We start from the raw sequence: 54462 nt of genomic DNA, 5'->3' as shown, positions 1-54462 counted from the left end.
CTTCGCGGAGCAGCGCGCCGCGCCGTACTCCATGAAGACCCCGCGGACGAAGCGCTACACGGTGGACAACAACGTCAACGCCACCCACAACCTGCTGGTGGCCATCGTGGAATCCGGCCTCGACGTGCACGTGGTGCACCTGGGCACCATGGGCGTGTACGGCTACGGCACCGCCGGCATGAAAATTCCCGAGGGCTACCTGGACGTGAAGGTGGACGCGGGCGAGAACGGCGTGGTGGAGCAGCAGATCCTCTACCCCACCAACCCGGGCTCGGTCTACCACATGACGAAGGTGCTGGACCAGAACCTGTTTGCGTACTACGCCAAGAACGACGAGCTGCGCATCACCGACCTGCACCAGGGCATCATCTGGGGCACCCACACCCCGCAGACGGAGCGCGACGAGCGCCTGATTAACCGCTTCGACTACGACGGCGACTACGGCACCGTGCTCAACCGCTTCCTCATGCAGGCCGCGGTGGGCTACCCGCTCACGGTGCACGGCACCGGCGGCCAGACCCGCGCCTTCATCCACATCCGCGACATGGTCAAGTGCATCCAGCTGGCGGTGGAGAACCCGCCCGCACGCGGCGAGCGGGTGAAGATTTTCAACCAGATGACCGAGACGCACCGCGTGCGCGACCTGGCCGAGCTCATCGCGCGCATCTCCGGCGCCGAGGTGCAGATGGTGCCCAACCCGCGCAAGGAGTCCGCGGAGAACGAACTGCACGTGGCCAACGACACCTTCATCGGCCTCGGCCTGGAGCCGACCTTCCTCGCCGAGGGCCTGCTGCAGGAGGTCGAGGACGTGGCCCGCCGTTACGCGGACCGCGTGGACGAGACGAAGATCCCGGCGCGCTCCCTGTGGACGAGCGAGCAGGCCGAGGGCGTGCCCGCCACCGGCGACCGCGGCGCCACCGGCACCGCCGCCGGCGCCGAGCGGTAACCGCGCATGCGCATCGCGCTGATCACCGAGGTTTTCCTGCCCAAGATCGACGGCGTGGTCACCCGCGTCACCCGCACGCTGGACGAGCTCGCCGCGATGGGCCACGAGGTGCTCATCTTCGCCACAGGCGACGCGCCCGCAAGCTACGCGGGCTTCGAGGTGGTGCGCATCCCTTCGCTGAGCCTGCCGGTGTACCCCGAGATCAAGTTCGGGCTGGTGGGGCCGAAGATCGCGCGGCGCCTGGCCCAGTTTGAGCCGGATGTGGTGCATGCGGTGAATCCGATCTGGACGGCCGGGTGGTCCACCTACATCGTGAAGCGCCAGGGCCTGCCCATGCTCGCCTCGTTCCACACCGACGTGCCGGAGTACTGCCTGAAGCTGGGCATCCCGTGGGTGAAGCCGATCTCCGAGTGGGGCCTTCGCACCTTCCACGGCAAGGCGCAGGTGAACCTGGTGACATCCGGCCCGATGATGGACAAGGCTGAGGAGTACGGCATCCCCAACGTGCGGCTGTGGCCGAAGGCGGTGGACACGGAATCGTTCACCCCGGAGGCGCGCACGCAGGAAGCCCGTGCGCGGCTCACCGGTGGCCACCCGGAGGACCCGCTTGTGCTGTTCGTGGGGCGCATCTCCGCCGAGAAGTCGGTCGAGCGCTGCTTCCCCGTCATGGAGGAAGTGCGCCGCCGCATCCCGAACGCACGGCTTGCGCTGATCGGCGAGGGCCCGCAGTACGAGGCGCTGCGCCGCGAGATGACGCAGGACTGGGTCACCTTCACCGGCTACCTCTCCGGCGCGGACCTGCATGCGGCCTACGCGTCCGGCGACGTGCTGCTGTTCCCCTCCACCACGGAGACGCTCGGGTTCGCGGCGCTCGAGGCGTTCGCATCCGGTGTGCCTGTTGTCGCGGCGAACGCGGGCGGCCTGCCGTTTGTCGTGGACCATGGGGCAACCGGTTTCCTGGTGGATCCGGAGTTGGCGGATTCGGCGTGGGCGGCGCCGATCGAGCAATTGCTTATCGACGACGCCTTGCGCCACGCCACTTCCCAAGCCGCGCGCGCCGAGGCGGAGCGCTGGACGTGGCGCGCCTCCAGCGAGACGGTGCTGGGCTACTACGAGGAGGTCATTAGAAGCGCAAAACGGTAACCTCGGCGGTCTCCCCGCCCGCGTACTCGCGGGTCTCGGCGGTTCCGCGCACCGTCGCCGCCGGGTCGATCTCCTGGTACGGCTCCACCCCCGGCCCGCAGGCGTCGACTATGCGCGGGTCGAACCACTCGATCTCCGCACGGCCGCCTGCTATCACCCCGATGCCGGAGGCCGTCTCCCAGAAATGGACGTCATCGTCAATGCCGGGCACGTCGCCCGGGTCGAAGCCGAGGCGCTGCGCTTCGGCTTTGTCTGTGTACGGACAGAACACGTACGCGGCTGTCACCCCCGGCCCCGCCACGTCCGCGACGGTGAAGTCTCCGGCCAGCGCGGCGTCCTGCAGCCCCATTTCGGTTCCGTGCGCGCCGCAGCCGGCCAGCGCGAACACGCCGACTGCGGCGGCGAGCTTACGGCGCATGACCATAGCTACCAGAGCTCCTAGATCTCCGACGGCTCCTTGCGCGTCGGGTAGATCTTCGGGCGCACGCCCGCGATGTCCTCCACCACGCGCACCACCTGGTGGGAGTAGCCGTACTCGTTGTCGTACCAGACGTAGAGCACGAGGTGCTTACCGGAGGCGATGGTGGCCAGGCCGTCCACCACGCCGGCGTGGGTGGTGCCCAACAGGTCGGTGGAAACAACCTCCGGGGACTCGATGTAGTCGATCTGCTGACGCAGGTCCGAGTCGGTGGAGACGCGGCGCAGGAAGTTGTTCACCTCATCCTTGTCCACCTCGCGCTCCAGCTCGAGGTTGATCACCGCCATGGAGACATCCGGCGTGGGCACGCGGATGGCGTTGCCGGTGAGCTTGCCGGCGAACTCCGGCAGCGCCTTGGACACGGCCTTCGCCGCGCCCGTCTCCGTGAGCACCATGTTCAGGCCTGCAGCGCGGCCGCGGCGCGGCCCCTTGTGGAAGTTGTCGGCCAGGTTCTGGTCGTTGGTGTAGGAGTGCACCGTCTCCACGTGGCCGTGGACCACGCCGTAGCGGTCATTGATCACCTTCAGCACCGGGGTGATGCCGTTGGTGGTGCAGGACGCGGCGGAGAGCACCTTGTCCTCGCCGATCATGTCCTGGTTGATGCCGTAGACGATGTTGGGGATGTCGCCCTTGCCCGGCGCGGTGAGCAGCACGCGGTCCACGCCCTTGGACTCGAGGTGGCGCGACAGCCCCTCGCGGTCGCGCCACGCGCCGGTGTTGTCCACCACGATGGCGTTGTCGATGCCGTACGCGGTGTAGTCGATCTCGGCCGGGTTGTCCGCGTAGATCATCTGGATGGGGGTGCCGTTGGCCCAGATGATCTCGTTCTCGCGGTCCACGGTGATCGTGCCGTTGAAGGCGCCGTGCACCGAGTCGCGGCGCAGAAGGGAAGCGCGCTTCACAATGTCCTCCGCACCCTTCTTGCGCACCACCACCGCGCGCAGGCGCACGCCGCCGTAGGTTGCCTCGCGGGCGATGAGGATGCGGGCGAGCAGGCGGCCGATGCGGCCGAAGCCGTACAAGACAACGTCGCGCGCCTCGAGCTCGGAAGACGTGCCGACCACGTCCGCCAGCTCGGACTCCAGGAACGCGCGCAGGTCCTGGCCCTCCGACTCGCGGTAGAGGCTGGCCAGGCGGCCCAGGTCGAGCGAGGCGGTGCCCAGATCCATCTCCACCAGCTCGCGGAGGATCGGCAGCGTCTCATCCAGCGGCAGCTCCTTCTCCTCGATGCGGCGGGCGTAGCGGTGCGCCTTAATAATGTCGATGTCGGTCACGCCAATGAGCAGGCGGCCGTAGATCGAGGTGACCGCGTTGTGCTCGCGGTGCAGGCGGCTGATCAGCGGCAGCATCTCCTGCGCGAGCGCCAGCTTGTGGTTCCAATCGTCGCGGGGGGTGGTGGTCTCGGTCACGTCGCTCCTTCAAGGCGGAAATGTCTGGCGGGAAATATGTTGGCTCCGGGGGCAAGCACCGGGCCAAACTACCCCTATCCTACCGCCAGGCACCGACACCCGAGGAGCATACAACCCTAGATGTTCACGCCAGCGTAACCGGCCCGTCACCCAGGAGTTTTACCGTTGACGCAGCTATTGTTTCCCCCCCCACGCTAAGGAGCTCCCCGTGCCACTAACGCTCACTTCCCGCGGCCGCGCAATTGCCATCGCCGCCCCCGCGGCCACCGCCATTTCGCTCGCACCTGCGACCGCTGCCGAGGCGCAAACCTACTACTCCACCAAGCAGCCCTACTCCCCCGCCGCTCCAATCTCCTCCTACAGCCAGGCGCCCGCGGGGTTCCACCAGATCTACACCACCTCCGTGGACCGCCACGGCTCTCGCGGCCTCTCCGGCTTCAAGTACGACGACCTGGCTGCCCAGATGCTGGCGGCTGCGAAGGACCAGGGCCAGCTCACGGAACTGGGAGAGCGCCTGATCCCTCAGGTGGAGGCCATGTCGAAGGCCAACCGCGAGCTCACCGGCCCCGGCCGTGGCGGCTACGGCAACCTGACCACCTACGGCCGCGAGGAGCTGCGCGGCATCGGCACCCGCAACGCCGCGCGCAACCTGGACTTCCTGGGCAGCGTTGCCGCAAGCGGCACCGACAAGGTGAAGTTCATGTCCTCCGGCGCGGACCGCGCGGTGGAATCCGGCCAGCTGTTCGGCCGCGGGGTGCTGTCGGTGGTGCCGGGCCTGTCCGACAACCTCGTCGATGGCACGACTGAGGGTACCGTCAACCTCGAAGAACGCTTCGACCTGCTGCACGCCCACTCGGATAAGAATTCGCCCCGCTACGAGGGCTACTCCGAGTACCTGAAGAGCGACCAGGTGACCAAGAAGATCGAGGCGGCCCAGAACTCCGATGCCTCCCGCAAGGCCTCACTCGGCCTGCTCTCAAAGATCTTCGACCAAAAGTTCATCGCCGATATTGACAACGGGACGCTGAAGATCACCGGCCAAAGCGGCAAGAAGCTGAAGGGCGTCGCCGACGCGGCCCTGCAGTTCTACAACCTTTACATCATCTCCCCCGCAATGGAGGACGAACCGGCGAAGCCCGCCGAGGGGTGGATCTTCGACCAGTACATGGACGACGAGGACGGCAAGCAGCTGGCGTACCTGCTCGACGTGGAGAGCTTCTACGAAAACGGCCCCGGCATCGAGGGCCAGACCACCTCGTACGACATCTACGAGCCGCTCCTCGAGGAGATGATCCAGGGGGTGAAGGACCGTGCTGCCGGCGGCACCACCGCCGCGGAGTACCGCTTCGGCCACGCCGAGACCATCATGCCGCTCGCCGCGCTGCTCAAGCTGCCTGGCTCCGAGAAGGGCGTGCCGGCGGACCAGATCATGGACTACAGCAACTCCACCTGGCGCGGCGACAAGGTCGCCCCGATGGGCTCCAACATCCAGTGGGACGCGTACCAGAACGACGAGGGCGTGACCCTGGTACGCATGCTGTACAACGAGGCCGAGATTCCGTTCCACGACGGCTGCATGCCGGTGGCGGACAACTCGCAGTTCTACACCATCGAGGAGCTGGCCGACTGCCTGCCGCTCGGGTCCACCTCCGACCACTCCAAGGCCCGCCCGAACATTGCCCCAGCCGCCGTGACTGGCGACCGCGGAAGTTCGCTGAGCTCGGCCGGGTCCTCCACCGGCGGCACTGCCGCACTGGTACTCGCGGTTCTGGCCGCGCTCAGCGCCGTGCTCGGCCTGGGCGCGGTGCATGCCGGCCTCATCCAGCTGCCGGCTTTGCCCGCGCTGCCGCCCCTCCCGCTCTAAACCCGTCTAGAAGTTTAGTGCGGCCCGGTACTTGTCCGGGTCGGGCTGCGCGGCGAACTCGGGTGCCTGGTCCTTATCCACCAGCACCGCACGCACGCCCTCGGCGAAGTCGGGCTCGCGGCGCATCAACTCGCCCAGGTTGCGCTCGTTGTCCAGCGCGCCGGCCAGGTCCTGGTTCGCGTTCGCCTCGAACAGCTCCGCGGTGGCCACGAGGGAGGACGGGGAGGCCTTGCTGGTCAAGCCCCTGACCAGCTCGGCGAACTCGCCGGGCTGAGCCTCGAGGCGCCCATCGATGTCCGCCCAGGACCCGCCGAAGGTGGCCTCGATGTCGTCGAACCAGCGCGCGAGGGGGCTGGGTTGTGGTTCTAAGGGGGCGTCGGCAAGCGAAAGCTCCTCCCCCGCGGCGATCTTTGTGGACGCGAGACCTAGCGCGAGCATGTCGTCCGGCGTCATGCGGTAGCCGGTCAAGCCGAGGAACTTGCCGAGGTTGAGGGATTCGCGGCCGGGAAGGTGCTGCAGCTTCCAGCTCATGCCCACGTCCGTGATGTAGCCGATGTTCATCTCGGGCATCGAGGCGAACGCGTTGTCCGCCATCACCAGCGGGCCGCCGATCGCGGAGATGCCCATGCCGCCGCCCATGATGACGCCGCCGGCCAGCGCAGTGAACGGCTTGGGGTACTCGGCGATGAACAGGTTCATCGCGTATTCGTGGGCGAAGAACTCGTCCACCAGCTCTGAGTTGCCGGCCAGGATCTCCGCCCGGGCCATCTTCACGTCGCCGCCGGAACAGAAGTGCTTGGAGCTCGAGCGCACAAGGACGCGCTCGACGGCGTCGTCCTCCGCCCACTGCCGGACCGCGGTGTCGATGGCGCGGATCATGGTGTAATCCAGCGAGTTCAGGGCCTTCGGGCGGTTCAGGGTGATGGTGCCGGTGCCGTCGCGGACTTCGGTGAGAATCGTGTCGGTGCTATGAGCGGTCATAGGGATAGTGTTCCACATCACAGAGCCCGGCGCGACGATCCGCCATGGGATGGATCAACCCTAAGTTTGATTGACCATAGGCTAGCCTAACCTTTATTCTCCTACATAGGTTAGGCAACCCTTAATGAATGGAGATCCCCGTGACCGCGCTCACCGCCCCCAGCCTCGAACCCTTGTCCGCCACCCTGAAGCGGGAAACCGCCGCCGCGCACACCGAAGCGGAAACCTCACGGTTCATGGCCCAACTCGCATCGGGAGCACTCAACCGGGCAGCAGTAGTGAATTTGACCGTCCAGTACTGGCATATCTACCGCGCGCTGGAAGCGGCTGTGATGCGCACGGCAGACAACCCCGGCGTTGCCGCGATCGCAGATCCCCGCCTAGTTCGGCTTCCCGCCCTTGAGCAGGACCTTCGGGCGATGGCCGGAGCGGATTGGCAGGACTTCCTGCTGCCCACCCCCGCCACATACGAGTATGCGCGCCGGCTCGACGCACTCACCCCGGCAGACTGGCCCGAAATCATCGCCCACCACTACGTTCGCTACCTCGGCGACATTTCGGGCGGCCAAGTCTTGGCCCGGGCATTTCCCAGCCACTACGGAATGACGCCGGAGGAGTTGCATTTCTACGACTTCTCCGCCATTGGCAAGATCCCCCCGTACAGGAACGCATACCGGGCCAAGCTGGACGCGTTGCCTACCGGCGGGGGGCAGCGCGAACGGTTGATCGCCGCCGCGCAGCACGCCTTCCAGCTCAACCAGAATGTGTTCGAGTCACTTGCGCTGGCCACACTGCGTTAGCGGCGTGACATCGCCTCCATCGCCCCCCACACCACAGCGGCGCTGAACAGCGCCACCAGTACGCCGGCGGTGAGGGTGAAGCCGGCTGGGACAAAAAAGAGCGCCAGCAGAGAGGCGAGCGCAGCCACCGCCCAGCTCGCCCCCACCACAAGCGCTACGCTACGCGGCTTCAGCCCGCCAGGCGCCCGCCCCGCCACCACGGTGGCCCCCACTTCGCCCGGTGCCCGGCCAGGAAGGGCGAAGGCCGCGACCATTGTCGCTAGCGCCCCCGCGCCAGCGACAGCCACGTTCCCGGTTGCCCCGCCGAACGCGACCACCGCCGCCAACAACGCAACGAGAGCTTGCTCCCACGGCGCGAACCGCCTCTTGCGCCCCGCGCCGCTACCCGGAGCCGACCCAGCCTCAGCCACGGCCCCAGCATCAGGCTCGCCCCCAATTTCGGCACGCGAGACCGGCGGGAAGTATTGCGTCACTGCATCCGCGTCGTTGCCCATATTTTCTCCCATTCTAAAGTAAGCCGTTCCTAATTTAGCTAAGGGTACCCTAAACTAAAGACCATCCTTAGTCCTCCCGTCCGCCCCACCACATTTGGAAGATGCCGTGAAATCTCGAACACCCCTCGCTCTCGCCAGTGCCGCCAGCGCCGCAGCCCTCCTCTCGCTGCCCGGCGCATGGGGCATCGCAGCACTTGCCCCGCTCGTCCCCCACGCTTCAGCTGAGGAGGCATCTGGATCGCACCGAACCGTCTCTTCCGGCTCGCTCCAGTGGGGCGTGCGCGAATCGTTCCGTCGGTACGTGGAACAGGGCGTTGCTGCCGGCTCAATCACCACGGGCGGCGGGGCATCGCGCACCAGTAGCGGCTTCACGTTCCCGTTGCGTTCCTCGGCTCTCACGTCCGCGTCCAGTGGCCAGATCGATTTCGAGGGCGAGGTACATTTCGTCGGCCACCACGGTGCCCTCGATATGACCCTGAGCAACCCGATCTTCGTGGTCAACGGCTCCTCCGCCGAGTTGCGGGTGGACTATGCTTCCCGCAAATACGAGGGTGCCAACGCGGTGGGCGAGCTGCGCCAGGGCCGCCAAGAGCTCCTCGCCACCATCAGCCTCAGTGCCCCGGCCAATTTCAGCTCGTCCACCGTATCGCTCTCCGGGCCGGTGCGGCTCTCGGCCACCGGTGCGGAAATTTTCGGCGGTTTCTACGAGGCCGGCGAGTCCCTCGACCCCATCGAACTGGAGCTCACGCTTGTCGACGCCGCCGGGCCAGCCCCCTCCCCCAGCTTCAGCGTCGGCGGCTCCGGCGGCGCCGCCGCGGCGACGCGATCAAAGGCAACGTCCGGCCCCGCAGCCTTGCTCGGCACGGTCAACGACACCCTCGTGGAAGTGAACGGTCTACTGACCAACACGAGCAACGTGCTCACGAGCGGGCAGTCGCTTTATTCCAAGGTTTACCCCACCCAGAACCAGGCGGCCACGGCCGGCGGCGCTAACGGCACAAGCGGCACGAGCGGAACTAGCCGCACTGCGACGGCGGCGCGCACCTCGGGGGGAACGGCGGCAGCTGGCGCCACCGGCACCTCCAACGGGAGCGCAACAGGTGCGTCTCCCTCCGCTGGAAAAGCAGGCGACGGGGCCGCCGGGGGAACCGCGGCAGGGGGAACCGCGGCCGGGGGAACCGCGGCAGGGGGAACCCAGCCCTCGACTGCGGGCGCTGGCGGAGCGAGCGGGGCCGCCGAGGACACCTCTGGTGCATGTACCGCTTCAGACGGCAGGGGCATCGCCGCCGCATCAGCGGAGTGGGGAGTGCGGCAGTCGTTCCGCACATACATCAGGGGCAGTATCGCGCGCGGCGGATGGGAGCTGCGGGGTGTGGAGGACAACGGGAAAGCTTTCGTCTTTACCGGCGCATCCGGAGCCGTAGATCCCTCGTCGCGTTCCGGCTCCATCCTTTTCCCGGGGGCCATCCGGTTCATGGGGCACGACGGTGTACTAGACACGAAGTTCTCCAACCTCGAGATCCAATTCAACGGCACCTCGGGCAAGCTCATTTTGAACGCGTCCTCCAACAGTCCGGACGGCACACCGAACGAGTACGGCAGGATCACGCTCGCCGACCTCAATTTCAGCACCCTCGAGGTAAGTGACACCTCCGCATCCGGCACCGCCACCTCCTCGCTGACCGAAGCCGGTGCGGAAGCCTTCGGCCAGTTCTACCCCGCGGGCGACGCTCTCGACCCGATCAGCTTCACCGCCCAACTTAGCGGCATCGCGAATTGCGCCGAGGGGCAAGGCGCCTCCACCAGCGGAAGGGCTACCGGCAAAGGAGGTTCAGCGTCCGACGCCTCGAAGCTACGCGCCGGGGGTGCCGGGGCCAGCGCAATTGCCCAGTCCAAGCTCACCGGGGGCACCACCGGGGCAGGCAACGTTCTTGACGAGCCGGTAGGCGGCCAGCTATCAACCTCGGCCGCGCAACCGGAGGGAGGGAAATTCCAAATCAAAAACGCTGCCACCAGGGAAGACGGGGGCTGGAGCGACGGTGATATCGCGCAGTTGCTGGTCCTCCTGACGTCACTGACGGGTGCCGGCGCCGCCGGTGTCCGTTTCGCACTGCAACGATAAGGAAAGCACACGCATGCCGATCTTCATGTTCCTCTCCCCCGCCGGCCTTAGCGCACGACGCTCCCGCCTAGCTGCTGCGGCGACCGGAGTCTGCACCTGTCTCGCACTTGCTGGCTGCGCTTCTTGGGATGCACCAGTGCAGGAACAAACCCAACAGCTCGCCGACACGCTTGCCTCCACCGGGGATCCGCACGAAGCCCGTGGGGTGTCGCTGGTTGAGAATGTCTCCGAAGTCGAGCCCGTGGGAACCACTGCGCAGCGCTTGCTCCCGGTCGAGCTAACGGATGCAGACGGATACGACGTCACCGTGACTGACACATCGCGGATCCTCGCGCTGGATCTGTACGGCACTTACACCAAAACGCTGCGCGGCATCGGTCTCGCCGAGAATCTGGTGGGCCGCACGGTGAGCTCTGCCGAACCGTCGCTCGCGGACCTCCCCGTGGTGACGGAGAACGGCCATTCCATCAACGTCGAGGCCGTGCTCAACCTGCGGCCGAGTTTGGTGATTGTGGACCATTCTGTCGGCCCCGCCGAGGCGATCGACCAGATCCGGGCAGCCGGTGTGACCACGGTGGTGATGGAACCTCAGCGCTCGATGGCATCGATGGCCGAGGACATTGAAAACCTAGCCGCAGTGGTTGGAGAGCCGGACGCGGGCAAGGCGTTGGCGGAGCGCAGCCAGCGTGAACTCGACGAGGCCTTGTCGGCCATCCGGGAGGCCGCGCCCGAGGTGCCGCTGCGCATGTCCTTCCTCTACGCCCGTGGAACCGGCGGCGTGTTCTACCTTCTCGGTGAAGAGGACGGCACGCGCGACCTGATCACAGCCCTCGGCGGCACCGACGTGAATTCGGAGCACGGAATTGGCGCGGCCTCTCCGGCCAGCCCGGAAGCGCTTGCCGAGGTCAACCCAGAGCTCTTCGTCATGATGAAGGGTGGCCTCACGTCGACAGGCGACATCGACGGCCTGCTGCAGCGCCCCGGAGTCGCCCAGACCACTGCTGGGCAGCACCGGCGCGTACTGGCGCTACCCGACGGCGACAGCCTCGCATTCGGCCCGCAGACCGGCGAGCTGCTGCTCCGCGCCGCGCACGCCCTGTACGGGGAAGCACAATGAGCTCGCCTGCATCCACCTTCGCTGCCCGCCGCGGGCGGTGCATCGCACTGTTTTCCGCCACAGGGGCCCTACTCGCGGCTACAGCGCTGCTCTCCGTGACCGTGGGCCAATACCAGCTGTCTCCCAGCGAGCTGTGGCCAATCCTCACCGCGGGCCCGCTGGCCGCAGCGGACTTGGACGCCTCGGTGGTCTGGCAGATCCGCCTCCCCCGCCTAGTGCTGGGCCTGCTCGTCGGTGCCGCCCTTGGTGTCGGGGGCGCGCTGATGCAGGCGGTCTTCGCTAACCCGCTGGCGGAACCTTCCGTGATTGGGGTCAGCAGCGGCGCGGGAGTGGGAGCTGCGGCGGCACTCGTGTTCGACATCACCGCGTTCGGCACAATGACGGTGCCGGTATTCGCATTCGCGGCAGGCATATTCACCACCGCAGTGGTGTACCGGCTCTCGCGTGTGGACGGCCAGGCCCGGGTGCTCAACCTCATTCTCGTGGGCATCGCGGCCAACGCTATTGCCGGCGCATGCATCTCCACGCTGACGTTCCTGGCCCCGACCTCGGCGCGCGAACAGATAACTTTCTGGCAAATGGGCTCCCTCGCTGGGGCGAGCTGGGCGCACACCGGCGCTGTGGCGGCGGTTGTGGCCGCCGCCATCGCACTCGCGATGCCGCTAGCTAGGAAGCTGGACATCCTCGCGCTGGGTGATCAGGCGGCGTTCCACGTCGGCATTAACGTCCATCGTCTCCGGCTCGCCGCGATTGCCGTATCGACCTTGCTCACGGCAGCCGCCGTCTCGTTCGCCGGATTGATCGGGTTTGTGGGGTTGGTTATACCGCACATCGTCCGCACCGTGGCCGGACCGGCCAACACCACGCTCATCCCGGCGTCTGCGCTGGGCGGAGCATTGCTCGTTGCGGCCGGTGACGTGTTCGCCCGGACCGCGATTGACTTCGCCGACCTTCCCGTCGGCATTTTCACCGCCTTCATCGGCGGCCCGACCTTCTTCATCCTCCTCCGCCAGATGCTGAGAAAGAACCACCAACTGTGAGCCTCTCCGCCCAGAACGTCACCGTGGTCAAGCACGGCCGGACCATCCTCGACAACGTCAGCGTCGACGCACCCGCCGGACTAGTCACCGGCCTGATCGGCCCCAACGGCGCGGGCAAATCAACCCTTCTCGCCGCCCTGTCGGGAGATCTCGCCTGTGCAGGGGGCAGGGTCGACATCTGTGGCAGGGATGCGTCGACAAGCAGTGCCCGAGATCTAGCCCGGCTACGGTCCGTGATGCGGCAGAACGTCGATGTGGCGTTTACGTTCCTCGTTCGCGATGTGGTTGCGATGGGAAGGCACCCGTGGGGACGCAGCTCGAGGGACGCGTTGCTTATCGACGCATCCCTTGAAGCAACCGGTCTCTTCGCACTACAAGACCGCGAAGTGTCCACCCTATCCGGCGGGGAGCGAGCGCGAGCCGCGTTTGCCCGTGTTTTGGCTCAGCAAACGCCCGTCGTGCTCCTCGACGAACCGACCGCGGCCATGGACGTGCGCTACCAGGAGCTGACGATGGGCACCGCCAGAGCTCTGGCGCAAGCTGGCGCCGCCGTGGTGGTGGTGCTGCACGACCTCCAGCTTGCGGCACGATACTGCGACCGCGTGGTGTGCCTCAAGGGCGGCCGGGTGGCGGCGGCGGGCGACGTGGGCGAGGTGTACCGCGACGAAATCCTCAGCGACGTGTACGGCTGGCCGATCCGTGTCGAGCGCGCCGGCGGGGCGCTGTTTGTGTTGCCCGGGGAATCCTCCGGTAACGCGCCGGCCATTGAGGTTCTCGCACCAGCAACGCGGCACCCTACCCCCGCATACCCCCAGCCGTAGACAAGGTAAGCCTAACCTTTTTAAGGTTAAGCGAACCTAACTTCTAGGTCCGTACCGTTCGAAAGGAACCCACACATGTCACGCACCTCGTCCCTGGCCATCGCCACCGCAGCCGCCACCGCCGCGTCCCTGCTCGCCCCCATCGCCCACGCAGACACGGTGCAGCTCGAATCCGGAGCCGCCACCTGGAACATGAAGGCCTCCTTCCTCAAGTACATCCAGGCACCTTTCGTCGCCGGCACCATCACCGCGAGCGAGGGCGCGGAGAAGGTCGTGGAAGGCGGCAAGGTCACCAACTTCTCCTTCCCCGTGAACACCGCCGGCACCAAACTCGACAACAACGGCAATGGCACCATCGACCTCGACGGCGCAGTGCGCGTCGAGGGCCACCACGGCGCCATGGACATCCAGCTCTCCGACCTGAAGCTGCTGATCAACGGCACCGAGGGCATCCTCCAAGCCGACTACGTGCGCACCGGCGCCATGCCGGGCAACGAGACCACCACTTCCACCGGCGACGACAAGCCGATCATGACGTTCACCGTCCCCAATTCCGTTGCCACGGACAAGGCAGGCGAGCAGAGTTTCACCTTCACCCCGACGACGGTGACCGAGGACGGGGAGATCATCTTTGAGAGCTACAAGAAGGGCGACGTTCTCGATGACGGCACCGTGGGTCTCACGCTGAAGTACAGCGAAAAGAAGGATGACGCTCCCAGTGGCACGCAGACCCCGGGCGGTGCTAAAACCCCGGCGCCGCAGACCGGCTCCGGCTCGTCCACCGGCGCGGTGGTGGCTGCCGTCGTGGCCGTCCTCGCTGCACTGGGCATCGGCGGAGCCCTGATTTCCGGCCTCATCCCCGGCTTCAAGCTGCCGCTCTAGGCGGATAGCGGTTCGGGAAACGGAGGCACGGCAGTGAACGCATTTGCAAAGGGCATCGGCGCCGCAGGAGCCGCGGCGCTTGCGATAACGTCCGCCCCGGCCGCGGCCGCAGCGGATTCTGCACCCGCCGCCGACACGCGAGACGCACAACTGGGCCCCTCTTCAACCAGTGAGGGCTCGGTTGCGGAGCGCATCGCCACGGGGACTGCTCTCGCAATTGGTGCGGCCGGCCTGGTATTCACCCTCGCCGCTCTGGCGCAGGGCACCGCCACCATCCTACGGTTGCCCGCGCTGCCCCTCCCGCGGTGAGGGGGCCCGGCGCGGATAAGCTCGGCCGCATGGCCAACCCGATCGACTTCACCCAAACCGCCGACATTGTGGCACCCCAGCTGCTCGGGTGCGTGATCACGCACAACGGGGTGAGCATCAGGTTGACCGAGGTGGAGGCCTACACGGGCACGGCGGACCCGGCGGCGCACACCTTCAACGGCAAGACGGCGCGCAACGCCGCCATGTTCGGCCCGCCGGGGCGGCTATACGTCTACTTCTCCTACGGCATCCACCACAACGGCAATATCGTGTGCGCGCCGGAGGGCGAAGGCCAGGGCTGCCTCATGCGCGGCGGCGAGGTGGTGGCGGGTGAGGAGCTCGCGCGCGAGCGGCGCCAGCGCCCCGAGCGCGCCCGGATCCCGTACGAGAACCTGGCGCGCGGGCCCGGCAACCTCGGCCAAGCGCTCGGCCTCAGCCTGCCCGACAACGGCACACCGGTGCAGCTCACCGCGCGCGAAGAGGAGCCGGAGTGGGTGGCGGGTCCGCGCATCGGCATCTCCAAGAACGCCGACGCGCCCCTGCGGTTCTGGATCCCGAAGAACAAGACGGTGTCGACACCGAGGGGGTATCCGAGGACAACGGGGCGTCGATAAGCAGCTAGTGCTTCTTGCCCTTCTTCTTTTTCTTGCCCTCCACCTTCGCCTCCTCCAGCTTGGCGGCGACGTCCGGCACGTAGCGGAACTCGTCTCGCGGCGGGCGCACGTAGTCCGTGGTCTCGGGCCGCGGCGGGATCTCCGGCAGGTCCGGGGCGATGTGCTCGTAGGGGATGGTGGACAGCAGGTGCGAGATGACGTTGATGCGCGAGCGCTTCTTGTCCTCGCTCTCCACCGTGTACCACGGCGCGGAGGGGATGTCGGTGTGGATGAACATCTCGTCCTTGGCGCGGGAGTACTCCTCCCACTTGGTAATGGACTCGAGGTCCATCGGCGAGAGCTTCCACTGGCGCAGCGGATCCTCGCGGCGGGACACGAAGCGCTTGTACTGCTCCTCGTCGGAGACGGAGAACCAGTACTTGCGCAGCATGATGCCGTCCTCCACCAGCAGGCGTTCGAAGATCGGTGCCTGGTGCAGGAAGCGACGGTACTCCTGCGAGGTGCAGAAGCCCATGACGCGCTCAACGCCAGCGCGGTTGTACCAGGAGCGGTCGAAGATGACGATCTCGCCGGCCGCCGGCAGCTTCTCCACGTAGCGCTGGAAGTACCACTGGCCCTGCTCGCGCTCGGTGGGCTTCGGCAGCGCCTCCACGCGGCAGGTGCGCGGGTTCATGTACTGGGTGATGCGCTTGATGGCGGAACCCTTCCCCGCGGCATCGCGGCCCTCCATGATGATGACCAGGCGCGAGCCGGTCTCCACGACCCACTGCTGCATGGCCACCAGCTCAGCCTGGAGGCGCAGGAGCTCCTTCTCGTACGCTTTCTTGGACAGCTTCGGCGGATTTTTCAGGTCGCTCATGGTTACAACCGTAACCTAGGGGGCTAAGAGACTTGGAACTCCGCCATCTCGTCCCACTCCGTCTTGCCCTCGATGAGGGTGTTGATGATGGTGGGGGTCTCCGCCAGGATCGTGGGGAAGAACTCCTGCGCCGCCTTGAAGTGGTCGGATTTCACGTGGGCCTCGGCCGCGTCGTCCTGGAAGGCCTCGATGAGCAGGTACTCGTCCGGGTTGTCCTCGTTGCGGTACCAGTCGAAGAAGATGTTGCCCTCCTCGGCGCGGGAGGCATCGGTGAAGTCCTTCACCAGCTCGCGGAAGTTCTCCACGTTCTCGGGCAGGGGCTTGAATCGCACGTTGATCAAAATCATGCGCCCCACCCTAGCCACCTCTCCGGACTCAAGCCGCTACGGCACCAGCACGGTGATGTTGCCCGGCCCGGGCTTCGTCGCGCCGGTGCGCCCGGCGGGAATCCGGGCGCCGCGGTCGGCGATCACCGATTCCAGGTGCGCACCGGCCGGCACCACCGCGTCGCCGCTGAGCACGCTGCGATTGACCACGGCCCCGCGCTCCACCCGCACGCCCGGGCCGATCAGCGAGTGCGACACCTCGCCCGCCACGTCCGCGCCGGGGCACAGCAGCGAGCCGTCCACACGCGCACCCGGCCGCACCCGCGCGGGCGGCGCCCCCGCCAGGTTGGTCATGAGGGGCCAGGCGGGGTCGAACAGGTCGATGCCGCGGCCTTCGATGAGCTCCATATGCGCCTGGAAGTAGGCGTCGATGGTGCCCAAGTCGCGCCAGTAGCCACGCAGGTCGAACGAGTGCACCCGACCGTGGGCCACCATGTGAGGCAGGATCGTGTCGCCGTAATCGGCCAGCTCCTCGCCGTCCGAGCCGGGCCCAACCAGCGTGTCGCACGCCTCGCGCAGCGCCGCCACCGAGAACACGAACACCTCGGTAGCCACCCGCGAACCCGCCGGGTCCGAGGGCTTGTAGGCATACTCGGCCACCCGGTCGCCCTCGAGTTGCACCACGCCGTGGCGCGACGGGTCCTCCTGAACCTCGGTGGTCACCACGGTGACATCACTGCCTAGCTCGGCGTGCTGCTGAAGCACGGGGCCGAAGTCGAGCTGGTAGAGGTGGTCGGCGCTTACCACCACTACGTCTCGCGCGCCCACCGCCTCCAGGTCCTGCAGATTTTGGTAGATGGCGTGTCCGTTGCCGGCGGTGAAGCCGTCGCCCTCCCCGCCCTGGCGCGGGGGCAGTACGCGCAGGCCCTCGCGGGTGCCGTCGAGGTCCCACGGGCGGCCGCCGGCGAGGTGGCGGTTGAGCTCGCCGGGGCGGTACTGCTCCGCGATCCACACGGTGCGCAGGCCGGAGTTGGCGAGGTTGCTCAAGGTTGCGTCGATAAGCGAAAAGCTCCCCGCGAGCGGCACGGCGGGCTTCGAACGGTGATCGGTGAGCGGCGCGAGGCGGCTCCCGCGGCCGCCGGCGAGGACGAGGGCGACGACATCTGCCATGCGCCCCATTGTTCCGCAGCTCGCGGGCAGGCGCAGCGCGGAGCTAGCCCTCCAGCCGCTCCCCAAGCTCGAGCCACTCCAGCTCGAGCTCCTCGCGCACCTGGCGCGCCGCCTGAAGCTCGCGTGTCTTCGCGCCGATCGCCTCGAAGTCCGGCGCGTCCGCCGCGGACATCGCCGCGATCTGCGCCTCCAGCCCCTCCGCGTCCCGGTCGGCGCGCTCGAGCTTGCGCTCCAGGGCGTTCATCTTCTTGCGCAGCTCGCGCTCCTCCTGCGAGGAGAGGGCCTTGTGCTTGTCGACGCCCCCCTGCGCGCCGCCACCCGCACCGCTCCCCGCAGCGCCGCCCGCAGCCCCACCCAGGTCCAGCACCCCCGCCTGCGACTGCTCGGCGGCGCGGCGGTCGAGGTACTGCTGGATGCCGCCCGGCAGGTTAGTCAGCCGCCCGTCCCCGAACAGCGCGTAGGTGTTGTCGGCGATGCGCTCGATGAGGTATCGGTCGTGGGAGATGACCACCAGGGTGCCGGGCCAGTTGTCCAGCAGGTCCTCCAGCTCCTGCAGAGTGTCGATGTCCAGGTCGTTCGTGGGCTCGTCAAGCAGCAGCACGTTCGGCTCGCTCATCAGCACGCGCGTGAGCTGGAGGCGGCGGCGCTCGCCGCCGGAGAGGTCGCCGACCGGGGTGCGTTGGCGCTTGGGCGAGAACCCGAGGCGCTCCGCCAGCTGGGACGCGGAGATCTGCCCCTTGCCCAGCTCGATGTAGGTGGCCACGTCCTCCACCGCGTCGATCACCCGTCGCCCGGGATCCAGATCATCCAGCTCCTGGCGCAGCCAGCCGATGCGGGTGGTTTGCCCCTCCACCCGCTTGCCGGCTGCCAGCGGGTATTCCCCCGCCAGGGTGCGCAGCAGCGTGGTCTTGCCGGAGCCGTTGACGCCGACGAGGCCGATGCGCTCGCCCGGCGCGAGCCGCCAGGTGAGGTGGTCCACCAGGGTGCGCCCGTCGAGCGCGCCGATGCGGGCGTCCTCCAGCTCAATTACCACCCGGCCCTGGCGCTGCTTGGAAAACGCCATGAGCTCGACCTTGTCGCGCGGTGCGGGCACGTCGGCGATGAGCGCCTCGGCCGCCTCGATGCGATATCGGGGCTTGGAGGTGCGCGCCGGAGCGCCGCGGCGCAGCCACGCCAGCTCCTTGCGCGCCAGGTTGCGGCGGCGCTGCTCAATGGCGTCGGCCTGGCGGGCGCGCTCGGCGCGGGCGAAGGTCCAGTCGTTGTAGCCGCCCTCGTAGACGTCCACGGTGCCGTCGTGCACCTCCCACGTCAGCGTGGCCACGGCGTCGAGGAACCAGCGGTCGTGCGTGACCACCACCACGGCGAGCTTGCGCGCGAGCAGGTGGTCCGCCAACCACTGCACCCCCTCCACGTCCAGGTGGTTGGTGGGCTCGTCAAGGACCACCAGGTCCAAGTCCTGCACCAGCGCGGCGGCGAGGTTGACGCGGCGGCGCTCGCCGCCGGAGAGCTCGCCCACGGGCGTGTCCAGTCCCAGCGCCGCCACTCCGGTGCCCTGCAGCACCTCGCGCACCTTGGCGTTGGAGGCCCACTCGTAAGTCTGCAGCCCCAGCGGCTCCACTACTGCCTGGCCCACCGTCACGGCGCTGTCCAGCTCGAAGCGCTGCGTGACCACCGCCATGCGCAGCGAGGAGTTGTGGGACACGCGCCCGGCATCCGGCGGCTCGATGCCGGTGAGCACCTCCAGCAGCGTGGTCTTGCCGCCGCCGTTGACGCCGACGATGCCGATGCGGTCGCCCGACTGGATGCCCAGCGAGACGGCGTCCAGAAGCGTCTTCAGGCCCCAGGACTTGGACACGTTTTCGAGGTTGATCAGGTTAGCCATCGCGTGTGATTCTACGGTGCAAGCAGCGGGTGCAGCGCTCGGTCCCGCTGGAACTGCGCCACGATGTGCGCGCAAGCCAGCGCGTCGGAGTCGGCGCGGTGGTGGTCAAGGCGAAAGCCCGGCGCGCAGTAGGCGGCCACAGTGGGCAGCGTGTGGTCCGGCAATTGCGGCAGCAGGCGCCGGCTCATACGCGCCGTGCAGTAGAACTCCGTCGGGAACGTGCCGGTGAAGTAGTAGCGGTCCAACCCCCGCCACACCGAGGCGTCGAAGGTGGCGTTGTGCGCGTACACCGGCGCGCCAGCGACGAACTCCACCACGCGGTCTGCGATGTCGAACCAGCTCGGGGCGTCCTCCACGTCGCCGCGGTAGATCCCGTGGATGTGGCTGAATTCGAACGCGATGTGTTCCTCCGGCGGGCGCAGGTAGGTGCAGAAACTCTCCGCCACGTCGCCGTCCTCCACGCGCACCATCCCCACCTGGCACGCGCTGGCGCCGCCGACGCGGTTCGCCGTTTCGAAGTCAACCGCCACAAAGCTGTCTTGGAGGAGCTTGCTTCTCGACGGTATATATTTCGCCGCCCTCCCCCGCCTGCCTGCCGCACCCGGCTGGGCGGGCGCGGGTTCGGCCGCGAGGTCGCAAAGGCGCGTCTCCACGGCGCTGGTGTTGCCGTCGAGGTGGTAGCGGAGGGCGTCGAGCAGTGCCATGCGCAAAAATCGTACACGCGTTCGGCAACGGGTTCGAGTGCGCTAGGCCATCCGCACCCCGTGGGCGGGCCCGCCGCAGGCGAAGGCCTGGTAGCCGGGGAACACCTCTCGCACGCGCGAGCGCACGGCGAGCGCGTGCTCCTCACCCTCGCACAGCATGGCCACGGTGGGGCCCGAGCCGGAGACGATGGCGCGCAGCGCGTACGCGTTGCCGAAGTCGAGCACCTCGCCAATTGCCGGCCGCAGCAGGCGCGCCGGCATCTCCAGGTCGTTGTGCAGGCCCGCGGCCAGCTCGTGCGGGTTACCCGTGATGAGCGCGTCCGTCACCCGCGACGGGTCGAGCTGGGGCGCAAGCTCCGGGTTTCCTTCGCGCAGCTGGTCGAGCTTGGCAAAGCACTCGGCGGTGCTCAGCGTGGTCGCCGGGTTCACAAACACCCACCAAAACGGGAGCTCCGAGGGCAGCGCGCGCAAATGATCGCCGCGCCCGCGCCCCACGGCGTTGCCGCCGTGCACCGCAAACGGCACGTCGGCCCCCAGCCCCCGCGCGAGCCCCTCGGTGTTGTGCCAGGCCCCCACGGGCTCGCCCCAGAAGTGCTCGATGTAGTGGTGTGCGGCGAGCAGCGCGGCCGCGGCGTCGGCGGAACCGCCGGCCATCCCGCCCGCGATGAATACAGATTTGTCAACCTCAATTCGCAACTTGGGCAGCGCGGGGTGGATGATCCCGGCCGTTGCGTCGCAGTTCATGCGCCAGGCGGACACGGCCACGTCCACCGCCCTCCACGCCAGGTTTTTGGGTGTGTCGATGTTCTCCGGCAGGGTGTCGTCGAACAGCCACCGGGTGCTGATGCCCTCGACCACGGATCCCAACCGCGTGCGCTCGGCGCCGGGTTCGACAACCAGGCGCACCACCTCGCGGCGGTCCACAGCCTGGAAGACGGTGGTCAACTCGTGGTAGCCGTCCCACATCCGCTCCCCCACGCCCAGGTGCAGGTTGACCTTGGCGGGCGCGGAAGCGGTGAACACAGTTCGCTGGGCCATCTGCTCAGCCACGCTGCTCACCCAGCCTGACAAAGTCCTCCACCGAGAGCGCCTCGCCCCGCAGCCCCGGGTCGATGCCGGCGGCGCGCAGGGCGTCCTCGGCGGCCTGCGGGGACCCGTAGACGGCGGCCAGGGTGGAGCGCAGGGTCTTGCGGCGCTGTGCAAAGGCTGCGTCGACAAGCGGAAAAACCTGCCCCTTCAGCGAGCGGTCCCGGCGCGCGTCCACATCGATACGCACAAGCCCCGACTCGATGTTCGGTGCCGGCCAGAACACGTTCTTGCCAATGGTCCCGGCGCGTGAGACGTCCCCGTAGAACGAGGCTTTGACGCTGGGCACGCCGTAGATTTTGGAGCCGGGGGCCGCGGCCAGGCGGTCCGCCACCTCCTTTTGCACCATCACCAACACCCGCCGGATGGAGGGGAACTCCGCGAGCAGGTGCAGCAATACCGGCACGGAGACGTTGTAGGGCAGGTTGGCCACCAGCGCCGTCGGCTCTGCGTCGACGTCGGCGCGCGTCACCTTCAGCGCGTCCTTGTTAATAACCGTGAGCCGCCCGGCGTATTCGGGGGCGCGTGTGCGGGCAGTCTCCTCCAACCGCCCAGCCAACCGCGGGTCGATCTCCAGCGCGACCACGCGGCGCACGGTGTCCACCAACCCGAGGGTGAGCGAGCCGAGGCCGGGGCCTACCTCCACCACCACGTCCTCGGGCGAGAGGTCCGCGGCGGCGACGATGCGGCGCACCGTGTTCGGGTCGTGCACGAAGTTCTGGCCGAGCTTTTTGGTGGGCACCACGCCCAGATCGTCGGCCAGCTCCCGGATCTCTACCGGGCCAAGCAGGTGGGAATCGCTCATGCAGGCTTAGCGTAGGCCAAGCTTCGCGGTGCAGGCCGGCCAGGCACCCCAGCCCTGGGCCGCCTGGGTGCGCTCGGCGATGGCGATCTGCTGCTCGCGGGTGGCCTGGTCCGCGGTGGGGGCGTACGCGGTGCCGCCGTAGGCCGCCCAGGTGCCCTGGTTGAACTGCAGGCCGCCTTGGTAGCCGTTGCCGGTGTTGATGGACCAGTTGCCACCGGACTCGCACGCGGCGATGGCGTCCCACACGGAGCCGCCCGCCACCGCGGGTGCGGACTCACTGCGCGGAGCGGCCGCCGGCTTGGTGCCGCGCGCGACGGTTGCAGGCTTCGCCTTGCGCACCTCGCGCTCGCCGGTCTTCTCCTCCTTCTCCACTTGGCCGTTGACCAGGGTGGTGCGGTGGTAGACCACCGTCTCGCCGGCCGCCCCCGGCTCGCGCACCTCCTCGGTGCCCTCCGCCAAGTTCGGGTCGTCCACGTACTCGGCGGGCGCCTCCACCGCAACCGTTTCCACGGTGCGGCGCACCTCGACGCGGTCGATCACAATGCTCATGTTCGCCGCAACCGGGTCCTGCAGGGAGTGGTTCACCCGGTCGTTCGAGCTCAGGGTCACGCCGCGCGCCTTGAGCAGCTCGCCCACGGTCTTGGCCGCCTCAGTGGTGAAGACGGTGTTGCCGGCGTCGGTGATGGCCACCACCTTCGGGGTGGTCACGTCCACGCTCAGGCCCTCGGTCACGGGCGCGTCGCGTTTGATGTCCGTGGCTGCGGAAGCGTCCACACCCGCCTCGCGCATCAGGTCGCCCACCGTGGCGGCGGTGGAGGTGAGCTGCTGCGCCACGCCGTCGATCACCACGGCAACCGGCTTAGCGGTGCGTACCGTCACAACAGCGCCGCTGACCAGCTTCTCGCTCGGGGCCGGGTAGACCAAGTCTTGGTCACCGACCTGCACGCCGGCCGCGGCGAGCGCGCCCTCCACGTTGCCGGAGAAGGTCTTCAGCTCGGTGGCCTGGCCGTTGACGTCGATGGTGACGTCCTTCTGCGCCGCCATCGCCGTGCCCGCGCCGCCGGCAATCACGGCGCCGGCGAGGGCGCCGGTGGCCACGCGGGTAGCGGCGCGCTTACCGGCTGAGTGTTTGGGGTTGAGGCGGGTGTGTGATCGCTTTGCGGCGGCAGACATGCCGGTAACAATACGATAACGGCCGGGCCTCTTTCAAGCTCCGGCGGGATATTTTTTGGGGCCTTACACGCCGTAGACCTGCGAAAATGTCTCACGCACCTCGCTAGCCACAACGGTCACATCCACCCCGCGCGCGTCGGCCACCACCTTCGCTGTGTGCCCGATCAGCGCCGGCTCGTTGCGCGCACCGCGAAACGGCTCGGGTGTCATGTACGGCGCGTCCGTCTCGATCAGGTACTGCCCCGCGGGCGCCAGCGCCGCCGCCTCGCGCAGGTACTCGTTGCGCTTAAAGGTCACGTTGCCCGCGAAGCTGAGCACGTAGCCGCGCTCGAGGGCCTCGCGCGCCACCTCCAGCGGCGAGGAGAAGCAGTGCAGGATCACGTGCGGCGGCCGCGGCGAGTCGGCCAGGATCCGCAGCACCTCCGCGTCGCCCTCCCGGTTGTGGATCATCAGCGCTTTGCCGCTCGCCGCGGCGAGCTCGATGTGCCACCGGAACGCCTCCTCCTGCACTTGGAGACTGGCGGTGCCGTCTGCGTCGTGCGCGAGCCAGTAGGTGTCGATGCCGGTCTCCCCCACCGCCACGCAGCGCGGGTCCGCGACCATCTCCGTCAGCCTAGTGCGCGCCGCCTGGTCGAGCTCTGCGGCGCGGGTTGGGTGGATAGCGCACGCGGCCACCACGCGATCGTTGTCATGCGCGGCCTTCAGGGCCGACTCGGCCTCCTCCAAGCCGTCGCCCACCGTGCAGATGCGCTCCACCCCGGCGGCGAGCGCGCGGTCCACCATGGCGTCCACGTCGGGTTTCGTCTTCGCGCCGGCGGAAGCGAGGTGGGTGTGAGCGTCGACAAGCCCAGGAATGCTCCCGGCGGGTACGGGTGTGGGACGCGGCTTCTTCTTACTCATACGATGCACTGTATGGCATTCAACGACATCGACGACCAGACCCGTGCCACGATCGAGGCGGATCTTGCGGAGGCGGCCGGGCGGGGCATCAACGGCTCGCCGGCGGACATCGTCGGCAGCTTCGAGGCCGAGTTGAGGGACTACCTCGCGCTGCCGCTCGACGTGCGCAGGGCGTACCCGCGCGGCGAGACCGCCCGCATCTACGGCACCGCGCTCGGCGAGTCGCTGGTGCGAGAAGGCTTCGCCTGGCGCTTGCTTGTCGACGACTTCGGGGCCGACCTCGTCGTCGCCCGCGACCCAGAAGGCCCAGACGAGAAGTACCTCGCGCCCCTGGTGGTGGTGGACCAGCGCTTCGAAGACGAGGAACCGGGCAAGCTCACCGCCTTCTTAGGCCAGTTCCTGTAACCCCGGGGCCTGCGCGGCCTGCGCGTTCTACGCGACCTGCGCGGCTACTGCACCGGCGCCCACTCGGGGCCGGTCTCCCCGAGCTCCGGGTCCAGCTTGGCAATCAGCGGCTCCGGCTTGGAAAGCTCCGTGCCGGGGGCGACCTCCACGCGACCCCACTGCGCCTGCTCCTGGGTGTAGTCGCCGGTGATGGTCAGGTAGGTCTGGCCCTTTACAGGCAGGCCGGCGCCCACGAGCGCGTACTCAGCGTCGTCCACAACCTCCTCCACGCGCGGCGCCGCGGCCCACACGCCGGTGCGGCCGAGGGTCTCGTGCACGCGCTGGGCAGTGTGCGGCAAGAACGGGGTGAGCATGGTGTTGCAGTCCGAGACCACCTGCAGCGCGGTCCACAGGACGGTGGCCAGGCGCTCGCGCTGGGCCTCGTCCTTGGCCAGCTTCCACGGCTCCATCTCCGCGATGTAGGCGTTCGCCTCGCCTACCACGTGCATGATCTGGGTGATGGCGGACTTGAAGCGGGCCTTGCTCAGGTCCTCCCCGGCGGCGGCGAAGGTGCGCTCCGCCAGGTCCAGGATGCGCTTGTCCGCGTCCTCGAGCGGCCCCGGCACCGGCACCTGTCCGAAGTTCTTGTGGGCCATGGACACGGTGCGGTTCACCAGGTTGCCCCAGCCGTTGGCCAGCTCGTTGTTTACGCGGCGGACAAACTCGTCCCAGGTGAAGTCCGTGTCGTTGTTCTCGGGCCCCGCCACGGCGATGAAGTAGCGCAGCGGGTCCGGCCCGAACTCCGCCAGGAAGTCCTTGACGTAGATCACCACGCCCTTGGAGGAGGAGAACTTGGAGCCGGACATGGTGAGGAACTCCGAGGAGACGACCTCGGTGGGCAGGTTCAGCTCACCGTACTCGTGCAGCTGCCCGCCCTTCGAGCCCTTGCCCGCGTAGCCGAGCAGCTCCGCCGGCCAGATCTGGGAGTGGAAGGTGATGTTGTCCTTGCCCATGAAGTAGTAGGCCTCGGTGTCGGGGTTCTGCCAGAACTCCTTCCACGCCTCCGGGTTGCCGGAGCGCTGCGCCCACTCGATTGAGGCGGACAGGTAGCCAATCACGGCGTCGAACCAGACGTAGAGCTTCTTCGACGGGTTGTCCTCCCATCCCTCCACCGGCACCGGGATGCCCCAGTCGATGTCGCGGGTCATGGCGCGCGGGCGCATGTCCTCCAAAAGGTTGAGGGAGAACTTCAGCACGTTGGGGCGCCAGTCCTCGCGGGTGGACAACCACGCCTCAAGCGCGTCGTGCAGGGCAGGCAGGTCGAGCAGGAAGTGCTCGGTCTCGATGAACTTGGGCGTCTCGCCGTTAATCTTGCTCACCGGGTTAATCAGGTCCGCCGGGTCAAGCTGGTTGCCGCAGGTGTCGCACTGGTCGCCGCGCGCGTCGGTGGCGCCGCAGATGGGGCAGGTGCCCTCGATGTAGCGGTCCGGCAGCGTACGGCCGGTGGACGGGGAAATCGCGCCCTGGGTGGTCTCCTTGACCATGTACCCGTTGGCATAGAGGCCCTTGAACAGCTCCTGCACCACCGCGTAGTGGTTGCGGGTGGTGGTGCGGGTGAACAGGTCGTAGCTCAAGCCCAGGCCGGCGAGGTCCTGCACGATCTGCGCGTTGTAGCGGTCCGCCAGCTCCTTGACGGTTACGCCCTCCTTGTCCGCCTGCACCAGAAGCGGCGTGCCGTGCTCGTCGGTGCCGGAGACCATCAGGACGTTCTTGCCGGACATTCGCTGGTAGCGGGCGAAGACGTCGGAGGGCACACCGAAGCCGGCCACGTGCCCGATGTGGCGCGGGCCGTTCGCGTACGGCCACGCCACGCACACAAGAACGTTCTGAGAATCAGTCATGGGGTTCAGTGTAAATTATCGGGGCTTATTGCTTTTCGACGCTCCCTTGAACATGCCCTTCACCTGGCGCTGTCGCGGGCGCTAAGCGCCGCGTCGTAGAGCTCGCCGTTTTTCACACCGTGTTCGCGCGCGACCTCCTTCACCGCGTCCTTCATCCGCTCGCCCGCGTCCACGCGGGCGAGCACCTCGTCCACGAGGTCCTCCGGCTCCGCGGCAGCGACCTCCCCGCCCTCGATGACCACGGTGATCTCGCCGCGCAGCCCGTCCGCCGCCCACTCGGCGAGCTCGCCAAGGCCGCCGCGGCGCACCTCCTCGTAGGTCTTGGTCAGCTCGCGGCACACCGCTGCGCGGCGGGTGGGGCCGAGAACCCGGGTGGCGTCGGCAAGCGTTGCCCCGATGCGGTGGGGGGACTCGAAGAAGCACACCGCGCGCCGCTCCCCTTTCAGCGATTCGAGCCACGCCTCGCGCGCGCCTGGCTTGCGGGGGGCGAACCCGTCGAAGATGAAGTGGCCGACGTTGAGCCCGGACAGCGCCAGCGCCGTGGTCACCGCCGACGGCCCCGGGATGCAGGTGACTGGCACGCCGGCGTCGTGCGCCGACGCCACCAGGGAGTGGCCAGGGTCGGACACCAGCGGCATGCCCGCGTCCGTGACCACAAGCACCACGCCCGCGCGCGCCGCCTCGATAAGCTCGTCGGCGCGCTGCGCCTCGTTGTGGTCGAAGTTGGAGACCACCCGCCCGCGCGGCTCAACACCAAGCGCCGCGGCGAGCGCCCGCGCGCGGCGGGTGTCCTCCGCGGCGATCACGTCAGCGGCCTCGAGGGCGGCGCGCAGGCGCGGGGACGCGTCGGCGGCGTTTCCCAGCGGGGTCGCGGCGAGCACCACGCCGCGGGCGGGGAGCAGATCGGGGTCTCCGGTGGCAACCATAGGGCTCAAGCGTAGCCTGCGGCAGCTACTATCCTTGTTCGTGAGCACGCTCGATACGCCACCCACGCCTCCCGCGCCGCCCGCGCCCACCCAGCAAGACAGCGCGGGCGGCGCCGCGCCCCGCCCCCACCGGCCGAAGCGCCCCGCACCGGGCGCGCCCGTGAGCGTCCCGTGGTCCAAGCGCGACACCACCGCCGCGCTAGTCCTGGGCGCACTGGCCCTGTTCACGCGGTTCCTCGGCCTGCTGCAGCCCACCAGCTCCGGCACCCCGGTGTTCGACGAGAAGCACTACGTGCCCCAGGGCTGGGACATGGTGCGCAGCTCCATCAACCCGGTCCTCGGCGGCATCGAGTCCAACCCGGCGTACGGCCTGGTGGTCCACCCGCCGCTGGGCAAGCAGCTGCTGGCGTTCGGTGAGACGTTCTTCGGCTACACCCCGCTGGGCTGGCGAGTGATGACAGCCCTGTTCGGCGCCGCCGTAATCGTCTTCACCTTCCTGCTCGGCCGGCGCGTGAGCCAGTCCACCACCGTCGGCATCTTCGCCGGCGCGATCGCGCTGTTTGACGGCGTCCTGTTGGTCTCCGCCAAGTTCGGCATGCTGGACATGTTTGAGGTGCTCTTCATCATCGCCGCCGCCTGGACGCTGGCAGGAGACATGCGCCAGGTGCACCAGCGCTGGCACGGCGCCTGGCTAGCCGGCGAGGTGGCAGCGGCCGGCCCGCTCGGGCCCCGCGTGGGCTTCCGTTGGTGGCGCTTCGCTACCGGCGTGCTGCTCGGCCTCGCCCTGTCGGTGAAGTGGTCGGGCCTGTACTACATGGCGTTCTTCGGCCTGCTCGGCTCGTTCTGGGACCTGTGGCTGCGCAAGCGCTACGGGGTGGAGAAGCCCCTTGCGGGGGCATTGCTTCGCGACGTCCCCTCAGCCCTCGCCTCCATCGTCCTCGTGCCGCTTCTGCTCTACGCGTGGTCCTGGCGCGCCTGGTTCGCCTCCGAGACCTCGGTGTACCGGCACTCGCTCGCGGACGGCTCGATTGCCGCCTCCGACTGGCCGTGGCTGTCCCACCTGCCCGAGCCGATCGCCGGCTGGATCTACTACCACCTCTCCGTGGCCGAGTTCCACGCCTCGTTAACCTCTTCGTCCGGCCACTCCCACCCCTGGGACTCCAAGCCCTGGGCGTGGTTGGTGGGCGCGCGCCCCATCCTCTACTACTCCGCCACCGACCTGGACTGCGGGCGCCTGGGCACCTGCCGGGAGATGATCTTCCTCTTCGGCACCCCGCCTATCTGGTGGCTGACCGTGCCGGTCCTGCTCTGGGCAGGATGGGTGTGGCTGACCCGCCGGGACTTCCGGGTGATCGTCCCCCTCATCGGTTTCGCCGCCGGCTTCCTGCCGTGGCTGGCCGCCTTCGACCGCCAGATGTACTTCTTCTATGCCACCGCGCTCGCTCCGTTCACCGCAGTGCTCATCGCACTCGCGCTGGGCAACATCGCCCAGCGCGGCGAGCCGGTTCGCTCCGGGGTGATCCGCAAGCTGGCGGGCACCACCCCGCGCACCGGACAGGTGGTGGTGGTTGCCTACCTGGCGGTTGTCGCGGCCGCCTTCCTCTACTGGTCCGCCATCCTCTACGGGTTCCGTGTGCCGGAAGGCTTCTACCAGTCCATCATGTGGCTGCCGAGCTGGAAGTAGCGGCTGGAGGCAGCGGCTACTGTGGGTTCGCGTTGAGCAGCGCCCAAGCGCGGCGTACCTCAATCCCGCGGTCCGCGGCCCATGTCCACACCAGCGCGAGTGACGTGAGCAGCGGCACCACCACCAGCCCGGCGCTGAATTCGCCGATGTGCAGGATCGCGTCGCGCACCGCAAACCCGGCGGTGAAGGTGAACATGGTGCCCACCACCAAAAGCACGCCGGGCACTTGGGACGGGCGCCACGCGCTCAAGCCCAGTGCGAGCGCTACGCCGAAGCGCACGGAGGCGAAGGAGGTGCTCACCGGGTCGGGCGCCCCGGCGGCGGCCACGGGCAGCACCGCCCAGGCGGCCCACACCAGGGCCATCGCCATCAGCGCCACCCGCCCGATCGCCAGCGTGACCATCCGCCGCTGCGCCAGCTTGCGCCACGGGTCGCTCACCCCCGCCAGGATCACCTCGGAAAGGTCGGGCGGGGCTACCGCGGCGTCCACGTCGGCGAGGCCGAGGCTGCGTCCGAGGGCGAGCGAGCGTTCCCAGAACCGCTGGCATTCCTCGCACTGGGCGAGGTGGGCGTCGACCACGGATGCGTCGACAAGCAATGGCTCCCCATCGAGGCGCGCGGACAGTGCCGCCTGAATCTCGTCGTGGCTAACCATCGCGCGTGAGCACCCCGTCCAGGCTGGCGCGGCCGGAGCCGAACACAACAATCACGAACAGCGCCACCGCGAGCACGAGCGGGTACTCCACGCCGCCGTCCTCCACGAAGAAGCCGTGCTCCAGGTGCACGAAGTACCCGCCGGCCAGCACCACTAGCACCAGCAGGGAGGCGGCTATGGTGGTAAGCAGCCCGATGATGAGGAACGTGCCAGCCAGCAGCTCGGCGGTGCCCGCGAGGTAGGCGCTCAGCGTCGGCTGCGGCACGCCCGCGGCTGCGAGGTCCTCCGCGGTCTGGCGCATGCCCGCGCCGAACCAGCGCTGGTAGCCTCGCGCCACGAACACCACCCCGAGCACGGCGCGCAGGAGCAGCAGGGCGAAATCGCGCACAGCGGGCCGGTTCATGCGAATAAGAGTACTCATGGAACCGACGGGCCACGAACGGAGTCCAATACGTATGAGTAATGCAGAAAAACCCACCCACCCCGTCATCGGCGAAGACGGGCTGGCGCGCCCGCCGTGGGCCGCGAGCGACCCGCTGCTGCGGGAGTACTACGACACGGAGTGGGGCATGCCCGTGCGCGATGAAGCCGGCATGTTCGAACGGCTTTGCCTCGAAGGGTTCCAGGTTGGCCTGTCCTGGCGCCTCATCTTGCAGAAGCGCGAGCGGCTGCGCGAGGCGTTCTGCGGGTTCGTGCCCGAGGAGGTCGCGCGGATGGAGGGCATTGAGCACTTGCTTGGTGACGCAACTTTGACCCGCAACCGCCGCAAACTCACCGCCCCCCCCTGACAAACGCGGAGGCGGCGCTGCGCCTGCGCGAGGAGGGAACAGACCTGGCCGAGCTGATCTGGTCGTTCAAGCCCGAGGCCACGCCGGTGCCCCGCACCGCGGACGAAGTGCCCACCCGCTCCCCCGAGTCCGAGGCGCTGGCCAAGGAGCTCAAGCGCCGCGGCTTCACGCTCGTGGGGCCGGTGACCATGTACGCGCTGATGGAGTCCGTGGGCATCGTGGACACCAACCTGGTGGGCACGTGGCGCCGCGGCGCCTCGGGAGTGTGGGGCTAGTCCTCCTCCAGCTCCGCGAACGCCTCCTCCACCGAGTCGTGCTCCTCGCGGGAAGCCTCCCACACCTCCTTCGCGGCATCGAGGTTCACGATGGCGATGATCGCGCCGACGATGATGTCGAACCAGGCCGTTGGCCAGACGAAGGTGAGCAAGCCAGCGACGATGATGAGGACGTTCGCCAGGGCATCGTTGCGGGCGGCGAGCCACGCGCCCGTAGTTAAGCTTGAGCCCTCGTTGCGCAGCCGAACCAAGATGAGCGCGCAGATCACGTTGACCACCAGCGCGCCGGCCGCCGTGGCCGTGAGCCCCTCTGGCGAGGGCGCGGCCGGGTTGAGCAGCTTGTGGATCACCGTGCCGATTGCCGCGATTGCCGGGATGAGGATGAGCGCGGCCAGCGCGCCGCCCACCTGGCGGCGGCGGTGCGCCGGCCAAGCAACGGCGAAGAAGATGAGGAGGTTGATAGCCGTATCCTCGAGGAAGTCCGCCGAATCCGCGAACAAGGAGGCCGAGCCGATGGCCACCGCCACGCTGAACTCGACGAAGAAGTAGGCCAGGTTAAGCAGCGCCACGATCAGTACGGCGCGCCGGATGCGTTCTGTGGACATGCTGGGAGATGGTACCTACTACTCCTGACATGCAGCACCGGCCCCCGCCGTGTGGCGGGGGCCGGTGGGGTTTTGTGGAGCTAAGGGGAATCGAACCCCTGACCTTCGCATTGCGAACGCGACGCTCTACCAACTGAGCTATAGCCCCGCAGCTGTTACGAGGTTACTCCTGGCGCCCGGTGATCTGAAATCGCCGGCCTGAGCTGCCGGAACGCTTAGCTTGCGCGGTCAAACTCCGGGATACGCTCGGGGCGGCGCGAGCTGTACTCCGGCTCCGGCTGGCGGTAGCGCGGCAGGTGGTCGAAGTCCGGGCTCTCGTCGTCCATGTCCACCACAATCGCGCCGGCCCGGCGGCGCCCTGTGGCAGACGCGGCGTGCTCCGTGTGGCCTGTGTCCACGCCGAGGCGGGCGCGGCGCAACTGACGCATGCGGCGCTGACGCAGGGCGCGCTCCTTCTTCACCAGCTGGCGCAAGGCGACGAGGAACCACGCGGTTAGCCCGATCGAAATCGCCGGCAGCACCCACACCCACCCGCCGAACATCGCCGCGGCTACCAGGGTGATCACGCAGGCGATCAACAGCCCGGCGAAGGTGCGCTGGCGGCGCTGGTAGCGGCTAGCGCGGTTGCGCTCGTCCTGCTGCGGGTCCCAGCCGCCGCGCCCGCGGCGGGTCTGGGCGAAGGCGATGTCCTCGTCGGTCGGCTCGGTGTCTGCGTCCCCTGCCTCGAGCGTCTCTTCCTCGTCGGCCGAGTTGGCCGCGTCATCCGCGTCGTCCGCGTCGACCTCGGCATCCTCATCAACGTCGACCGAGTCGGCGAGTTCCGCCTCCGCGTAGCCGAAGTCGGACGGATCGAGGTAGGCCTCGGTGTCCTCGGTGCCCGCAGTGTCCTCGGTGTCCGCAGTATCCCCAGCGTCCTCGGTGTCCTCGGTTGCCCCAGCGTCGTCGGTATCCTCCATGTCCTCGGCCGCCGCCCGAGCCTGCAACACGGAGACCGCGGTGGAGCCGCCACTCGCCGGGGTTTCGCCCTCTGCCGGGGCATCATCCTGGGCCGCCGCGTCCGCGGGCTCCGCCTCGGCGTCGATGACCGCGGGCTCCGCGGCCACCACCTCTGCGGAGGCGGTGCGCTTGGCAAAGAGGGGCTTGAGGCCGCTCTTGGTGTCGTCGATAAGCACCCGCTCCTCGTCGGAGACCGCCTCGACCACCTCGTACTCCCCCTCTTCGGGGCCGTAGCGGTGCACGTCCGCGGCGGTGAGCTTGGGGCGGCGGCGGGCGGCAACCGGGGTCGAGCCGCCCTCGTGGAGCACGCGCGTTTCCTCATAGCCCTCGCCGGAGCGGCGGATCGGCTTGTTGTCGCCCAGCACCAGCGGGGCAAGGACAATCACCCACACCACAATGATGAGCAGGATGATCAGGCTCGGGCCCATAGCGGCGGCCACCTTTCGTCGCAAGCGTTGGAGGGTTCGCAGTTAGTTACAACAACGGTATCGGCGGGCGGTGCGCCTCCGGCCCCGGCGCGCCGGTGCCGGGCGGGCGAATTCGCGCGGCTACCGCAGGCGCCCGGCGGTCGCGAGGCGATCCACCGCGTCGGAGGGGAAATCGTCGCAGTTTAGGGCCACGAAGTAGTGGTCGCGCCACTCGCCGTCGATGTGCAGGTTGCGGCGCATGAAGCCCTCCTCGCGGAAGCCGCACGCTTTGAGCACGCTTCCCGACGCCGGGTTGGACGGCAGAAAGGTAGCCGTGACGCGGTGCATGCCCACGCGGTGGAAGGCGTGGTCAACGCCCAGCGCGCACGCAGCGGTGGCGATGCCGCGGCCCATGAACGGGGAGTGCACCCAGTAGCCGATCCAGCACTCCCCCACCGCACCGTGCTGGATGTTGCCCAGTGTGACCTGGCCGGCGAACTGCCCGTCCGCCTCGATGACCAGGGGCACCACCACCCCGTCGGCCGCGAGGCGCTTGAGGTTGAGCCACGTGTTGCGCCACGCGGCGTGCGTGTGGGCGGCCTCCCAGGTGGACGGGGCGGTGGGTTCCACGGGTTTCAGCCACGCCTCGTCGGCGAGGCGCGTGGAGATCCAGGCGTCGCCGTCGGCGGCGCGCAGGGGTCGCAGGTGCAGCCGGGTGCCGCTGACAAGCTGCACCTCACGGGTGGATTCCGGCCAACCTGGCGTGGGTGCGCGAAACGGCTTGAGCAGGGCGTCGATCATGGGCGCGCTACGAGCGTTGCTGCAGGAACTCGACGTCCACGATCTCGCCCGGGCGCACGTAGGTGATGCCTTCCGGCAGCCGGATCATGGCGTTGGCCTCGGCGAAGCCCGCGAGCAGGTGGGCCGGCGCCCCAGCGACGCCGCCGAGGCTCTCCACCAGGTAATCACCCGTGTCCGCGTCGCGCATCAGGCGCGCCCGGATGTAGCCGCGGCGCCCGCCGATGGACTCGATCGCGCGCAGCGAGCGGGCCCGCACGGTGCGGCGCGAGGTGGAAGCTTTGCCTAACGACGCCCGGATCGCCGGCCGCACCATCACCTCCGCAATCACCAGGGCGGCCACCGGGTTCGAGGGCAACAGGAACGCGGGGACGCGCTCCTGCCCCAGCAGGCCGAAGCCCTGCACGGAGCCGGGGTGCATCGCCACGCGGGTGGTGTCCACCTCGCCCAGCTCGCGCAGCACCTCCAGCACCGCGTCCGCCCCGGAGCCGCCGACGGCACCGGTGATGACCACGAGCTCGCTGCGGGCCACGTTGCCGGCGATGGCCTCGCGCAGCTGGCGCGGCTCGGCGTTGATGATGCCGATGCGGTGCACGTCCGCGCCCGCCTCCTCGGCCGCCGCGGCGACCACGTAGGACGCCACGTCGAAGACCTGGCCCAGGCCCGGGTCCCGGTCAACGTCCACAAGTTCGAGGCCGTAGCTCATCACGGTCACGCGCGGGCGCGGGTACGCCAGCACCTTGTCGCGCCCCGCGGCGGCGATCAGCCCGATCTGCGCCGGGCCGAGGATAGTGCCCGGGCGCACGGCGATGTCTCCCGGCTGGATGTCGTCGCCCGCGCGGCGGACAAAGTCCCCGGTGCGCACGGGGCGCTCCGGGGTGACGCGCTTGGTGCCGCGGTCGGACCACGCCAGGGGCAGCACGGCGTCCGCGAGCGTCGGCGGCGGCGCGCCCGTGGCCACGCGACCCGCCTGCTTCGGCTGCAGGCGCAGCGGTTTATGCGACCCCGCGTTCACCCTGCCCACCACGGGCAGTGCGCGCTCGCGGGCGGGGGCCGGGGCGGACTCCTGGTCCTCTTCGCCGCTGTCCTGGTGCGCGCCGGGTCCAGTACCCGGGCGGGACAGACCGACCGTTCCCCCCACGTCCACGGAGCGGACCGCGTAGCCGTCCACCGCCGCCTGGTTGAACCCAGGCAGCGGCTTGGTGGCGGCGACCTCCTCGGCACACATCAGGCCGAGGGCGTCGCCGAGGCCGACGCGGATCGGCTCCGGCGTCACCGCCGCATCGACCACCATCTCTAGCTGGTCCTCAACGCTGCGCATCGGCCCGCTCCTTTTCCCTGCCGCCTACCTGTCGCCTACCTGCCGCCGCCTGGTTAGCCGAGCTCGGGATGCTCTGCCTCGTAGTCCGCGATGATTTTCTTCACCGCGGTGTAGAGCGCCGGGCCATACTTCTTGTCCCGCAGGCCGAAGTCCACGTTCGCGGGGATATAGCCGCCTGGGTTGCCCAGGTCGTGGCGCTTGCCGTCGTGCACCACAACGTGCACCGGGTGGCCCTCCTGGATCATGAGCTCGATGGCGTCGGTGAGCTGCAGCTCGCCCCCCTTCCCCGGCTCGATCCGGCCGAGCGCGTCGAACACCGCCCGGTCCAGCAAATAGCGGCCGGTGGCCACCAGCGTCGAGGGGGCTTCCTCCTTGGCGGGCTTCTCCACCATGCCGCGCACGCGCATGACGTCTACACCGTCGACCGTGTCCGAGGCCTCCTCGACGTCGAACACGCCGTAGTTGAACACCTCGTCCTCCGTGACGTTGAAGGCGCACAGAACGCTCCCGCCGAACTTGTTGCGCACCTCGACCATCTTGGCCATCACCCCGAACGGCAGCACGAGGTCGTCCGGCAGCATGACCGCCACCACGTCCTCCTCGGCGTCGAGCGCCGCCTCCGCACAGCCCACCGCGTGGCCGAGGCCGAGCGGTGCGTCCTGGGTCACAGCAACCGCGTCGATGAGGCCGTGGGCGCGCGCCACCTTCTCCGCCTGCTCATCCTTGCCGCGGGCCCGCAGGCGCTCCTGGAGGGTGGAGAACTCGCCGAAGTGGCGCATGATCTCCTGCTTCTCCGGCGCCACCACGATGGCTAGGCGCTCGGCCCCCAGGTCCGCCGCCTCCTGCGCGATCAGCTCAATGCCGGGCGTGTCCACCACGGGCAGCAGTTCTTTCGGCACCGTCTTCGTGGCGGGCAAGAACCGCGTCCCCATCCCCGCCGCTGGCACCACTACCGTGCGCACGCTCGAGAAGGGGGAAGCTTGATCGCTAGACTTCTGCATAAACGGGAAGTTTACCTGCCCACCACCGCATCCCAGTTTCCGACCCGAGCACAGTTGCCTAAGCAGAAAGGGCTGATCGGCGTGAGCGAGCAGCTTGGCGCAGACAAGCACGGGGCCCGCCAAGAGCGCACGCGTTTCCGCAGGCAGCTGCGGGAGAACCCGCGGCGCAAGGCCGCGCTCGACGCCGCGCTGGCAGAGCACGCCATCGCCTGCGTGGATCACTTCGGCGCGGCCGGGCGCGCGGTTGCCGCCTACAGTCCGCTTCCCTCGGAGCCGGGGCCCGAAGACCTACCGGCCCGGCTGGCGCGGCGCGCGTCGAAGGTGTGGCTGCCCATCTCCATGCCCGGCGGCGAGCTCGCGTGGGCGCTGCACGGCAAGGGCACGGTACCCGGCGCGCTCGGCATCACCGAGCCCGAGGGGGCCCGCTTCAACTCGAACGTGCTGCGCTCGTGTGCGTTGCTCATCGTGCCTGCCCTGGCTGTGGACCGTGGCGGCATGCGGCTGGGTAAGGGTGCCGGCTACTACGATCGGGCACTGACAGCGCTGCCCCGGCCCGCAGCCCCGGTTGTCGCTGTGGTGTACGACGAGGACGTCATCGAGCGCGTGCCTCATGACACCCACGACGTTCCGGTGGACGCCGTGATTACCCCGTCCGGATTCTTCGCCGTTTGAGGGAACCGGGGCGGGTCCGCGCGCGTCTAATACGCATGGATGTTGATCGCCTGCGCGCCCTCGCCCACCCCGGCCACCGCCGCTCCACCGTCATCCGCCGCGCGCTCGCGGCGGCGCTCGTGCTCGCCGCCTTTGGGAGCCTGCTTGTCGACGCAACCCGGAGCGACCCCGCCGTCACCACCTTCGCCCACGACCTCCCCGCCGGAACGCTGTTGACCGCGGAGGACCTGGCGCAAACCCGGCTGCCGGAGGCCGTGACGCCGGCGAACGTCGTCGCCGACCCGTCGCTCGCAGCCGGGCAGATCCTCGCCGCCGGCGCCGCGGCCGGCGAGGTGGTCACCGCCACCCGCCTCGTGGGCCCGGACCTAGTCAGCGGCCTAGTGGGCGGGGAACCGCCGGGCGAGGAGTTCACCATGGTGCCACTCGCCCTAGCGGAGAAGGACATTTTGCCGATGCTGCACCACGGCGCCCGGGTAGACGTGGTGGGCCAGGGCCCAACGGTGATTGCGCAGGGCGGGCGCATCGTCACAGTTGGCGAGGAGGGCGCGGTGCTCGTGCTGCTGCGCCGCTCACAGGCCGCGGCGGTGGCGGCCGCCTCGCTCACTGACCCCTTGACCGTGGTGCTCAGCGGCGGCGGCTTCGGCCCCGCGCCTCCCGGCACCGGAGGCTAACCGTGGTGCGGCGGGCGCTCGTCGAGGTAGTAGTCCAGGCCCGTGAGCTGCTCGGGCGCCTCGTCGTCGTACTCCACCACCCGCTCGCCGTCGGCGCCGCGCGCACCCTCCCCGCCGCGCACGGGCGCGTCCGCGGTGCGGTCGTACGCCACCGGCGAGATGCGCGCGGCGCGGCGTCGGTTGCGGCCCATACCTGTTGCGCCCCTAGTCGATGCTGTGCTCGTTGAGCTCGCCGATCAGGTGGTTGACCAGCGGACCCATGGTGGCCAGGCCGTCGCGGATCGCCTGACGGCTGGGCGCGAGGTTAACCACCACGGTGGATCCGGAGACGCCGCAGATGCCGCGGGAGGTACAGGCGTCCACCGCGCCGCAGGCCTGGCCGGAGGAGCGCAGCGCCTGGCTCACGCCCGGCACCATCTTGTCGATCACGGCGCGGGTCGCCTCCGGCGTCTTGTCCCGCGGGCCGACACCGGTGCCGCCGATGGTGAGCACGAGGTCGACACCGCCGACAACGCCGGTCTCGATCGCCTTGCGGATCTCGGACTTCTTCGACTTGGCGCGCACCACCGCGTCCACCTGGAAACCGATCTCGGTGAGCAGCTCGGAAACCATCCGGTGCGTATCGTCGCCCGGGCCCTCGAAGCGGCGGTCCCCCACAAGCACAACCAGCGCGCACGGGGCGCCCGGAGCGCTGTCGCCCTCGAGTTCCGCGGCGCGCAGGAACGCCTCGTCGGGCTCGAGGAAATCGAGGGCGTCATGCGTGCTGGCCATGCGTTTTATACCTTTACTCTCGGCTACTCTCGGCTACTCTCGGCGGTCGGACGGGCGAGGTTCGCATGGAACATTACTCTGAACTCAGCGTCACTTCTACCGTTCGAATCGCGCCGTCGCGGCCCCGCACCTCTAGGGCGACGGTCTCTCCGAAGTCGTGGGAGCGGGTCGCCGCGATGAGGGCGTCGGCGGAGTCCACCAGGCGGTCTCCCACCTTGGTAATGGTCTCACCGGCCTGCAATCCGGCCGCCTCCGCTGGGCTGCCGGGCTCAACCTGCGCGATCATCGCGCCGTCCGTGCCGCTATCCAGCACGCTCACCTGCACGCCCAACATCGGCTGCTTGGCCTCGCCGGTCTCGATGAGCTGGCGGGCCACCCGCTGGGCGAAGTTGGACGGGATGGCGAACCCGAGGCCGATCGACCCGCCCGAGCCCTCGCCGAACCCGCCGGCGGACAGGGAGGCGATGACGGAGTTCATGCCGACCAGGCGGCCCTCCATGTCCACCAGCGGGCCGCCGGAGTTGCCGGGGTTGATGGCGGCGTCGGTCTGGATGCCGTCCATAAGCGAGCTCTGACCCCCGTCCTGCCCCGCGCGCACCGGGCGGTTCAGGGCGGACACGATACCGCTGGTCACGGTGGCAGAGAGGCCGAGCGGCGAACCGACGGCGACCACCTGCTGGCCCACAGCGAGCTTGCTGGAATCGCCGAACTCGAGCACCGGCAGGTCGCGCACACCGTCGATCTTGATCACGCCCACGTCCGTGTTCACGTCGGAGGCGACGAAAGTGGCGGGGTGGCGCGTGCCGTCGTTGAGGGTGACGGTGATGCGGGACTGACCGGAGGCGCCCGCCTCCACCACGTGGTGGTTGGTCAGCACGTAGCCATCGGAGGAGATGATGGAGCCGGACCCCTCAGTGGCGGAGCGCGCGCCCTGCACCTCGATGGAAACAACCGCCGGCAGCACCGCCGCGGCCACCTGCTCCACCGAGCCCTGCGGGGCGGGCAGCTTCCGCTCGTCCACCGGGGTGTCGAGCGCGTTCTGCGTCGCCGCACCGCTGGACGGCTTCGTGGCGCCCTTCGGCTCGTCGACGGCGCTCACAGAGTTAGCCGAGTCGGCCGGGCCGCCGGGGCTGCCCGCCGTCCCGGCCAGGAAGCCGGCGCCGCCGCCCCCCAGCAGAGAGGTAACTACCGCGGCCGCCACAGCCGGCGCCACGCCGGAGCGGCGCTTCGGCTGCGGGCTCGACGCCACCGGGTAGACGCCGGAGGGCTGGGCGGGGATCTCAGATGTGGAGCCCATCGGGGGATACGCGTTACTCATTCGCGTCATTGTCCTCTGCACCTCTGTGCTGCGACTTAGGGGCCCGGCCTACATGTCGCAATGTTAGCTGTGCGTTAGCTGAATGACCCTCCGGCACCGTGACGGTGGCCCGACACCCGACGGCGCACCCTGCGCGACCCCGCCCGCTTCACCTCCGCGGGCGGGTGGCCCGGGAACACGACGCGGAACCGGGTCCCCCCGTCCGGCGACTCCCCCACCGTCACCTCGCAGCCGTGGCGGTCGAGCACCTGCTTCGCAATGGCCAGGCCCAGGCCCGAACCCGGGGTGGAGCGCGCCTCGGTGGAGCGGTAAAAGCGCTCGAAGATGCGCTCGCGCTCGGCGGGGGGAATGCCGGGCCCGGAGTCGTCGACAAGCAGCACGGCCCCCGAGGGCGTGGCGGTCAGCGAGATGCCCACCGTGCCATCGCGCGGGGACCACTTCGCGGCGTTGTCGATGATGTTGAGCGGCCCGCGCACCATCGCGTCGCGGTCGCCGCGCATCACCCACGGATCGACGCGGAAGATGAAGGACACGTCCTTGCGACGGCGCTGCGCACGCTCCAGGGCCTCCGCCAGCACCTCGTCGAGGCGGAACTCCTCCCACACGTCCCCCGGCGCGTCCTCGCGGCCCATGTCGGCGAAGTCCGAGATCAGGGCGCTGAGCTCCTCCATCTGGCCCAGCACGTCGCGCTCGAGCTCGAGGCGCTCGTCCTCCGGGACCTGGTCCAGGCGGTCCTGCCGGAAGAGCTGCACCACCAGCTCCACATTGGTGCGCATCGAGGTCAGCGGCGTCTTCAGCTCGTGGCTGGCGTTGGTCACCAGCTCCGCCTGCCTGACCTTGGACTGCGCAAGGGCGTCCTCCACGGCCCGGTCCGCGGCCCGCCTCGCGGCCGCGCGGGCGAGCGACCCCGCCGCCCAGCCGATGAGCGCGGCCGCCGCCGCGAGCCCCAGAAGCCACCGCGCCACCGCCCGGCCGCGCGCCCCCCCCGGGTCGAGCGGGGCCGCGAGCGCCACCCGCCCCCCCTCGCCGGCGCCGCGCACCCCCCCCCGCTCGCCCGCGACGGTGCGCGCCCCACCCGCCGCGCCGCCTGTGGGCACCGGGTCCCCCCCCGCGAGGCCCGCGCCGTCCCGCCACGCCGCGGCGCGCACGCCCGGGTGCACCGCACGGCACGCAGCCAGCGCGCCGCGGCGTGGCGGGGGCGCAGCTGAGGCGATAAAGGTCGAAGGTGAGATCGGTTCGAGGGGTACAGGGGCGGCGGAGTGAGACAGCCGAGAAAGTGCGCCGGCAGCGTGGGAGGTGCCGCGCCGCCCCCGGCGATCTCACCGGCCAGCGCCGACGCTTGGGCGCCGAGCGCGCGGTCCATGGCCGCCAGCGCGGCCGAGTGGGATGCGTAGACACCGCCCGCCGCTGCGGCGCAAGCGGTGGCGAGGGCTGCGGCACCCGTGACCGTCGCCAAGCAAAAGCTCCCTCGCGACGGCGGCGCGCTCACTCCGCGCTCTCCCGCAGGACGTAGCCCACGCCGCGCACCGTGTGGATGAGGCGCGGCTCGCCGTCGGCCTCCGTCTTGCGGCGCAGGTAGCCGATGTAGACCTCCAGCGCGTTGCCCGAGGTGGGGAAATCGTAGCCCCACACGTCCTCCAGAATCTGCTGGCGGCTGAGCACGCGACGGGCGTTGCGCAACAGCAGATGGAGCAGCTCGTACTCGGTGCGGGTGAGGGAGATAGTGCGCTCCCCGCGGCGCACCTCGCGGGTATCGGAGTTGAGCGTCAGATCCGAAAACGAGAGCGTGGCGCGGTCCAGCGCGCTGTCCTCGGCCGCCACCTCGCTCGTGCGGCGGAGCAGCGAACGCACGCGCGCAAGCAGCTCCTCCAGCGCGAAGGGCTTGGGCAGGTAATCGTCCGCGCCGGCGTCGAGTCCGGCCACGCGGTCCGAGACCGCATCGCGCGCGGTGAGCATGAGCACGGGGGTGCGGTCGCCCTCCTCGCGCAGCGTGCGGCACACCCCGATGCCGTCGAGCTTGGGCATCATGATGTCCAAAATGACCAGGTCAGGGCGCTGGTTCGCAATCGCGTCCAGTGCCTCCACCCCGTCCTGGGCCACCGCTACCTCGTAGCCGTTGAAGCGCAGCCCGCGCCGCAACGCGTCGCGCGCCGCCTGCTCATCATCAACGACCAAGATTTTCATGATGGCGATCTTAACTTTTCTCAGTTGATCGCGCCTGGGATCGCGCTCGGGATCGCGCTCGGGATCGCGCCTGGGATCGCGCCCCGAAAGCAAAAAACCGGACTCCCCACGGGGGAATCCGGTTTCGGTGTCTCAGCGCTTGCAGCGCCTGCGCCGCAGTTAGAACTGCTCGACGTCGATCAGGCCAGCCTGCGCAGCCTTGACCAGGCGGCGCGGGATGCGCACCTCCTGGCCGTCGATCTTGACGGTCTGCAGGTCAGGGTTGTTGGCCTTCCACTGCGAACGGCGCATGCGGGTGTTGGCGCGGGACTTCCTGAATTTGGGGGTTGCCATGAGTCCTTCTCCTCCTTAACTGGCTGTAGTGACTTACTGAGCGTTCTTCTTCTTGCGGCGTGCCATGCCACCGAAGCGCTGGTTGAACTTCTCAACGCGGCCGGCGGTGTCCATGAGACGCTGGGCGCCGGTCCAGAACGGGTGGGACTCGGCGGTGACGTCGACGACCACGAGCGGGTACTCGTTGCCGTCCTCCCACTGCTCAGTGCGGTCGGAGGTCAGGGTGGAGCGCGTCAGGAACTTGTGGCCCGTGTTCGCGTCCTGGAAAATCACCGGGTGGTAATCCGGGTGAATATCGTTCCTCATCGGTTTTCGTCTCCCTCAGGATTGAACTTCAGGTCGGTTCCCGCGCCCGCGCGGGATCGTGCCTGAGTTGGGTGCGACTGTGGTCTTTTCGCCCGATTACTGCCGGACAACTCGCAGTATCATACCGGTGATACGCGCCGTTTCCTAATTCGAGCTTTTGCTTGTCGACGCCACCTTTCCCACCCCATCCCCACCATGCGCACACATCCCCTCCTCCTGCCCGTCGCCGCCGCCGGCGCGTTCACAGCCCTGACGGCGCTCTCCCCCGCCGCGGCCCTTGACACCTTGGCGCGCCTCGCCCCGGTGCTCGGCTTCGCCGCCGGCATGACGGTGGCCGTGAACCTGGCCGCGGAGGCGAACCTCTTCGGCTGGGTGGTGGGCAGGCTCGCGGCGCTGCCGGTCCACCGGGAGGTCACCGCGCTCGGCTTCTTCGTGGTGTGCGCGGTGTGCACCGCCTTCTTCTCCCTCGACACCACGGCGATCATGCTCACGCCGCTGGCCGTGGCGCTGGCGCCGCAGCTCGGCATCCCGGCGGTAGTACTGGCGCTCGAGGTGGTGTGGGTGGCCAACCTCGGCTCGCTCTTCCTGCCCGTGTCCAACCTGACCAACCTCTTGGCCGTGGAGGCCTTCGGCTCGGGCGGTGCATACACCGCCCGCGCGCTCGCCCCTGCGGCCGCCGCGTTGGCGGTTGCGTTGGCGGCGTCTTACGCCGTGCGGGTGCCGCTGCGCAACGCCGCGACCCCGCCCGCACCAAAGCCCGGGGTGCCGCGGCGGCCCACGGGCGCGTTAGCCGTGCTCGCAGCCACCCTCGCGGCGCTGCTTTCCCCGGTGCCGTACTGGGCCACCGCCGCGGCCGCAGCGTGCGCGATGGCGGTTGCGGTGCGCCCGCGCGGCCGGCGCCTCGCCGCCTTGGCGGAGGTTCCCTGGCGCGCGCTACTGCTTGCGGCGCTGCTGTGCGCCGGTGCGGGCATCTTCCTCGAGCTCGGCGGCACCCGCCTCGTCTCGGAGCACCTCGCGGGCGCCGGGCCTATTACTATCGCCGCCGCGGGCGCGGCGACCGCGAACCTGGCCAACAACCTCCCCGCCTACCTGGCGCTCGAGCCGGCGGCGACCGACCCCCGTACGGCGCTGGCACTGCTCATCGGCGTGAACGCCGGCCCGGTGGTGACCCCGTGGGGCTCACTGGCCACGCTGTTGTGGGCGGGGCAGCTGCGCGCCTCCGGTGCCCGGGTGCCGTGGCGGGCATTCGTCCTCTCCGGTCTCCTGCTCGCGCCGGCCGGCGTGGCGGCGGCGGTCGCGGTGCTGCGCTGACGCACACGCAATGGTAGAAATCTCTGTTGCCAAATACTCACCCGAGTAATCGAGGTAATCGAGTAATACGGACCCATCAATCTTCGTAATAAAGGAGTGTCTATGCTGCAGGGCTTCAAAGACTTCATCATGCGCGGCAACGTCATCGACCTCGCGGTCGGTGTTGTGATCGGCGCCGCCTTCACCGCCGTCGTTACCGCGTTCTCGGACAACATCATCAACCCGATGATCGCCTCCGTGGGCGGGGCGGACTTCTCCGGCCTCGGCTTCCACGTCCTCCCGGGCAATGATGCCACCTTCGTAGACTTCGGCGTGCTGATCACCGCCATCATCAACTTCCTCCTCATCGCCGCCGTGATCTACTTCGCGCTCGTGATGCCGATGAACAAGCTCGACGAGGCCCAGAAGCGCCGCAAGGACGTGGACCCGGAAGCGCCGGCCCCCACCGAGCAGGAGCTGCTGGCAGACATCCGCGACCTGTTGGCAAACCAGAACGGCCAGACCAAGCCGCTGGCGTAAAAGCCGCGCCCGCACGCCCGCCGGGATGGCCCGGCAAACGGTGCAAAGCGATTAGGAGATCGCACGCCAAACCTGTATTGTTGACTCTCGCTGTTGTCGAAGTACACGTTTACGCCTGCGTCGACCGATTGCTCATGCACCGTTTTTCCCATTCCGGCGGCCCCTCACTCCGCCGAGGCCGGTGCACACCTCACAGGTAATCAGCGCGTGGGCGGCAGAAGTAAAGGAAGTCAACCCATGTCGGCACATTGCCAGGTCACGGGACGGAAGCCGCAGTTCGGCAAGACCGTCTCGCACTCGCACCGCCGCCACTCGCGCCGTTGGAACCCCAACGTGCAGAAGCGCCGGTTCTACCTGCCCTCCGAGGGCCGCACCATTACCCTGAACGTTTCCACCAAGGGTCTCAAGATCATCGACCGCGACGGCATCGAGTCTGTGGTGGCCCAGATTCGCGCACGGGGTGAGAAGATCTAATGGCACGTAACGATATCCGCCCGATCATCAAGCTCAAGTCCACCGCGGGCACTGGTTTCACCTACGTGACCCGCAAGAACAAGCGCAACAACCCGGACCGCATCACGCTGAAGAAGTACGACCCGGTTGTTCGCAAGCACGTCGAATTCCGCGAGGAGCGATAATCTATGGCTAAAAAGTCCAAGATTGCGAAGAATGAACAGCGCAAGGAGATCGTCGCCCGCTACGCAGAACGTCGTAACGAGCTGAAGGCGATCATCCGTAACCCGGAGACGTCCGATGAGGACCGTCTCGATGCTCAGTTCGAGCTCAACCGTCAGCCGCGCGACGCCTCCCCGGTTCGCGTGCGCAACCGCGACTCGCGTGATGGCCGCCCCCGCGGCTACCTCCGCAAGTTCGGTGTTTCCCGTGTCCGCATGCGCGAGATGGCCCACCGCGGTGAGCTGCCTGGCGTCCGTAAGTCTTCGTGGTAAGGAGGCAGCAACAACATGAAGCGCAATAACAACCAGCGCAAGGCGCGCATGGAGCAGTCCCGCCGCCCGAAGAAGAACCCGCTCAAGGCCAAGGGCATCGAGTCGGTGGACTACAAGGACGTGGAGACCCTGCGTCTCTTCATCTCCGACCGCCACAAGATCCGTTCCCGCCGCGTGACCGGCCTGACGCCGCAGCAGCAGCGCCAGGTGGCCACCGCAGTGAAGAACGCCCGCGAGATGGCTCTTCTGCCGTTCACCAGCCGCTAAGCATCGGTTGACAGCAGCGTAGAGTCACCTCGACTCGTTGAGCGCCCGCACTCCCCCGCAGCTGGGGTCGAGAGCGGGCGCTTTTCTCATTCTCCGGCCTTTAAACAGGCTCGCGCACCGGCTACGGCTGGCAGGGCGCCGGCGGTAGTCCTTCGAGCTGGGCGAGGCGCCCCGCCGCGGCGGTGAGCATTTGCTGGCCCGTGGTGAAGGAGCCATCAGCCGGGAAGGCTGAGAGGGCGGCGGCGGCAAAGGTTGCGTCGGCAAGCGAAAATAGCCCCAGCTGGCGCACCTGGTAGGCGCCGTCCACCCCCGGCCCCCAGCCGCCCTTGAACCTGGCCCCGGGCGATGTGCTCGAGCTGATGGGCGCGATCGACCCGGGCAGCACCCCGAGGCCCCAGGCCTGGCCCGGGTCGATCGCGCCCATCAGCTCGAGCACATCGCCGGCGCCGTCGACGCACGCGAGCGACCCCGCGAGCTGCGCCTCGTGCGCGGGCGTGAGTAGCGTCTGCCCGAAGGTGGAGAACTCCGGGCGCACCACCTCGGTGTTCAGGGGCACCGCGAGGCCTGCCTCGGCGAGCACAGCGTTGACCGCCCCCGGCCCCGCCGCCAAGTAGAGGTTCTCCGCCGCGGTGTTGTCCGACACCGTGATCGCCGACGCCGCCGACGCGTACAGCCCCGCATCCGCCCGCAGGGCAGCGACCGCGATCGGCACCTTGATGGTGGACCACGCCGGAGTCGCCTCAGCGTCCCCCGCGCTCACCACCCCCGCCTCGCCGGCCACGGCGATGCCAAGCCGCCCGCCGTACTCCGCCGCAACCTCCTCCGCGATGGCTTTCAGCTCCGCTTCTAAGGGAGCATTGCTTGCCGACGCCCCCTCCCCAGCCGCTTCGGTACGCACCGGATCCACAGGCGCAGATGGCGTGGACGGCTCCTGCAGCGTGGGCTCGGGCAGCGCGGGCTCCGGCGCTGGCGCCGAGCACGCTGACGCTAGGGCCGCCGCGGCGCAGGCGGCGAGGAGGCAGCGGCGCGCGGTCACTCCCAAATCTTTACGCGGGCGTTGTTGCCGCCCGTGCAGTAAACCGTGGTGCTGCCGCTGCAGGCCATGCTGTAGGTCTTGCCTGTGACCGGGCTGACCGCGCTCACGGTGATCTCGGTGCGGCCGGTGTCGTTGTACACGCGGGTGAAGGCGCTGTACACGTTGGCGGCGAACTCAGGAGACGTGACATCCGTGTCGGGCGCGTAGTTGGCGTAGGTGCGCTTCAGTTCGCCGCCCGTGGCCTCCGCAGTGGTGGTCGCTTTCCGATCCGCGCCGGACGGCTTCGCCGGCTCAGTGTTCTTCCCTACTTTCTTCCCCTCCCCGCCAGCGGTTGTGTCCTCCGTGTCGCCGGCGTCCGCGGGCCCCGTAGTTTTTGGCCCGCTGGTGATCGTGGGTTCTGCCACCTCGTCTTTCTCAAACACGCCGGAGGCGAACGCGTATGCCACCCCGCCGATAATCGCCGCGAGCAGCAGCACGATCAGCGCGATGAGCCAACCGTTGCCCTTGCTCTCCTCCTCCTCCTGCGGCGGGTACTGCTGCGGCGGGTAGCCGGAGTAGCCGTTTGACCACTGGTTGGGGTTCGGTTGCGTCACGGACGGTTCCTTTCTGGCGGGGTCTTAGCAGCGCGACGTGGGCAAGGTGCCGCGGGCGGCGGCGACGCCATCCGCGAGCTCATCGAGCATCGCGTAGCTCTCCTGGTAGCCATGCGGGCTGAACGCCGTGATGGCCACGGCCACGTCACCGTTCGGGCCCGGGATGAGACCGAACTGGCGGGCATAGTGCCCACCATCGCCATAATTCCAGCCGCCCTTGAAGTGCGCACCCGGGATGCGCCCGAGGCCCCAGCGCTGCCACGGCACGATGCGGCCCATCATGTCGTAGACGGGCTCGTGGCCGGGCACGCAGCGCAGCCCGGAAGCGAACTGCGCCTGATCGGAGGTGTTCCACATCGTGCTCATCCACCAGCCGGCGTGGTTGGTGGTGCGGGAGCCGGCCTGCGCGATCACGTCGCCCACCGCCTGAGCTGGGACCTGGGCCTGCATGCGGTGCTGGGCGGCGTTATCGGACTGGGTGATGGCAAGCTCGGCGTCGCGGTAGAACCCGGGGTTCTGGCGCAACGCGGCGATCGAGGTGGGCACCTTGAAGGTTGAAAACGCCGGCAGCGGCCGGTTGTCGCCTGCGGTGAGCTGCACGTCGCGGCCGGCGACAGAGACGGCGATCCAGCCCGCGTGGCGGCCGGACACGTCGCGCACCAGCGTATCCAGGGCGGCCTGGCCGGCCACTGTGTTGAGCGGCGCGGCGGGTCCAGGCGCGGCCGCACCGGCCCGGGAAGGAGGCGCCAGCTGCGCGCGGATCGCTTCGGGGATCTGGCGCCTCGCCTGCTCAGGCAGCTGGTTGTACGCCTGGGTCACGGCCGGGCCGATGAACGGCATCTCGTAGAGCGCCGGGAAGGTGGGGATGACAACGCCGGCGGCGAGCAGCGCGGCGGTAAGACGGGATGACACGGTAAAACGGTGCTCTTCCTGGCTAGTGGGCGAAGTGGCGGGTGCCGGTGAGGTACATGGTCACGCCGGCCTGCTCGGCCGCGGCGATAACCTCCTCGTCGCGGATGGAGCCGCCGGGCTGCACCACGGCCTTCACGCCGGAGTCGGCGAGGATCTGGAAGCCGTCGGCGAAAGGGAAGAAGGCGTCGGAGGCGGCCACCGCGCCGTTGGTGCGGTTCTTGCCGCCGTCGAGGGTGTTGGCGCGGTCCACCGCCAGCTTGGCGGAGTCCACGCGGTTGACCTGGCCCATGCCAATGCCCACGGACGCGCCGTCGGCTGCAATCAGGATGGCGTTGGACTTCACGCAGCGCACCGAGCGCCACGCAAACTCCAGGTCTGCCAGCGTCTCGGCGTCCGCGGCGTCGCCGGCGGCGAGCGTCCAATTTTCCGCTTGGTCGCCCTCGGCCTGGTACGTGTCTCGCTCCTGCACCAGCCAGCCACCGGCAATCTGCTTGCGCTCTTCGCGGACCTCCGCTTGCTCCACCTCGAGGATGCGCAGGTTCTGCTTCTCGCGCAGCTTCTCCAGCGCCTCGTCGGTGTAGGACGGCGCGATGATTACTTCGGTGAAGATGGGCACCACCTGCTCGGCGAGCTCGAGGGTGACCTCGCGGTTGCATGCGATCACGCCGCCGTAGGCGGACACGGGGTCACACGCGTGGGCCTTGGTGTGCGCGTCCGCGATCGAGACGTCGGAGACTGCCACGCCGCAGGGGTTGGCGTGCTTGATAATGGCCACGCACGCGCGCTCGTGGTCCCACGCCGCGCGCCAGGCAGCGTCCGCGTCCTGGTAGTTGTTGTAGCTCATCTCCTTGCCGCCGTGCTGCTTCGCAGCGGCGATGCCCCAGCCCTCGGACTCGAGGCGCGCGGCCTGGTGGGGATTCTCGCCGTAGCGCAGCGCGTTGCCGGAGCTTTCATGCTTGTTGACGCCCGCGCCAACCCCGCCCACCGTCTCCTCCAGCTCCGCCGCGAGCTGGCCGGCCAGCCAGGTGGACACCGCCGAGTCGTACTGCGCGGTGTGCGTGAAGGCCTCGAGCGCGAGCGCCTTGCGCTGGTCCAGGCTGAAGCCGCCGGACCGCACGGCCTCGGCCACGTCGCCGTAGCGGGCGGGCGAGGTCACCACGGCCACGGAGGGGTGGTTCTTGGCGGCCGCGCGCACCATGGACGGCCCGCCGATGTCGATCTGCTCCACGCATTCGTCGTAATCCGCGCCGGAGGCCACGGTCTCCTCGAACGGGTAGAGGTTGACCACCACCAGCTGGAAGGGCTCGATGCCCAGCTCTGCGAGCTGCTTGGCGTGGTCCTCTTTGCGTAGGTCGGCGAGGATGCCGGAGTGCACGCGCGGATGCAGCGTCTTCACGCGGCCGTCGAGCACTTCCGGGAAGCCGGTCAGCTCGGCCACCTCGGTGACGGCCACGCCCGCCTCGGCGATGCGCTTCGCGGTCGAACCGGTGGAGACGATCTCCACCCCGGCCTCGCCCAGGGCCCGGGCGAGGTCCTCCAGACCAGTCTTGTCGTAGACGCTGATGAGCGCGCGCTTGATCTCGATTCCCATTAGAAGGTGACCTTTCCGTTTCCTGTTTCCTGGTGCAGCTGTGCCCGGCCGAGCAGGGCGACGATCTGCTCTCGCTCGGCCTGTTTGATCCGCTCGTGCAGCGATTCCTTGGTGTCTCCGTCCTCGACGGCGATGGCGCGCTGCGCGATGATTTCGCCCGTGTCCACCCCGGCGTCGACGTAGTGCACCGTGCACCCCGTCACCTTCACGCCGTACGCGAGCGCGTCTCCCACCGCGTCCGCGCCCGGGAAGGCGGGCAGCAGCGACGGGTGCGTATTGATGGTGCGGCCCTGGAACCGTTCAAGGAATTCCGGGCCGAGGATCCGCATGAACCCCGCCGAGACCACGAGGTCCGGATGAGCGGCCGCAACCGTCTCCGCGAGCCGGGCGTTCCACGCGCCGCGGTCCGCCTCCATCTCCACCACGGCCGCCTCCACTCCTGCGCGGCGGGCCCGGTCGAGTGCCGGGCACTCCTTGTCCGCGACCACCAGCGTCACGCGGTATCCGCCGTCGCCTGAGGTGGGTTGGTTGTCGAGGATCGCCTGGAGCAAGGTGCCCGTCCCGGAGACGAGGACCACGAGTTCTACTGGTTGGCAGCTCACGGCAACGAGTTTAGCCCGCGGAACCTACTCGCCCTTGATGCCCTCGCCGTCCTCGCTTATGTCCTCGCTAGTGCCCTCGCCAGCCTCCTCGCCGGCGTCATCGTTAGTGTCCTGGCTGGCGTCTTCCTTAGCGTCTTCCCCGGCCCGGGCCGCGCGGCCGCGGACAAGGGCGACCAGCCAAGCGCATAGGCAGGTGACGAAAGTCCAGGCGAACAGCGCCAGGGCGAGGATCCCCGGGCGGGTGCCGACAAACTCGTAGGCGCCGGCCCGGCCGGAGGCGTAGGCGGCGGCCAGGGCCCCAAGCAGGGCGGACCAGGCGGCTGTGGCGGTGGCGTCGACAAGCGAAAAGCCCCTCGTGGCCGCGAAGCGGACCGCAATCGCGGCGGGGACCAGCATGAGCACGGGCGCCCAACTCGGCATCGCCGGTGGGACGGCGGCGAACAGCGGCAGCGGCGGCATCGGGGCTGCAGTGGCGCTGAAGAGGGACAGCGCGCCGGGCCCGTACTCGAAGCTGCCGCCGAGGAGCACGGCGAGCGTTGCCACCACGGCGTTGGGCAGGTAGGCCGCGCACAGCAGCGCAAGGGCGATGCCGCCACCCCAGCCGAGGTTGGGGAACGCGCCGATGAGCTCGCCCACGCGCTGGTAACCGGCCGCGAGCGCGACGAGGTACGCGGCCGCCGCGGCGATGAGCAGGCCGCGCAGGAACGACGCCGCGTGGCCGCAGGCGTCGACCGCCAATTGCGGAACGCCCGCGCGGCTGGCGAGCGCGCGCCAGATCACGGGCCGCACCCCGAAGACGAAGCCGATGAGGTGCAGGCCCAGTGGCAGGAGCAGGGCTGCGGCGGGGTTTGGGGCGGCGATGTTGTAGACGTTCGAGGCGTCGCTGACCATGAACAGGGCGATGCCGCTGAGTACGAGCGAGGTTGCGGTGAGCAGCCCGAGGATCGCCGCCAGGTCGAGCACGCTCACCCGGTCGCGCGTGGCGGCGCGCACCCGCACGGCCACCAGGGCCACGACGCCGACCGCGGGCAGGAGCGGTGCGGCCGCGAGCTCCACGCCGCCGACGACCAGGGGCGCGGCGTGGACCGACAGCCAGGTCTGCCCGATTGCCGCGGGCAGGTAGGTCATGCTCCAGCCGCCGGCGAGCAACACCGCGAGGCAGACCGCGACGATGGTGAGGGCGAGCACGACCAGCGGCGCGCTCGCGTGCGGCGCGTAGGTGCGCAGCCGCTGCCTCCACGTCGTGGGTGCGGCGGGGGTGGGTTTCTCCCGCTTCGCCCCCGGCGCACGCCCCCGGATGGCGCGGCGGCGCTGCGGCTGGGCCGGACGTCGCTGGGGAGCGGAACGGGGGCTAAATTTGGTGCTCATCGACGACAACTTTGCCACCCCGCCCCCACTGCACCGACGATAGACACGGGCGCGTCGTTCCCGGGCAGGTGTAACACTTGTGACACCTGGGACGGATATAAGAAAATTCCTAAATCTGGCTTGCCGCGCCGAGATCAATTCGTTACAGTTAGCACGTCTTAATAACGAGAAGGTTACGGAACCGCCCACGGGGCGGAATCGCGGCCGCTGGATCTTGGTAGAAGAGGGCGCATGTTCAACTCGGCCGCAAAGGGTGGCAAGCACCGGAAGCAGTCCCCCAATAAGGGCCGCGTCGCCTTGGCCGCGGTGACCACCGGCGCGGTGTCCACCGCAGCGCTCTCCGGCGTAGCCGCTGCCGAGCTCGCGGCCCCCAAGGCCGGCTCCGAGAACGTTGACTTCACGCTCGCCGCGGATAGTGACGAGCTGGCTCCGGCCACCGTCACCGCCGACGGGGAGCAGCCCGCCGAGGAGGCCGCCCCACAGATCCTCGCTATTGCCGAGTACAAGCCGGTGGACAACCTGGCAGACCAGCTGAGCAAGGCTGTGGAGCACTCCGTTGAGGTGACTAAGGCAGACCTCGCCGCCCGCATGCCGCAGGTGGTCAAACCGGCAGAGGGCGCGTACACCTCCGGCTTCGGCATGCGCTGGGGCACGATGCACAACGGCATCGACATCGCCAACGCCAACGGCACCCCGATCTTGGCCGTCGAGGACGGCACCGTGATCGACGCTGGGCCGGCGCAGGGCTACGGCAACTGGGTGCGCATCCGCCACGAGGACGGCGCTGTATCCGTCTACGGCCACATGGAGACCGTGGACGTGGCGGTGGGGCAGCACGTCGGTGCCGGCCAGAAGATCGCAGGTATGGGCAACATGGGGTTCTCCACCGGCACGCACCTGCACTTTGAGATCCACCCGGACGGCAACACCCCGGTAGATCCGGCGGCCTGGCTCGCCGCTCGCGGTATCTCGCTCTAGCTGTCCCGGCCCGCTTGGGCTGAATCCGGGGTTTACGCGGGGCGCTGCTCGGGCAGCGCCCCGCTTTCGCGCTTGAGCAACGCATGCGCCTCCACCTCGTGCAAGGGCAGCTTGGCGTCAACCTCTGCGCCGTCGCTGAGCGTGAGCACAGGCTCGCCGCGCCTTTGTCTAATCGCAGCGAAGGATGAGGTGGTCCCGGCCGTCACCCCGAGTACGAAAAACGGGAGGGCCATGGTCATGCCCATGGTGACTGACTGTTCCAGCATCCAGAACGCGGCGAAGATCGCGGCGGAAACCCCTAGCCACGTGAGGTCCACGGTGCCGGGCTGCCGTGCGGTGTGTTCCCACTTCAACTTGGTTGCTCCCATGCCACCAGTGTATCCCCCCGAACCCCACCCCTTTCGTAACACTGTTCACTCGCGCAACACATGTATCACCTGCGGGAATAGGTCGATGCGCGCAAATTCGCACGTCACAGCATTGCCGGGACCCGCCGGAGCCATTACGTTGTACTCCGGCGCGCAACGCCGCCGACAAGCCCCCTCGACGAAAAGGTCTAGCCGAGATTATGAAGCCCCGCCTGCTCGCATCCGCCGCTACCGCCGCTGCGATCGCGGTCGCCGCACCATCGGCCTCCGCGCTCACCCTCAACGTCAACGGCTCGCAGGTGCAGGACGCGCAAGACGTCGCCCGCGCGCTCGGCCAGGCGGCCGGATCCTCCCTGCGCAACGGGGCCACGGTGAACGTGGGCGGCTACAAGGTCGTGTTCGACCCGCGCTCCCTGGGCACGCAGCTCAGCGACGCGTTCGACCCCGCCACCGGGGAGCACCGAGTCCGCGCACAGCGCGGCCGCCCCGCCGACGGGCGCGCGGTGGCCACGCCTGCGGTGGGCATCTTCACGTCCGGTTTCGGCCCGCGCTGGGGCCGAATGCACCAGGGCATCGACATCGCCAACATCTCCGGCACGCCGATCTACGCGGCGATGGACGGCACCGTGGCTGAGGCGGGTCCCGCCTCCGGCTTCGGAAACTGGGTGGTGATCCGCCACGACGGCGGCGAGGTGACCGTCTACGGCCACATGCGCGACTACAGCGTGACGGCCGGGCAGCGGGTGAAGGCGGGCCAGCAGATTGCGGCCATCGGCAACGAAGGCGAGTCCACCGGCCCCCACCTCCACTTCGAGGTGAAGCCGGACGGCGTGACCCCGAACGACCCGGTGGCCTGGTTCAAGCAGCAGGGCATCACCATCTAGCCGCGCTCGAGCCCTGCGGCCGCGTCTCCGCTGTAGCGCCTCAGCTACAGCTTCTCCATCGGCACGCCGCCGATGAGCATCAGCCGCACCGTGCCCGAGGACCCGAAGTCCACTGTGGCCGTTTCGCGCACACCGGAGCCCTCCACGGTGAGCACCGTGCCCAGCCCGTACTTGGCGTGGTTCACGCGGTCCCCCGCCGAGAGGTTGAGGTTCTTGTTCACCTTCACCTCGCTGCCGCCGGTGCCGAACCGGCGCTTCGCGCGAGACGGCACGGGGCGCGGTGAGCCCCACGCGTCGCTCGCCGGCTCGGGGGCGAGACGGCGCCAGTCCACAAGCTCCCCCGGCACCTCGGCGAGGAAGCGGCTGGCCGGGTTGGTCACCGGTGCACCCCAGGACGAGCGCAGGATCGCGCGGGTGAGGTAGAGGCGCTCGCGGGCGCGAGTGATGCCCACGTAGGCGAGGCGGCGCTCCTCGGCCAGCTCGGCCGGGTCCCCGAGCGACCGCAGGTGCGGAAACTGCCCGTCCTCCCAGCCAGTGACAAAGACCACGGGGAACTCGAGCCCCTTCGCCGTGTGCAGCGTCATCATCGTGACCACACCCTGCTCGTTGTCGGGCAGCTGGTCCGCGTCGGCGACAAGGGAGACCTTCTCCAAAAACGCCTGCAGGGAGCCGGGCGCGGCCTCGCCCTCCTCCATCACCGCGTCCAACTCCTCCTGGGACATGTAGGCCACTTGGTTGGCGGCCTCCGAGGAGAACTCGCGGGCGACGGAGACCAGCTCGTTCAGGTTGTCTAGGCGCGCCGCGTCCTGCGGGTCGTTGGAGGCCTCCAGCTCCGCCTTGTAGCCGATCACCTCGAGGATGCGGGCCACAAGCTGGCCCAGGTCGGGCATGCCCGTGGCCTCGTTGACCATCTGCGGCATCTCGGCGCGGACGCCGTCCATCATCTCCACAAATCCGGCGATGGCGTTACGGGCGCGCGCGCCGAGCATGTCGACGTTGCCCAAGGATGCGTCGACAAGCGCTGCCCCAAAACTCTGGTTCGTGTTGTCCGCGTGCAGGGCGACCATCGCCTGCGCCTTGTCCCCGATGGCGCGCTTCGGCACGTTGACGATGCGGCGCAGGCTCACCGTGTCATCTGGGTTGTCCAGCACCTTCAGGTAGGCCA

Annotated in this window: 59 protein-coding genes, 1 tRNA gene and 1 pseudogene (2 of these 61 running past the window's edge); 23 read left to right on the top strand and 38 right to left on the bottom strand. The window is 68.8% G+C overall.

The window, feature by feature from the left end; genetic code table 11:
• Both BN4252_RS10530 and BN4252_RS10525 read left to right on the top strand, forming a co-directional pair.
• On the top strand, window positions 1-946 hold the 3' portion of the coding sequence (locus tag BN4252_RS10530; protein ID WP_066530539.1) for an NAD-dependent epimerase/dehydratase family protein. It extends 287 nt beyond the left edge of the window; the window shows 946 of its 1233 coding nt (coding positions 288-1233); its start codon lies beyond the left edge, outside the window; the stop codon is at window positions 944-946.
• Window positions 947-952: 6 nt separating this feature from the next.
• The gene (locus tag BN4252_RS10525; protein WP_066530537.1) at window positions 953-2089 is read left to right on the top strand and encodes a glycosyltransferase family 4 protein; all 1137 of its coding nucleotides are present in this window, start codon (window positions 953-955) and stop codon (window positions 2087-2089) included.
• Here BN4252_RS10525 and BN4252_RS10520 read toward each other — a convergent pair.
• Both BN4252_RS10520 and BN4252_RS10515 read right to left on the bottom strand, forming a co-directional pair.
• Window positions 2070-2513 carry a hypothetical protein gene (locus BN4252_RS10520; RefSeq protein ID WP_066530535.1) on the bottom strand — a complete coding sequence of 148 codons (444 nt, stop codon included), beginning with the start codon at window positions 2511-2513 and terminating at the stop codon, window positions 2070-2072. The two genes, BN4252_RS10525 and BN4252_RS10520, sit on opposite strands and share 20 nt — an antisense overlap.
• 14 nt (window positions 2514-2527) lie before the next feature.
• A complete protein-coding gene (locus tag BN4252_RS10515; RefSeq protein ID WP_066530532.1) occupies window positions 2528-3976 on the bottom strand; it encodes a glyceraldehyde-3-phosphate dehydrogenase in 1449 nt (482 codons plus the stop codon).
• 208 nt (window positions 3977-4184) lie between these two features.
• Between BN4252_RS10515 and BN4252_RS10510 the strand changes: the two genes are divergently transcribed.
• Complete coding sequence (locus BN4252_RS10510) at window positions 4185-5840, top strand: histidine-type phosphatase (RefSeq protein WP_066530529.1); 1656 nt, start codon at window positions 4185-4187, stop codon at window positions 5838-5840.
• 6 nt (window positions 5841-5846) lie between these two features.
• On the opposite strand, the gene BN4252_RS10505 is transcribed toward BN4252_RS10510, so the two are convergent.
• Window positions 5847-6821 carry an enoyl-CoA hydratase/isomerase family protein gene (locus BN4252_RS10505; RefSeq protein WP_066530526.1) on the bottom strand — a complete coding sequence of 325 codons (975 nt, stop codon included), beginning with the start codon at window positions 6819-6821 and terminating at the stop codon, window positions 5847-5849.
• A gap of 140 nt (window positions 6822-6961) precedes the next feature.
• Between BN4252_RS10505 and BN4252_RS10500 the strand changes: the two genes are divergently transcribed.
• Complete coding sequence (locus tag BN4252_RS10500) at window positions 6962-7621, top strand: biliverdin-producing heme oxygenase (protein WP_230208636.1); 660 nt, start codon at window positions 6962-6964, stop codon at window positions 7619-7621.
• On the opposite strand, the gene BN4252_RS10495 is transcribed toward BN4252_RS10500, so the two are convergent.
• Window positions 7618-8115, bottom strand: coding sequence for a hypothetical protein (locus BN4252_RS10495; RefSeq protein ID WP_066530520.1), 498 nt, complete (start codon window positions 8113-8115; stop codon window positions 7618-7620). The genes BN4252_RS10500 and BN4252_RS10495 overlap by 4 nt on opposite strands.
• Window positions 8116-8221: 106 nt before the next feature.
• Between BN4252_RS10495 and BN4252_RS10490 the strand changes: the two genes are divergently transcribed.
• The 6 genes from BN4252_RS10490 (at window position 8222) to BN4252_RS10465 (ending at window position 15020) form a co-directional block, all read left to right on the top strand.
• Window positions 8222-10237 carry an HtaA domain-containing protein gene (locus tag BN4252_RS10490; protein ID WP_262360162.1) on the top strand — a complete coding sequence of 672 codons (2016 nt, stop codon included), beginning with the start codon at window positions 8222-8224 and terminating at the stop codon, window positions 10235-10237.
• Window positions 10238-10262: 25 nt separating this feature from the next.
• The gene (locus BN4252_RS10485; protein ID WP_078056930.1) at window positions 10263-11354 is read left to right on the top strand and encodes a heme/hemin ABC transporter substrate-binding protein; all 1092 of its coding nucleotides are present in this window, start codon (window positions 10263-10265) and stop codon (window positions 11352-11354) included.
• On the top strand, window positions 11351-12394 hold the full coding sequence (locus tag BN4252_RS10480; protein WP_066530514.1) for a FecCD family ABC transporter permease: 1044 nt from the start codon (window positions 11351-11353) through the stop codon (window positions 12392-12394). The genes BN4252_RS10485 and BN4252_RS10480 overlap by 4 nt, the downstream gene beginning before the upstream one ends.
• Entirely contained in the window at window positions 12391-13215 is an 825-nt protein-coding gene (locus BN4252_RS10475) for a heme ABC transporter ATP-binding protein (protein ID WP_066530512.1), read from the top strand. Before BN4252_RS10480 ends, BN4252_RS10475 begins: the two co-directional genes overlap by 4 nt.
• 75 nt (window positions 13216-13290) lie before the next feature.
• Window positions 13291-14097: an HtaA domain-containing protein gene (locus tag BN4252_RS10470; protein WP_066530510.1), complete on the top strand. Its 807-nt coding sequence runs from the start codon at window positions 13291-13293 to the stop codon at window positions 14095-14097.
• 338 nt (window positions 14098-14435) lie between these two features.
• Entirely contained in the window at window positions 14436-15020 is a 585-nt protein-coding gene (locus BN4252_RS10465; RefSeq protein WP_066530508.1) for a DNA-3-methyladenine glycosylase, read from the top strand.
• A gap of 4 nt (window positions 15021-15024) precedes the next feature.
• Here BN4252_RS10465 and ppk2 read toward each other — a convergent pair whose 3' ends face one another.
• From ppk2 to BN4252_RS10420, 9 genes are all read right to left on the bottom strand, one after another.
• On the bottom strand, window positions 15025-15879 hold the full coding sequence (gene ppk2 / locus BN4252_RS10460) for a polyphosphate kinase 2 (protein ID WP_066530506.1): 855 nt from the start codon (window positions 15877-15879) through the stop codon (window positions 15025-15027).
• Window positions 15880-15902: 23 nt separating this feature from the next.
• Window positions 15903-16226 (bottom strand): putative quinol monooxygenase, encoded by a 324-nt coding sequence (locus BN4252_RS10455; RefSeq protein WP_066530504.1) that lies wholly within the window; start codon window positions 16224-16226, stop codon window positions 15903-15905.
• A 36-nt stretch (window positions 16227-16262) separates the two neighbouring features.
• The gene (locus tag BN4252_RS10450) at window positions 16263-17375 is read right to left on the bottom strand and encodes a glucose-1-phosphate adenylyltransferase family protein (RefSeq protein WP_066530501.1); all 1113 of its coding nucleotides are present in this window, start codon (window positions 17373-17375) and stop codon (window positions 16263-16265) included.
• Between the two features lie 43 nt (window positions 17376-17418).
• On the bottom strand, window positions 17419-19257 hold the full coding sequence (locus BN4252_RS10445; RefSeq protein WP_066530498.1) for an ABC-F family ATP-binding cassette domain-containing protein: 1839 nt from the start codon (window positions 19255-19257) through the stop codon (window positions 17419-17421).
• Window positions 19258-19268: 11 nt separating this feature from the next.
• A complete protein-coding gene (locus BN4252_RS10440) occupies window positions 19269-19961 on the bottom strand; it encodes an exonuclease domain-containing protein (protein ID WP_078056902.1) in 693 nt (230 codons plus the stop codon).
• Window positions 19962-20003: 42 nt separating this feature from the next.
• Window positions 20004-21011 carry a GHMP family kinase ATP-binding protein gene (locus BN4252_RS10435; RefSeq protein ID WP_230208635.1) on the bottom strand — a complete coding sequence of 336 codons (1008 nt, stop codon included), beginning with the start codon at window positions 21009-21011 and terminating at the stop codon, window positions 20004-20006.
• On the bottom strand, window positions 21004-21852 hold the full coding sequence (gene rsmA / locus BN4252_RS10430) for a 16S rRNA (adenine(1518)-N(6)/adenine(1519)-N(6))-dimethyltransferase RsmA (protein ID WP_066530496.1): 849 nt from the start codon (window positions 21850-21852) through the stop codon (window positions 21004-21006). The genes BN4252_RS10435 and rsmA overlap by 8 nt, the downstream gene beginning before the upstream one ends.
• Window positions 21853-21858: 6 nt before the next feature.
• Window positions 21859-23025 (bottom strand): resuscitation-promoting factor, encoded by a 1167-nt coding sequence (locus BN4252_RS10425; RefSeq protein WP_078056901.1) that lies wholly within the window; start codon window positions 23023-23025, stop codon window positions 21859-21861.
• 63 nt (window positions 23026-23088) lie between these two features.
• Window positions 23089-23925, bottom strand: a complete 837-nt coding sequence (locus tag BN4252_RS10420) for a TatD family hydrolase (protein WP_066530494.1) — start codon at window positions 23923-23925, stop codon at window positions 23089-23091.
• A 12-nt stretch (window positions 23926-23937) separates the two neighbouring features.
• Here BN4252_RS10420 and BN4252_RS10415 point away from each other — a divergent pair, with 12 nt between their 5' ends.
• Window positions 23938-24330 carry a DUF3806 domain-containing protein gene (locus BN4252_RS10415; RefSeq protein WP_066530491.1) on the top strand — a complete coding sequence of 131 codons (393 nt, stop codon included), beginning with the start codon at window positions 23938-23940 and terminating at the stop codon, window positions 24328-24330.
• Between the two features lie 44 nt (window positions 24331-24374).
• Here BN4252_RS10415 and metG read toward each other — a convergent pair whose 3' ends face one another.
• Both metG and rsmI read right to left on the bottom strand, forming a co-directional pair.
• Window positions 24375-26210 carry a methionine--tRNA ligase gene (gene metG, locus BN4252_RS10410; protein WP_066530483.1) on the bottom strand — a complete coding sequence of 612 codons (1836 nt, stop codon included), beginning with the start codon at window positions 26208-26210 and terminating at the stop codon, window positions 24375-24377.
• 59 nt (window positions 26211-26269) lie between these two features.
• Window positions 26270-27136 (bottom strand): 16S rRNA (cytidine(1402)-2'-O)-methyltransferase, encoded by an 867-nt coding sequence (gene rsmI / locus BN4252_RS10405; protein ID WP_066530475.1) that lies wholly within the window; start codon window positions 27134-27136, stop codon window positions 26270-26272.
• Window positions 27137-27296: 160 nt separating this feature from the next.
• Between rsmI and BN4252_RS10400 the strand changes: the two genes are divergently transcribed.
• Complete coding sequence (locus BN4252_RS10400; RefSeq protein ID WP_096877801.1) at window positions 27297-28820, top strand: dolichyl-phosphate-mannose--protein mannosyltransferase; 1524 nt, start codon at window positions 27297-27299, stop codon at window positions 28818-28820.
• 16 nt (window positions 28821-28836) lie between these two features.
• Here BN4252_RS10400 and BN4252_RS10395 read toward each other — a convergent pair whose 3' ends face one another.
• Together BN4252_RS10395 and BN4252_RS10390 are read right to left on the bottom strand one after the other, a co-directional pair.
• Complete coding sequence (locus BN4252_RS10395; RefSeq protein ID WP_066530474.1) at window positions 28837-29475, bottom strand: zf-HC2 domain-containing protein; 639 nt, start codon at window positions 29473-29475, stop codon at window positions 28837-28839.
• Complete coding sequence (locus BN4252_RS10390) at window positions 29468-29878, bottom strand: DoxX family protein (protein ID WP_066530471.1); 411 nt, start codon at window positions 29876-29878, stop codon at window positions 29468-29470. The genes BN4252_RS10395 and BN4252_RS10390 overlap by 8 nt, the downstream gene beginning before the upstream one ends.
• Before the next feature lie 52 nt (window positions 29879-29930).
• On the opposite strand from BN4252_RS10390, the pseudogene BN4252_RS10385 reads away from it, so the two are divergent.
• A pseudogene (locus BN4252_RS10385) lies at window positions 29931-30538 on the top strand (DNA-3-methyladenine glycosylase I).
• On the opposite strand, the gene BN4252_RS10380 reads toward BN4252_RS10385, so the two are convergent.
• From BN4252_RS10380 to BN4252_RS10355, 6 genes are all read right to left on the bottom strand, one after another.
• Window positions 30535-31143 carry a cation transporter gene (locus BN4252_RS10380; protein WP_066530467.1) on the bottom strand — a complete coding sequence of 203 codons (609 nt, stop codon included), beginning with the start codon at window positions 31141-31143 and terminating at the stop codon, window positions 30535-30537. The pseudogene BN4252_RS10385 and the gene BN4252_RS10380 sit on opposite strands and share 4 nt — an antisense overlap.
• Window positions 31144-31218: 75 nt before the next feature.
• Window positions 31219-31291 (bottom strand) — tRNA-Ala (locus BN4252_RS10375).
• Window positions 31292-31358: 67 nt separating this feature from the next.
• Window positions 31359-32567, bottom strand: a complete 1209-nt coding sequence (gene sepX / locus BN4252_RS10370; protein WP_066530465.1) for a divisome protein SepX/GlpR — start codon at window positions 32565-32567, stop codon at window positions 31359-31361.
• A 120-nt stretch (window positions 32568-32687) separates the two neighbouring features.
• Window positions 32688-33347: a GNAT family N-acetyltransferase gene (locus BN4252_RS10365; RefSeq protein ID WP_066530463.1), complete on the bottom strand. Its 660-nt coding sequence runs from the start codon at window positions 33345-33347 to the stop codon at window positions 32688-32690.
• A 7-nt stretch (window positions 33348-33354) separates the two neighbouring features.
• Complete coding sequence (glp, locus tag BN4252_RS10360; RefSeq protein WP_066530462.1) at window positions 33355-34665, bottom strand: molybdotransferase-like divisome protein Glp; 1311 nt, start codon at window positions 34663-34665, stop codon at window positions 33355-33357.
• A gap of 53 nt (window positions 34666-34718) precedes the next feature.
• Window positions 34719-35666 (bottom strand): UTP--glucose-1-phosphate uridylyltransferase, encoded by a 948-nt coding sequence (locus tag BN4252_RS10355; RefSeq protein ID WP_066530459.1) that lies wholly within the window; start codon window positions 35664-35666, stop codon window positions 34719-34721.
• Between the two features lie 81 nt (window positions 35667-35747).
• Between BN4252_RS10355 and BN4252_RS10350 the strand changes: the two genes are divergently transcribed.
• Both BN4252_RS10350 and BN4252_RS10345 read left to right on the top strand, forming a co-directional pair.
• Window positions 35748-36338, top strand: a complete 591-nt coding sequence (locus BN4252_RS10350) for a 5-formyltetrahydrofolate cyclo-ligase (protein WP_066530457.1) — start codon at window positions 35748-35750, stop codon at window positions 36336-36338.
• A 35-nt stretch (window positions 36339-36373) separates the two neighbouring features.
• The gene (locus tag BN4252_RS10345; RefSeq protein WP_066530454.1) at window positions 36374-37009 is read left to right on the top strand and encodes an SAF domain-containing protein; all 636 of its coding nucleotides are present in this window, start codon (window positions 36374-36376) and stop codon (window positions 37007-37009) included.
• On the opposite strand, the gene BN4252_RS10340 is transcribed toward BN4252_RS10345, so the two are convergent.
• The 7 genes from BN4252_RS10340 to BN4252_RS10310 form a co-directional block, all read right to left on the bottom strand.
• Entirely contained in the window at window positions 37006-37200 is a 195-nt protein-coding gene (locus tag BN4252_RS10340) for a hypothetical protein (protein WP_066530451.1), read from the bottom strand. The genes BN4252_RS10345 and BN4252_RS10340 overlap by 4 nt on opposite strands.
• 13 nt (window positions 37201-37213) lie before the next feature.
• Window positions 37214-37780, bottom strand: a complete 567-nt coding sequence (locus BN4252_RS10335; protein WP_066530446.1) for a MogA/MoaB family molybdenum cofactor biosynthesis protein — start codon at window positions 37778-37780, stop codon at window positions 37214-37216.
• A 73-nt stretch (window positions 37781-37853) separates the two neighbouring features.
• On the bottom strand, window positions 37854-39098 hold the full coding sequence (locus BN4252_RS10330; protein ID WP_078056900.1) for a S1C family serine protease: 1245 nt from the start codon (window positions 39096-39098) through the stop codon (window positions 37854-37856).
• 74 nt (window positions 39099-39172) lie between these two features.
• Window positions 39173-40246 carry a sensor histidine kinase gene (locus BN4252_RS10325; protein ID WP_230208634.1) on the bottom strand — a complete coding sequence of 358 codons (1074 nt, stop codon included), beginning with the start codon at window positions 40244-40246 and terminating at the stop codon, window positions 39173-39175.
• Between the two features lie 337 nt (window positions 40247-40583).
• Window positions 40584-41282, bottom strand: a complete 699-nt coding sequence (locus BN4252_RS10320) for a response regulator transcription factor (RefSeq protein WP_066530441.1) — start codon at window positions 41280-41282, stop codon at window positions 40584-40586.
• A gap of 159 nt (window positions 41283-41441) precedes the next feature.
• Window positions 41442-41615, bottom strand: coding sequence for a 50S ribosomal protein L32 (gene rpmF, locus BN4252_RS10315; RefSeq protein WP_066530439.1), 174 nt, complete (start codon window positions 41613-41615; stop codon window positions 41442-41444).
• A 33-nt stretch (window positions 41616-41648) separates the two neighbouring features.
• Window positions 41649-41921 (bottom strand): type B 50S ribosomal protein L31, encoded by a 273-nt coding sequence (locus tag BN4252_RS10310; protein WP_066530436.1) that lies wholly within the window; start codon window positions 41919-41921, stop codon window positions 41649-41651.
• A gap of 195 nt (window positions 41922-42116) precedes the next feature.
• On the opposite strand from BN4252_RS10310, the gene BN4252_RS10305 reads away from it, so the two are divergent.
• The 6 genes from BN4252_RS10305 (at window position 42117) to rpsR (ending at window position 44965) form a co-directional block, all read left to right on the top strand.
• On the top strand, window positions 42117-43232 hold the full coding sequence (locus tag BN4252_RS10305) for an SLC13 family permease (protein WP_066530434.1): 1116 nt from the start codon (window positions 42117-42119) through the stop codon (window positions 43230-43232).
• 102 nt (window positions 43233-43334) lie between these two features.
• Window positions 43335-43751 carry a large conductance mechanosensitive channel protein MscL gene (gene mscL / locus BN4252_RS10300; RefSeq protein ID WP_066530432.1) on the top strand — a complete coding sequence of 139 codons (417 nt, stop codon included), beginning with the start codon at window positions 43335-43337 and terminating at the stop codon, window positions 43749-43751.
• Window positions 43752-43988: 237 nt separating this feature from the next.
• Window positions 43989-44225: a 50S ribosomal protein L28 gene (rpmB, locus tag BN4252_RS10295; protein WP_066530429.1), complete on the top strand. Its 237-nt coding sequence runs from the start codon at window positions 43989-43991 to the stop codon at window positions 44223-44225.
• Window positions 44225-44389, top strand: coding sequence for a 50S ribosomal protein L33 (gene rpmG / locus BN4252_RS10290; RefSeq protein ID WP_006841072.1), 165 nt, complete (start codon window positions 44225-44227; stop codon window positions 44387-44389). The genes rpmB and rpmG overlap by 1 nt, the downstream gene beginning before the upstream one ends.
• A 3-nt stretch (window positions 44390-44392) precedes the next feature.
• Window positions 44393-44698, top strand: coding sequence for a 30S ribosomal protein S14 (rpsN, locus tag BN4252_RS10285; RefSeq protein WP_066530427.1), 306 nt, complete (start codon window positions 44393-44395; stop codon window positions 44696-44698).
• Between the two features lie 15 nt (window positions 44699-44713).
• Entirely contained in the window at window positions 44714-44965 is a 252-nt protein-coding gene (gene rpsR / locus BN4252_RS10280; RefSeq protein WP_066530425.1) for a 30S ribosomal protein S18, read from the top strand.
• A 121-nt stretch (window positions 44966-45086) separates the two neighbouring features.
• Here rpsR and BN4252_RS10275 read toward each other — a convergent pair whose 3' ends face one another.
• The 6 genes from BN4252_RS10275 to BN4252_RS10250 are packed head-to-tail and all read right to left on the bottom strand — an operon-like array spanning window position 45087 to window position 51067.
• Entirely contained in the window at window positions 45087-46001 is a 915-nt protein-coding gene (locus BN4252_RS10275; protein ID WP_066530422.1) for a serine hydrolase, read from the bottom strand.
• A complete protein-coding gene (locus tag BN4252_RS10270; RefSeq protein ID WP_066530419.1) occupies window positions 45998-46594 on the bottom strand; it encodes a hypothetical protein in 597 nt (198 codons plus the stop codon). The genes BN4252_RS10275 and BN4252_RS10270 overlap by 4 nt, the downstream gene beginning before the upstream one ends.
• A 24-nt stretch (window positions 46595-46618) precedes the next feature.
• A complete protein-coding gene (locus BN4252_RS10265) occupies window positions 46619-47506 on the bottom strand; it encodes a serine hydrolase (protein ID WP_066530412.1) in 888 nt (295 codons plus the stop codon).
• A 22-nt stretch (window positions 47507-47528) separates the two neighbouring features.
• Window positions 47529-49097 (bottom strand): bifunctional phosphoribosylaminoimidazolecarboxamide formyltransferase/IMP cyclohydrolase, encoded by a 1569-nt coding sequence (gene purH / locus BN4252_RS10260; RefSeq protein ID WP_066530410.1) that lies wholly within the window; start codon window positions 49095-49097, stop codon window positions 47529-47531.
• Entirely contained in the window at window positions 49097-49699 is a 603-nt protein-coding gene (gene purN / locus BN4252_RS10255; RefSeq protein WP_066530408.1) for a phosphoribosylglycinamide formyltransferase, read from the bottom strand. Before purN ends, purH begins: the two co-directional genes overlap by 1 nt.
• Before the next feature lie 24 nt (window positions 49700-49723).
• Window positions 49724-51067, bottom strand: coding sequence for a cell division protein PerM (locus BN4252_RS10250; RefSeq protein ID WP_143341201.1), 1344 nt, complete (start codon window positions 51065-51067; stop codon window positions 49724-49726).
• Between the two features lie 231 nt (window positions 51068-51298).
• On the opposite strand from BN4252_RS10250, the gene BN4252_RS10245 reads away from it, so the two are divergent.
• Window positions 51299-52045, top strand: a complete 747-nt coding sequence (locus tag BN4252_RS10245) for a M23 family metallopeptidase (RefSeq protein ID WP_066530402.1) — start codon at window positions 51299-51301, stop codon at window positions 52043-52045.
• Between the two features lie 32 nt (window positions 52046-52077).
• Here BN4252_RS10245 and BN4252_RS10240 read toward each other — a convergent pair whose 3' ends face one another.
• Window positions 52078-52413, bottom strand: coding sequence for a hypothetical protein (locus BN4252_RS10240; RefSeq protein WP_066530396.1), 336 nt, complete (start codon window positions 52411-52413; stop codon window positions 52078-52080).
• Window positions 52414-52613: 200 nt separating this feature from the next.
• Here BN4252_RS10240 and BN4252_RS10235 point away from each other — a divergent pair, with 200 nt between their 5' ends.
• Window positions 52614-53297, top strand: a complete 684-nt coding sequence (locus BN4252_RS10235; protein WP_066530392.1) for a M23 family metallopeptidase — start codon at window positions 52614-52616, stop codon at window positions 53295-53297.
• A gap of 44 nt (window positions 53298-53341) precedes the next feature.
• On the opposite strand, the gene pcrA is transcribed toward BN4252_RS10235, so the two are convergent.
• A protein-coding gene (pcrA, locus tag BN4252_RS10230; RefSeq protein ID WP_066530385.1) for a DNA helicase PcrA crosses the window boundary here: on the bottom strand, window positions 53342-54462 show its final stretch. 1192 nt of this gene lie beyond the right edge of the window; 1121 of the gene's 2313 nt are visible here — the last part of the coding sequence; the start codon falls outside the window, past its right edge — the gene reads right to left on this strand; the stop codon is at window positions 53342-53344.

This window comes from Corynebacterium bouchesdurhonense (assembly GCF_900078305.2).
Lineage (GTDB): Bacteria > Actinomycetota > Actinomycetes > Mycobacteriales > Mycobacteriaceae > Corynebacterium > Corynebacterium bouchesdurhonense.
The sequence above is the reverse complement of the archived record's forward strand: the minus strand, read 5'-3'. Positions and strand labels throughout refer to the sequence as shown.

What these genes read in the sequence shown, in the direction of transcription:
- BN4252_RS10525 (WP_066530537.1), top strand. Translation starts at nt 953, where the DNA reads ATGCGCATCGCGCTGATCACCGAGGTTTTCCTGCCCAAGATCGACGGC.
- BN4252_RS10520 (WP_066530535.1), bottom strand. Translation starts at nt 2,513, where the DNA reads ATGGTCATGCGCCGTAAGCTCGCCGCCGCAGTCGGCGTGTTCGCGCTG.
- BN4252_RS10505 (WP_066530526.1), bottom strand. Translation starts at nt 6,821, where the DNA reads ATGACCGCTCATAGCACCGACACGATTCTCACCGAAGTCCGCGACGGC.
- BN4252_RS10495 (WP_066530520.1), bottom strand. Translation starts at nt 8,115, where the DNA reads ATGGGCAACGACGCGGATGCAGTGACGCAATACTTCCCGCCGGTCTCG.
- BN4252_RS10485 (WP_078056930.1), top strand. Translation starts at nt 10,263, where the DNA reads ATGTTCCTCTCCCCCGCCGGCCTTAGCGCACGACGCTCCCGCCTAGCT.
- BN4252_RS10480 (WP_066530514.1), top strand. Translation starts at nt 11,351, where the DNA reads ATGAGCTCGCCTGCATCCACCTTCGCTGCCCGCCGCGGGCGGTGCATC.
- BN4252_RS10470 (WP_066530510.1), top strand. Translation starts at nt 13,291, where the DNA reads ATGTCACGCACCTCGTCCCTGGCCATCGCCACCGCAGCCGCCACCGCC.
- BN4252_RS10465 (WP_066530508.1), top strand. Translation starts at nt 14,436, where the DNA reads ATGGCCAACCCGATCGACTTCACCCAAACCGCCGACATTGTGGCACCC.
- ppk2 (WP_066530506.1), bottom strand. Translation starts at nt 15,879, where the DNA reads ATGAGCGACCTGAAAAATCCGCCGAAGCTGTCCAAGAAAGCGTACGAG.
- BN4252_RS10455 (WP_066530504.1), bottom strand. Translation starts at nt 16,226, where the DNA reads ATGATTTTGATCAACGTGCGATTCAAGCCCCTGCCCGAGAACGTGGAG.
- BN4252_RS10450 (WP_066530501.1), bottom strand. Translation starts at nt 17,375, where the DNA reads ATGGCAGATGTCGTCGCCCTCGTCCTCGCCGGCGGCCGCGGGAGCCGC.
- BN4252_RS10445 (WP_066530498.1), bottom strand. Translation starts at nt 19,257, where the DNA reads ATGGCTAACCTGATCAACCTCGAAAACGTGTCCAAGTCCTGGGGCCTG.
- BN4252_RS10440 (WP_078056902.1), bottom strand. Translation starts at nt 19,961, where the DNA reads ATGGCACTGCTCGACGCCCTCCGCTACCACCTCGACGGCAACACCAGC.
- rsmA (WP_066530496.1), bottom strand. Translation starts at nt 21,852, where the DNA reads ATGAGCGATTCCCACCTGCTTGGCCCGGTAGAGATCCGGGAGCTGGCC.
- BN4252_RS10425 (WP_078056901.1), bottom strand. Translation starts at nt 23,025, where the DNA reads ATGTCTGCCGCCGCAAAGCGATCACACACCCGCCTCAACCCCAAACAC.
- BN4252_RS10420 (WP_066530494.1), bottom strand. Translation starts at nt 23,925, where the DNA reads ATGAGTAAGAAGAAGCCGCGTCCCACACCCGTACCCGCCGGGAGCATT.
- BN4252_RS10415 (WP_066530491.1), top strand. Translation starts at nt 23,938, where the DNA reads ATGGCATTCAACGACATCGACGACCAGACCCGTGCCACGATCGAGGCG.
- metG (WP_066530483.1), bottom strand. Translation starts at nt 26,210, where the DNA reads ATGACTGATTCTCAGAACGTTCTTGTGTGCGTGGCGTGGCCGTACGCG.
- rsmI (WP_066530475.1), bottom strand. Translation starts at nt 27,136, where the DNA reads ATGGTTGCCACCGGAGACCCCGATCTGCTCCCCGCCCGCGGCGTGGTG.
- BN4252_RS10395 (WP_066530474.1), bottom strand. Translation starts at nt 29,475, where the DNA reads ATGGTTAGCCACGACGAGATTCAGGCGGCACTGTCCGCGCGCCTCGAT.
- BN4252_RS10390 (WP_066530471.1), bottom strand. Translation starts at nt 29,878, where the DNA reads ATGAACCGGCCCGCTGTGCGCGATTTCGCCCTGCTGCTCCTGCGCGCC.
- BN4252_RS10380 (WP_066530467.1), bottom strand. Translation starts at nt 31,143, where the DNA reads ATGTCCACAGAACGCATCCGGCGCGCCGTACTGATCGTGGCGCTGCTT.
- sepX (WP_066530465.1), bottom strand. Translation starts at nt 32,567, where the DNA reads ATGGGCCCGAGCCTGATCATCCTGCTCATCATTGTGGTGTGGGTGATT.
- BN4252_RS10365 (WP_066530463.1), bottom strand. Translation starts at nt 33,347, where the DNA reads ATGATCGACGCCCTGCTCAAGCCGTTTCGCGCACCCACGCCAGGTTGG.
- glp (WP_066530462.1), bottom strand. Translation starts at nt 34,665, where the DNA reads ATGCGCAGCGTTGAGGACCAGCTAGAGATGGTGGTCGATGCGGCGGTG.
- BN4252_RS10355 (WP_066530459.1), bottom strand. Translation starts at nt 35,666, where the DNA reads ATGCAGAAGTCTAGCGATCAAGCTTCCCCCTTCTCGAGCGTGCGCACG.
- BN4252_RS10345 (WP_066530454.1), top strand. Translation starts at nt 36,374, where the DNA reads ATGGATGTTGATCGCCTGCGCGCCCTCGCCCACCCCGGCCACCGCCGC.
- BN4252_RS10340 (WP_066530451.1), bottom strand. Translation starts at nt 37,200, where the DNA reads ATGGGCCGCAACCGACGCCGCGCCGCGCGCATCTCGCCGGTGGCGTAC.
- BN4252_RS10335 (WP_066530446.1), bottom strand. Translation starts at nt 37,780, where the DNA reads ATGGCCAGCACGCATGACGCCCTCGATTTCCTCGAGCCCGACGAGGCG.
- BN4252_RS10330 (WP_078056900.1), bottom strand. Translation starts at nt 39,098, where the DNA reads ATGAGTAACGCGTATCCCCCGATGGGCTCCACATCTGAGATCCCCGCC.
- BN4252_RS10320 (WP_066530441.1), bottom strand. Translation starts at nt 41,282, where the DNA reads ATGAAAATCTTGGTCGTTGATGATGAGCAGGCGGCGCGCGACGCGTTG.
- rpmF (WP_066530439.1), bottom strand. Translation starts at nt 41,615, where the DNA reads ATGGCAACCCCCAAATTCAGGAAGTCCCGCGCCAACACCCGCATGCGC.
- BN4252_RS10310 (WP_066530436.1), bottom strand. Translation starts at nt 41,921, where the DNA reads ATGAGGAACGATATTCACCCGGATTACCACCCGGTGATTTTCCAGGAC.
- BN4252_RS10305 (WP_066530434.1), top strand. Translation starts at nt 42,117, where the DNA reads ATGCGCACACATCCCCTCCTCCTGCCCGTCGCCGCCGCCGGCGCGTTC.
- mscL (WP_066530432.1), top strand. Translation starts at nt 43,335, where the DNA reads ATGCTGCAGGGCTTCAAAGACTTCATCATGCGCGGCAACGTCATCGAC.
- rpmB (WP_066530429.1), top strand. Translation starts at nt 43,989, where the DNA reads ATGTCGGCACATTGCCAGGTCACGGGACGGAAGCCGCAGTTCGGCAAG.
- rpmG (WP_006841072.1), top strand. Translation starts at nt 44,225, where the DNA reads ATGGCACGTAACGATATCCGCCCGATCATCAAGCTCAAGTCCACCGCG.
- rpsN (WP_066530427.1), top strand. Translation starts at nt 44,393, where the DNA reads ATGGCTAAAAAGTCCAAGATTGCGAAGAATGAACAGCGCAAGGAGATC.
- rpsR (WP_066530425.1), top strand. Translation starts at nt 44,714, where the DNA reads ATGAAGCGCAATAACAACCAGCGCAAGGCGCGCATGGAGCAGTCCCGC.
- purH (WP_066530410.1), bottom strand. Translation starts at nt 49,097, where the DNA reads ATGGGAATCGAGATCAAGCGCGCGCTCATCAGCGTCTACGACAAGACT.
- BN4252_RS10250 (WP_143341201.1), bottom strand. Translation starts at nt 51,067, where the DNA reads ATGAGCACCAAATTTAGCCCCCGTTCCGCTCCCCAGCGACGTCCGGCC.
- BN4252_RS10245 (WP_066530402.1), top strand. Translation starts at nt 51,299, where the DNA reads ATGTTCAACTCGGCCGCAAAGGGTGGCAAGCACCGGAAGCAGTCCCCC.
- BN4252_RS10240 (WP_066530396.1), bottom strand. Translation starts at nt 52,413, where the DNA reads ATGGGAGCAACCAAGTTGAAGTGGGAACACACCGCACGGCAGCCCGGC.
- BN4252_RS10235 (WP_066530392.1), top strand. Translation starts at nt 52,614, where the DNA reads ATGAAGCCCCGCCTGCTCGCATCCGCCGCTACCGCCGCTGCGATCGCG.